The organism is Streptomyces sp. NPDC088147 (assembly GCF_044741565.1).
In the GTDB taxonomy this organism is placed as follows: domain Bacteria; phylum Actinomycetota; class Actinomycetes; order Streptomycetales; family Streptomycetaceae; genus Streptomyces.
Genome location: NZ_JBIUSY010000005.1, coordinates 227,492 through 284,918, shown reverse-complemented (window position 1 = coordinate 284,918; position 57,427 = coordinate 227,492). Strand labels below are relative to the sequence as shown.

At 71.1% G+C, this 57,427-nt stretch carries 48 protein-coding genes, 1 tRNA gene and 1 pseudogene; 33 read left to right on the top strand and 17 right to left on the bottom strand.

Going from position 1 to position 57,427, the window contains the following annotated elements; genetic code table 11:
- The first annotated feature begins 118 nt into the window (after positions 1-118).
- From ACIOGX_RS19315 to ACIOGX_RS19305, 3 genes are all read left to right on the top strand, one after another.
- Positions 119-595: an SUKH-3 domain-containing protein gene (locus ACIOGX_RS19315; RefSeq protein ID WP_401915114.1), complete on the top strand. Its 477-nt coding sequence runs from the start codon at positions 119-121 to the stop codon at positions 593-595.
- Between the two features lie 189 nt (positions 596-784).
- The gene (locus ACIOGX_RS19310; RefSeq protein ID WP_356512463.1) at positions 785-1,540 is read left to right on the top strand and encodes an SDR family oxidoreductase; all 756 of its coding nucleotides are present in this window, start codon (positions 785-787) and stop codon (positions 1,538-1,540) included.
- Between the two features lie 141 nt (positions 1,541-1,681).
- Positions 1,682-3,409 carry a class I adenylate-forming enzyme family protein gene (locus tag ACIOGX_RS19305; RefSeq protein ID WP_401915112.1) on the top strand — a complete coding sequence of 576 codons (1,728 nt, stop codon included), beginning with the start codon at positions 1,682-1,684 and terminating at the stop codon, positions 3,407-3,409.
- A 77-nt stretch (positions 3,410-3,486) separates the two neighbouring features.
- On the opposite strand, the gene ACIOGX_RS19300 is transcribed toward ACIOGX_RS19305, so the two are convergent.
- Positions 3,487-4,713: a M6 family metalloprotease domain-containing protein gene (locus ACIOGX_RS19300; RefSeq protein ID WP_356512855.1), complete on the bottom strand. Its 1,227-nt coding sequence runs from the start codon at positions 4,711-4,713 to the stop codon at positions 3,487-3,489.
- 636 nt (positions 4,714-5,349) lie between these two features.
- Here ACIOGX_RS19300 and ACIOGX_RS19295 point away from each other — a divergent pair.
- Positions 5,350-6,006: a TetR/AcrR family transcriptional regulator gene (locus tag ACIOGX_RS19295; RefSeq protein ID WP_240045312.1), complete on the top strand. Its 657-nt coding sequence runs from the start codon at positions 5,350-5,352 to the stop codon at positions 6,004-6,006.
- A gap of 300 nt (positions 6,007-6,306) precedes the next feature.
- Entirely contained in the window at positions 6,307-7,842 is a 1,536-nt protein-coding gene (locus ACIOGX_RS19290; RefSeq protein ID WP_356512465.1) for an MFS transporter, read from the top strand.
- A 158-nt stretch (positions 7,843-8,000) separates the two neighbouring features.
- Here the strand turns inward: ACIOGX_RS19290 and ACIOGX_RS19285 are convergent, their stop codons facing one another.
- Positions 8,001-8,534: a MarR family winged helix-turn-helix transcriptional regulator gene (locus ACIOGX_RS19285; RefSeq protein WP_383961484.1), complete on the bottom strand. Its 534-nt coding sequence runs from the start codon at positions 8,532-8,534 to the stop codon at positions 8,001-8,003.
- Positions 8,535-8,680: 146 nt separating this feature from the next.
- Between ACIOGX_RS19285 and ACIOGX_RS19280 the strand changes: the two genes are divergently transcribed.
- Together ACIOGX_RS19280 and ACIOGX_RS19275 are read left to right on the top strand one after the other, a co-directional pair.
- Positions 8,681-9,463 (top strand): dioxygenase, encoded by a 783-nt coding sequence (locus ACIOGX_RS19280; RefSeq protein ID WP_401914591.1) that lies wholly within the window; start codon positions 8,681-8,683, stop codon positions 9,461-9,463.
- Positions 9,464-9,861: 398 nt separating this feature from the next.
- On the top strand, positions 9,862-10,857 hold the full coding sequence (locus tag ACIOGX_RS19275; protein ID WP_129766917.1) for an RNA polymerase sigma factor RpoD/SigA: 996 nt from the start codon (positions 9,862-9,864) through the stop codon (positions 10,855-10,857).
- Between the two features lie 156 nt (positions 10,858-11,013).
- On the opposite strand, the gene ACIOGX_RS19270 is transcribed toward ACIOGX_RS19275, so the two are convergent.
- The gene (locus tag ACIOGX_RS19270) at positions 11,014-12,144 is read right to left on the bottom strand and encodes a YafY family protein (protein ID WP_356512471.1); all 1,131 of its coding nucleotides are present in this window, start codon (positions 12,142-12,144) and stop codon (positions 11,014-11,016) included.
- A 293-nt stretch (positions 12,145-12,437) separates the two neighbouring features.
- Here ACIOGX_RS19270 and ACIOGX_RS19265 point away from each other — a divergent pair, with 293 nt between their 5' ends.
- The 5 genes from ACIOGX_RS19265 to ACIOGX_RS19245 all read left to right on the top strand — a co-directional run bounded on the left by ACIOGX_RS19265 (position 12,438) and on the right by ACIOGX_RS19245 (position 19,735).
- Complete coding sequence (locus tag ACIOGX_RS19265) at positions 12,438-13,877, top strand: MFS transporter (RefSeq protein ID WP_383961600.1); 1,440 nt, start codon at positions 12,438-12,440, stop codon at positions 13,875-13,877.
- A gap of 337 nt (positions 13,878-14,214) precedes the next feature.
- Positions 14,215-15,582, top strand: a complete 1,368-nt coding sequence (locus ACIOGX_RS19260) for a S1 family peptidase (protein ID WP_401914588.1) — start codon at positions 14,215-14,217, stop codon at positions 15,580-15,582.
- A gap of 124 nt (positions 15,583-15,706) precedes the next feature.
- The gene (locus ACIOGX_RS19255) at positions 15,707-16,468 is read left to right on the top strand and encodes a DeoR/GlpR family DNA-binding transcription regulator (protein WP_356512475.1); all 762 of its coding nucleotides are present in this window, start codon (positions 15,707-15,709) and stop codon (positions 16,466-16,468) included.
- An 11-nt stretch (positions 16,469-16,479) separates the two neighbouring features.
- A complete protein-coding gene (pfkB, locus tag ACIOGX_RS19250; RefSeq protein WP_356512477.1) occupies positions 16,480-17,427 on the top strand; it encodes a 1-phosphofructokinase in 948 nt (315 codons plus the stop codon).
- A gap of 139 nt (positions 17,428-17,566) precedes the next feature.
- Complete coding sequence (locus tag ACIOGX_RS19245; RefSeq protein WP_401914584.1) at positions 17,567-19,735, top strand: fructose-specific PTS transporter subunit EIIC; 2,169 nt, start codon at positions 17,567-17,569, stop codon at positions 19,733-19,735.
- Between the two features lie 77 nt (positions 19,736-19,812).
- Here ACIOGX_RS19245 and ACIOGX_RS19240 read toward each other — a convergent pair whose 3' ends face one another.
- Positions 19,813-20,661 carry a DUF6227 family protein gene (locus ACIOGX_RS19240; RefSeq protein WP_401914581.1) on the bottom strand — a complete coding sequence of 283 codons (849 nt, stop codon included), beginning with the start codon at positions 20,659-20,661 and terminating at the stop codon, positions 19,813-19,815.
- Positions 20,662-20,806: 145 nt separating this feature from the next.
- A complete protein-coding gene (locus ACIOGX_RS19235) occupies positions 20,807-21,838 on the bottom strand; it encodes a P1 family peptidase (RefSeq protein ID WP_401767076.1) in 1,032 nt (343 codons plus the stop codon).
- A 258-nt stretch (positions 21,839-22,096) separates the two neighbouring features.
- Here ACIOGX_RS19235 and ACIOGX_RS19230 point away from each other — a divergent pair, with 258 nt between their 5' ends.
- A complete protein-coding gene (locus ACIOGX_RS19230; RefSeq protein ID WP_401914578.1) occupies positions 22,097-22,330 on the top strand; it encodes a hypothetical protein in 234 nt (77 codons plus the stop codon).
- A gap of 22 nt (positions 22,331-22,352) precedes the next feature.
- On the opposite strand, the gene mscL is transcribed toward ACIOGX_RS19230, so the two are convergent.
- The 6 genes from mscL to ACIOGX_RS19200 all read right to left on the bottom strand — a co-directional run bounded on the left by mscL (position 22,353) and on the right by ACIOGX_RS19200 (position 28,606).
- Complete coding sequence (gene mscL / locus ACIOGX_RS19225) at positions 22,353-22,901, bottom strand: large conductance mechanosensitive channel protein MscL (RefSeq protein WP_356512486.1); 549 nt, start codon at positions 22,899-22,901, stop codon at positions 22,353-22,355.
- Positions 22,902-23,156: 255 nt separating this feature from the next.
- The gene (locus ACIOGX_RS19220) at positions 23,157-23,798 is read right to left on the bottom strand and encodes a hypothetical protein (RefSeq protein WP_401914575.1); all 642 of its coding nucleotides are present in this window, start codon (positions 23,796-23,798) and stop codon (positions 23,157-23,159) included.
- Between the two features lie 194 nt (positions 23,799-23,992).
- A complete protein-coding gene (locus tag ACIOGX_RS19215; protein WP_356512490.1) occupies positions 23,993-24,826 on the bottom strand; it encodes an S-methyl-5'-thioadenosine phosphorylase in 834 nt (277 codons plus the stop codon).
- Between the two features lie 111 nt (positions 24,827-24,937).
- Positions 24,938-25,306: an FmdB family zinc ribbon protein gene (locus ACIOGX_RS19210; protein WP_401914572.1), complete on the bottom strand. Its 369-nt coding sequence runs from the start codon at positions 25,304-25,306 to the stop codon at positions 24,938-24,940.
- 66 nt (positions 25,307-25,372) lie between these two features.
- Positions 25,373-26,674 (bottom strand): MFS transporter, encoded by a 1,302-nt coding sequence (locus tag ACIOGX_RS19205; protein ID WP_401915108.1) that lies wholly within the window; start codon positions 26,672-26,674, stop codon positions 25,373-25,375.
- A 345-nt stretch (positions 26,675-27,019) separates the two neighbouring features.
- On the bottom strand, positions 27,020-28,606 hold the full coding sequence (locus tag ACIOGX_RS19200) for a potassium/proton antiporter (protein ID WP_356512494.1): 1,587 nt from the start codon (positions 28,604-28,606) through the stop codon (positions 27,020-27,022).
- A 257-nt stretch (positions 28,607-28,863) separates the two neighbouring features.
- Between ACIOGX_RS19200 and ACIOGX_RS19195 the strand changes: the two genes are divergently transcribed.
- Complete coding sequence (locus ACIOGX_RS19195; RefSeq protein WP_401914568.1) at positions 28,864-31,701, top strand: penicillin acylase family protein; 2,838 nt, start codon at positions 28,864-28,866, stop codon at positions 31,699-31,701.
- A gap of 27 nt (positions 31,702-31,728) precedes the next feature.
- Here ACIOGX_RS19195 and ACIOGX_RS19190 read toward each other — a convergent pair whose 3' ends face one another.
- The gene (locus ACIOGX_RS19190; RefSeq protein ID WP_401914565.1) at positions 31,729-32,328 is read right to left on the bottom strand and encodes a 5-formyltetrahydrofolate cyclo-ligase; all 600 of its coding nucleotides are present in this window, start codon (positions 32,326-32,328) and stop codon (positions 31,729-31,731) included.
- A 103-nt stretch (positions 32,329-32,431) separates the two neighbouring features.
- On the opposite strand from ACIOGX_RS19190, the gene galU reads away from it, so the two are divergent.
- The 9 genes from galU (at position 32,432) to ACIOGX_RS19145 (ending at position 39,619) form a co-directional block, all read left to right on the top strand.
- Complete coding sequence (galU, locus tag ACIOGX_RS19185) at positions 32,432-33,334, top strand: UTP--glucose-1-phosphate uridylyltransferase GalU (RefSeq protein ID WP_356512500.1); 903 nt, start codon at positions 32,432-32,434, stop codon at positions 33,332-33,334.
- A 3-nt stretch (positions 33,335-33,337) separates the two neighbouring features.
- On the top strand, positions 33,338-34,672 hold the full coding sequence (glp, locus tag ACIOGX_RS19180) for a gephyrin-like molybdotransferase Glp (protein ID WP_356512502.1): 1,335 nt from the start codon (positions 33,338-33,340) through the stop codon (positions 34,670-34,672).
- A 72-nt stretch (positions 34,673-34,744) separates the two neighbouring features.
- Positions 34,745-35,311 carry a cyclic pyranopterin monophosphate synthase MoaC gene (gene moaC / locus ACIOGX_RS19175; protein WP_384768061.1) on the top strand — a complete coding sequence of 189 codons (567 nt, stop codon included), beginning with the start codon at positions 34,745-34,747 and terminating at the stop codon, positions 35,309-35,311.
- 74 nt (positions 35,312-35,385) lie between these two features.
- Positions 35,386-35,913 (top strand): molybdenum cofactor biosynthesis protein B, encoded by a 528-nt coding sequence (locus tag ACIOGX_RS19170; RefSeq protein WP_401915105.1) that lies wholly within the window; start codon positions 35,386-35,388, stop codon positions 35,911-35,913.
- Positions 35,910-36,548 (top strand): GNAT family protein, encoded by a 639-nt coding sequence (locus ACIOGX_RS19165; RefSeq protein ID WP_356512506.1) that lies wholly within the window; start codon positions 35,910-35,912, stop codon positions 36,546-36,548. Before ACIOGX_RS19170 ends, ACIOGX_RS19165 begins: the two co-directional genes overlap by 4 nt.
- 137 nt (positions 36,549-36,685) lie before the next feature.
- Positions 36,686-37,834: a gephyrin-like molybdotransferase receptor GlpR gene (gene glpR, locus ACIOGX_RS19160; RefSeq protein ID WP_401914560.1), complete on the top strand. Its 1,149-nt coding sequence runs from the start codon at positions 36,686-36,688 to the stop codon at positions 37,832-37,834.
- Positions 37,835-37,964: 130 nt separating this feature from the next.
- Positions 37,965-38,038 (top strand) — tRNA-Ala (locus ACIOGX_RS19155).
- 382 nt (positions 38,039-38,420) lie between these two features.
- Positions 38,421-38,927: a DUF5949 family protein gene (locus tag ACIOGX_RS19150; protein WP_356512510.1), complete on the top strand. Its 507-nt coding sequence runs from the start codon at positions 38,421-38,423 to the stop codon at positions 38,925-38,927.
- 56 nt (positions 38,928-38,983) lie between these two features.
- Positions 38,984-39,619, top strand: a complete 636-nt coding sequence (locus tag ACIOGX_RS19145) for a vitamin K epoxide reductase family protein (RefSeq protein ID WP_356512863.1) — start codon at positions 38,984-38,986, stop codon at positions 39,617-39,619.
- A 175-nt stretch (positions 39,620-39,794) separates the two neighbouring features.
- On the opposite strand, the gene ACIOGX_RS19140 is transcribed toward ACIOGX_RS19145, so the two are convergent.
- From ACIOGX_RS19140 to ACIOGX_RS19130, 3 genes are all read right to left on the bottom strand, one after another.
- On the bottom strand, positions 39,795-40,133 hold the full coding sequence (locus tag ACIOGX_RS19140; RefSeq protein ID WP_356512512.1) for a hypothetical protein: 339 nt from the start codon (positions 40,131-40,133) through the stop codon (positions 39,795-39,797).
- A gap of 208 nt (positions 40,134-40,341) precedes the next feature.
- Positions 40,342-40,791 carry a hypothetical protein gene (locus ACIOGX_RS19135; protein WP_356512514.1) on the bottom strand — a complete coding sequence of 150 codons (450 nt, stop codon included), beginning with the start codon at positions 40,789-40,791 and terminating at the stop codon, positions 40,342-40,344.
- A 346-nt stretch (positions 40,792-41,137) separates the two neighbouring features.
- A complete protein-coding gene (locus tag ACIOGX_RS19130; RefSeq protein WP_383961426.1) occupies positions 41,138-41,377 on the bottom strand; it encodes a chaplin in 240 nt (79 codons plus the stop codon).
- A 490-nt stretch (positions 41,378-41,867) separates the two neighbouring features.
- Here ACIOGX_RS19130 and ACIOGX_RS19125 point away from each other — a divergent pair, with 490 nt between their 5' ends.
- The 8 genes and pseudogenes from ACIOGX_RS19125 to ACIOGX_RS19090 all read left to right on the top strand — a co-directional run bounded on the left by ACIOGX_RS19125 (position 41,868) and on the right by ACIOGX_RS19090 (position 52,205).
- On the top strand, positions 41,868-43,070 hold the full coding sequence (locus ACIOGX_RS19125) for a glycosyltransferase (RefSeq protein WP_401914557.1): 1,203 nt from the start codon (positions 41,868-41,870) through the stop codon (positions 43,068-43,070).
- Positions 43,067-44,875, top strand: coding sequence for a sugar transferase (locus ACIOGX_RS19120; RefSeq protein WP_401914555.1), 1,809 nt, complete (start codon positions 43,067-43,069; stop codon positions 44,873-44,875). The genes ACIOGX_RS19125 and ACIOGX_RS19120 overlap by 4 nt, the downstream gene beginning before the upstream one ends.
- Entirely contained in the window at positions 44,875-46,356 is a 1,482-nt protein-coding gene (locus ACIOGX_RS19115) for an O-antigen ligase family protein (protein WP_401914552.1), read from the top strand. The genes ACIOGX_RS19120 and ACIOGX_RS19115 overlap by 1 nt, the downstream gene beginning before the upstream one ends.
- Positions 46,353-48,104: a murein biosynthesis integral membrane protein MurJ gene (gene murJ / locus ACIOGX_RS19110; RefSeq protein ID WP_401914550.1), complete on the top strand. Its 1,752-nt coding sequence runs from the start codon at positions 46,353-46,355 to the stop codon at positions 48,102-48,104. Before ACIOGX_RS19115 ends, murJ begins: the two co-directional genes overlap by 4 nt.
- A pseudogene (locus tag ACIOGX_RS19105) lies at positions 48,094-48,828 on the top strand (polysaccharide deacetylase family protein); the annotation flags it as partial. The gene murJ and the pseudogene ACIOGX_RS19105, both read left to right, overlap by 11 nt.
- 149 nt (positions 48,829-48,977) lie before the next feature.
- A complete protein-coding gene (locus ACIOGX_RS19100) occupies positions 48,978-50,138 on the top strand; it encodes a glycosyltransferase (protein WP_356512525.1) in 1,161 nt (386 codons plus the stop codon).
- Positions 50,139-50,397: 259 nt separating this feature from the next.
- Positions 50,398-50,997, top strand: coding sequence for a lipopolysaccharide biosynthesis protein (locus ACIOGX_RS19095; RefSeq protein WP_356512865.1), 600 nt, complete (start codon positions 50,398-50,400; stop codon positions 50,995-50,997).
- Positions 50,998-51,002: 5 nt separating this feature from the next.
- The gene (locus tag ACIOGX_RS19090; protein ID WP_401914547.1) at positions 51,003-52,205 is read left to right on the top strand and encodes a GNAT family N-acetyltransferase; all 1,203 of its coding nucleotides are present in this window, start codon (positions 51,003-51,005) and stop codon (positions 52,203-52,205) included.
- 39 nt (positions 52,206-52,244) lie between these two features.
- Here ACIOGX_RS19090 and ACIOGX_RS19085 read toward each other — a convergent pair whose 3' ends face one another.
- A complete protein-coding gene (locus tag ACIOGX_RS19085) occupies positions 52,245-53,450 on the bottom strand; it encodes a glycoside hydrolase family 26 protein (protein WP_401914545.1) in 1,206 nt (401 codons plus the stop codon).
- A gap of 162 nt (positions 53,451-53,612) precedes the next feature.
- On the opposite strand from ACIOGX_RS19085, the gene ACIOGX_RS19080 reads away from it, so the two are divergent.
- Entirely contained in the window at positions 53,613-54,986 is a 1,374-nt protein-coding gene (locus tag ACIOGX_RS19080; protein ID WP_356512531.1) for an ATP-grasp domain-containing protein, read from the top strand.
- Between the two features lie 85 nt (positions 54,987-55,071).
- The gene (locus tag ACIOGX_RS19075; protein ID WP_401767041.1) at positions 55,072-56,340 is read left to right on the top strand and encodes an FAD-dependent oxidoreductase; all 1,269 of its coding nucleotides are present in this window, start codon (positions 55,072-55,074) and stop codon (positions 56,338-56,340) included.
- Between the two features lie 92 nt (positions 56,341-56,432).
- On the opposite strand, the gene ACIOGX_RS19070 is transcribed toward ACIOGX_RS19075, so the two are convergent.
- Entirely contained in the window at positions 56,433-57,425 is a 993-nt protein-coding gene (locus ACIOGX_RS19070) for a chaplin (RefSeq protein WP_401914541.1), read from the bottom strand.
- Between the last annotated feature and the right edge of the window lie 2 nt (positions 57,426-57,427).

Genomic DNA, 57,427 nt, shown 5'->3' with positions numbered 1-57,427 from the left:
GGTACCAGCGGAATGTCCGGGACCCGCGTCGTTCCGTCCGCGTAGTGGAATTTCTTCGCGGGTTCAAGAATTCTTCCGTTGATCGGTGTCACGGCACACGGTTGGAGCGAGGGTGACGATGCCGCTAGTTTCCACAGCCGAAGAAGTAGACGCGTGGCTGGCAGAAGCCGGATGGCATCCGGGACGCGACGTCGGGGAGGAGGCGGCGTCCGAAGCGGTCGCGGCCGTGGTCGGGCGATACCGTTCGTACGGCGTGGACATCGAGCCTTCCGCACCTGCCTTCGCTTTCATCCGCGAGCACGCGTTCCTTCGAGCCGTCATCGACACCGTTCCGGAGAACTTCGCGATATTCACGCCGCATCTCGTCTTCAAGGGAGACGCCGAGGAGATCTCCGAGCTGGCCGGGGATCTCGACACGAAACTCTTTCCTGTCGGATATGACACGTACGACGGCTCCACCGTACTCATGGACGAAACCGGTCGGTTCTTCTTTTCGCACCACACCGGGGCGTACTATCTCGGCCGCGAAAAGTACGAGGCATTGATCCGCCTGATGAGCAGTGAGATGGAAGATGCGGAGGACTATTTCGTCTGACCTCGTTCCCGGATGTCGAGCGGGCATTGCGCGCATTCCACGGACTGCGGGGATTCAAGCAGGGGTTCAAGCGGGGACTCAAGCGGGGGTTCGAGCAGGCGGAGCGATGAGTTCTGGGCGGCCTGGCAGTCGTTCGTTGTGGTGGCGCGTACGTGCGCCTCATTCGGATGCGAGAAGGGGAGAGCGGACATGCTGCTCAGGAACAAGACCGCTGTGATCTATGGCGGCAGTGGGGCCGTCGGGGGCGCCGTGGCACGGACCTTCGCGCGCGAGGGGGCGCGGGTCTTTCTCGTCGCCCGTACCGCCGGGCCGCTGGAGGATGTGGCGTCCGGGATCAGGGCCGAGGGCGGCGCCGTCGAGACCGCCGTCCTGGACGCGCTCGACGAGAGAGCCGTGGACGCGCATGCCGACGATGTCGCCGAGCGGGCGGGCGGCATCGATGTCTCGTTCAATCTGATCTCGCACAACGATGTGCAGGGCACCCCGCTCGCCGACATGGCGCTCGCGGATTTCGAACAGCCCGTCGTGACCGCCCTGCGGACGAACTTCCTGACCGCGCGCGCCGCCGCCCGCCATATGAAGCCGCGCCGTTCCGGAGTGATCCTCGTGTTCGGGGGGTACGGCGATCCCACGCCCGAGTTCAGTCTGGGCGGGCTCCAGGTCGCCTTTCAGGCGCTCGACTCGCTGCGACGCCAACTGGCCTGTGAGCTGGGTCCGTTCGGGATCCGGGCGTTGACGCTCCAGACCGCGGGCATCGCGGAGACGCTTCCCGCCGGCTTCGACGGGCGCGAGGCCATCGTCCACGACATCGAGCGGCGCACGATGCTGAAGCGCGCCGCGACGCTGGAGGACGTCGGGAACGTGGCCGCCTTCGCCGCCTCCGACCGTGCCCGCTCCATGACCGCGACCGCTCTCAACATCACCTGCGGGACGCAGGTGGACTGATGAACGGCCGCGCATGCCCGCCGGGGACGCGCTGCGCGGCGGACGGGGGCGGCCCGGGTCGACTCCATCCAGCCGGTGGAGTAGCGTCGCCCTCGTACTGAGCTGGCGCTTGGAAAGATTCCCGAGGTGCCCGTGTCGCACATGCTCACCGCGCCCGGGGCGCCCTTCGCCGTCGTACGCGCCGAGAACGGCTCGCTCGTCTACGCCGAAGGGCCGCGCACCCTGCGTGAGTTCGTCGAGCCGACCTGGATCTTCGGCGATCAGCCGTTCCTGGTGGCGGAGGACCGGACGTATACGTACGGGGAGTTCTTCGCCGCGGCCTCCGCCCTCGCCAACCGGTTCGTCGAGACGTACGGGCTGCGCCCCGGCGACCGCGCCGCCATCGCCATGCGCAACCATCCCGAGTGGCAGATCGCCTTCTGGGCCGCCCAGTTGGCGGGGCTGATCGCCGTACCGCTCAACGCCTGGTGGACCGAGGACGAGTTCACGTACGCGCTGGACGACTGCGCGCCGCGCGTGCTGCTCGTGGACGGCGAGCGGCTGCCGCGCGTCAGCCGATGGGCCGAGAGGCGGGGGGAGCGCGAAGGCGGGCGCGAGCCGGTGCGGATCGTCGTCTTCCACTCCGACGGCTCCGACAGCTCCGACGGTGCGGTTGGTGCGGTCGGTGCGGTCGGTGCAGTCGGCGTCGGCGTGGAGCGGTACGAGGAACTCCCCGCCCCCGATCCCGCCGCCGCGCCCCCCGACATCGAGGTGCGCCCCGAGGACGATGCCACCATCATCTACACATCGGGGACGACGGGACGGCCTAAAGGCGCCGTCGCCACCCATCTCGCACAGGCGGGCGCGGCCATGAACCCGCGCTTCCAGGCCGCCGCCTCCGCCCTCGGGCGCGGGCAGCTGCCCGGCCAGGGGCCCGCGCCCATCACGCTCATGACGTTCCCGTTCTTCCACGTCGCGGCGTTCACCAGCCTCTATTCGGCGATGGCCGTCGGCGGCACGCTCGTCCTGATGCCGAAGTGGGACGCGCGACGGGCCCTGGAACTGATTCACGAGCACGGGGTGACGCACTACGCGGGCGTCCCGACCACCGCGCTCCAGCTGCTGGACGAGGCGACGGCCGGGAACGACCCGCTGGAATCCCTCGTCATGCTCGCCACCGGCGGAGCCGCCGCGCCGCCCGATCTGATCGCCCGGCTCACGGCCAGCTACGGGGAGCGCATCGAAGCGCGTAACGGTTACGGTCTGACGGAGACCTCCGGCGGCGTGCTCGCCAACTTCGGCGCCGACTACCGGCGGTTCCCGGCGAGCGTGGGACGTCCGACGCCGGTCACCGAGGTGCGGATCGCGGACCCGGCCGGCGAGACCCTGCCCGAGGGGACGGTCGGGGAACTGTGGCTGCGCGGCCAGTCGCTCGTGCGCGGCTACTGGCGGGACGAGGCGTCGAGCGCGCGGGCGTTCTCCCGCGACGGCTGGTTCAGGACGGGTGACCTCGCGGTCGTACGGGATGACGGGCGCGTCAGCATCGTGGACCGGCTCAAGGACATGATCGTCCGCGGCGGCGAGAACGTGTACTGCGTCGAGGTCGAGGACGTACTCCACGCCCATCCGGACGTCGTCGACGCCGCCGTGCTCGGCGTCCCCCACCCCGTGCTCGGCGAGGAGGTCGCGGCGGTGGTGCGGGTCAGGCCGGGGGCCGGGACGGACGCCGGGGAACTGCGGGCCCATGTCGGCCGTCGGCTCGCCGCGTTCAAGGTGCCGGCGCATGTGCTCGTGGGGGAGGAGCCGCTGCCGCGCAACCCGACCGGCAAGATCCTCAAGCGTGAGCTGCGGGACCCGGTTGTGGAGCACATCCGTGCACGCGAGGAATGACGCACACGCGCGAGGAATGACGGGAAGAGCGTGCGCGGGAACCGCCCGGAGACGCTCAGGGCCGCTTCCCCTGACGCTCAGAACCGCTTCACCCTGACCTTGAAACTTCCGTCCGACTCCTGCTCCAGCACCGAGATCCGGATGCCGTTCTCCTGGTCGGTGAAGGTCTGACCCGGCCGGTACGGCGCGTCCGACAGCTCCGCGTGCACATTGGGCCTGCGCGTACAGCCGCCGCTGTTCGGCTTGGCGTCCGCGACGGTGATCGGGCCGCGGCCCGTGTCGACCCCCGAGTCCACGCGGTAGATCAGGACACCCGGTTCGCAGACCGCCTCGTCATTGCCCTCGCGCGTCCGTACCTCCACCGCGTACCCCGACTCCTTGGAGATCGGTACGAACGCCAGCTTCGGCCCGCCCGTGGTGGCCAGCGGACCGAGCACATGGTCGCTGATGCCCGCACCGGACGCGCAGCGGATCTGTTCGTCGTCGAGCCAGCCGAGCTTCCACTTGTGCCAGCCCAGCAGATCGTTGTTGGCGCCCCAGTCCTCGGACATGATGTCCCAGTGCCCGACCGAGCCGCCGCCGTCCATCGTGTAGAGATCGGGCAGTCCGAAGACATGGCCGTTCTCGTGCGGGAGCACCCGGTAGCCGGTCTCGGCGTACGACCCGGAGCCGTCGTCCTGGCGGCTGTAGACGAACGACGTGTTGGAGAGCGGGGCGCCGTCGGCGTGCGGGGCGTCCGCGTTGCCGGAGAAGGTGACGGACAGGACGGTGTCCAGCGCCGAGGGGCCCGCGTTGGGCGTGACCAACACGTTGACCAGGTCGTACGCGCTGAAGTCCACTTCCGGGTCGGCCACGGCCACGATGTCGTCGACCAGCTTCCGGTAGCCCGGCTCGTACGGTGACCCGCGCGCGATCCCGTACTCCGCGAAGGACAGCGGCATCCGTACCCAGTCCCGCAGCGGGGCCTCGGGACGGTAGTCGAGCCGCCCGTACGAACTGGTTCTGAACCACTGCGACGTCTTCGGGAAGAATTCGGAGAGCCGGTCGAGCGCCTTCCCCGTGCCCGGCGCGTCCGGAAAGTCGATCATGAGGTTGAGAGCGCGGATCTTGCCCGTGGAACGGGAGTAACCGGCCGGGGTGGGCAGGCCCTCCGACATCTGTACGGCGGCGTTCGCGGTGATACGGCACGGCCCGAGGGCGGAGCCCATCGCCAGTCCGGGGCCCCCTGAGGTGGGGGCGGTGGCGTGGAGGGACGAACCCGCCGTGGTCAGGGCGGCGAGGGTGAGCGCGGTGAGGCCGGCGATGGCGGTGAGCCGGCGGGGGCACTTGGTACGCCTGAGGCGGCCAGCGGGCCGGGGGCGTCGGGCGTCGGCCGCGCTGTCGGTGTGTCCGGCCGCCCCGGTGCTTCCGGTGCTTCCGGTGCCGTTCGCGCCTCCAGGGCCACCGGGGAGTCCAGGGCCTCCAGGGCCACTAGGGCCTCCAGGGCCTCCAGCGCCTTCCGTGTCCTCCGCGCCGTCTGCTTCTGCTTCTGCTTCTTCTGCTTCTTCGGTGTCTTTGCTGGCTCCGGTGGCTCCGGCGCTGTCGCCGGCTCCGCGTATCTGACGCCTCTGCTGCATGCGGTCGCCCTTTACGTCCGCGGCAGTCGGCCGTACTGACTGCGCTGTTCGATCACCCTGCGTCGGTCGGCGTGTCGGCGCTCGCTGGGTGCGCCGATCGTGGGTTCCTGACACCGAATGGAGCAGAGTGACCCAGCTCACATGTTTGAGTGAAATAACCGGGGATGGCTTCCCCGTTTGCACGTGTGGTTCTGGGAAACGGGGAGGCGATCCCCGCTTGCGACCTACGAGCTACGACGTCGCACTACGACGATGTGTGAGACGTATGGCGACGTATGACGATGAATGACGACGTACTGACTACGACCGAGGGAAGGGTCCGACGTGACCGCCACCGCAGCTGAAACCCCGGCGCGCCGAGCACCCCGTCCGCGCGCGGACGCTCTGCGCAACCGGGAGCGGATCGTGGCGGCGGCCCGTGAGATGTTCGTGGAGTACGGGGCCGACGCCCCGCTCGACGAGATCGCCCGTCGCGCCGGTATCGGCAATGCCACGCTCTACCGGCACTTCGCCGACCGGTACGCCCTCGTTCACGCGGTAGTGCGCTCCGTCATGGAGAGTGTCGCCGACCAGGCGGACCGTATCGCCGCGGAGGAGCCCGACCCGTTCATCGCACTGCGCCGCTTCGTGCACGCGGCGGCCGACGAACGAGTCGGGGCGCTCTGTCCGATGCTGTCCGCCGCGTTCGACAGGGAACGTCCCGATCTGGACGCCCAGCGTGTGCGTCTGGAGACGGTCGTAGAGGGGCTCATGGAACGGGCGCGTCAGGCCGGGCGGTTGCGTACGGATGTCGCCGTCGGCGATCTGATGGTCGCGCTGTCCCAGCTCACCCGCCCACTGCCCGGCACCGGCTGCCTGGATATGGACCGGTTCACCCACCGGCATATCCAACTGTTCCTCGATGGCCTGGAAGCACCCGCCAGGTCCGAACTCGTCGGCTCGGCCGCGACTCTGGAGGATCTGCGCCGCGCCGCTCCGTGACGCGCCCTTGAACCAACGCACCGGCCAGGCCCGCGAACCCCGGCGGCCAGGCCCCCACCGTCCCAGTAGCCCATCCCGTGACCGAGGCGGCTCCGGCAGTTCAGCTGTTCCGGCAAGCCCCAGTGGTCACGCCCAGTTCAGAGGTCCGCCGGCGCATGTCCGTGCCCGTGCCCGCGGCCTGCGGCTCGTTCTCCAGCGGCCGCACCGAGACTCCGTCGACTCCATGACTTCGTAGGTCACGCAGCGTCGCGTGCGCTTACGTACGTTTTCGCCTTTACGCATCCTTAGGTGGATACCTCCATGTCAAAAACAGCCGAATCGCGGCTCCCCGATCCGGGGGCCACGGCCGCCGACCCCAGCCGCTGGAAGGCGCTGGTGTTCATCGCCCTCGCGCAGCTGATGGTCGTACTCGACGCGACGATCGTGAACATCGCGCTGCCCTCCGCCCAGCAGGACCTGGGCATATCGGACGGCAACAAGCAGTGGGTCATCACGGCCTACGCCCTCGCCTTCGGTGGTCTGCTCCTCTTCGGCGGTCGTATCGCCGACCTGTGGGGCCGTAAGCGCACGTTCGTCACCGGCCTCATCGGCTTCGCCGCCGCGTCCGCCATCGGCGGCGCCGCCAACAGCGAGGGGCTGCTGCTCGGCGCCCGCGCGCTCCAGGGTGTCTTCGGCGCGCTGCTCGCGCCCGCCGCTCTGTCGCTGCTCGCCGTGACCTTCACCGATGCCAAGGAGCGGGCCAAGGCCTTCGGCATCTTCGGGGCGATCGCCGGTGGCGGTGGCGCCGTGGGTCTGATCCTCGGTGGATTCCTCACCGAGTACCTGGACTGGCGCTGGACGTTCTTCGTCAACATCCCGTTCGCGATCGTCGCCGCCCTGGGCGCGTACTTCGTGATCCGCGAGCCCGCGGCCGGCCGCAACCGCTCCGCGCTGGACATCCCCGGCGTCGTGCTCTCCACGCTGGGCCTGGTCTCGCTGGTGTACGGCTTCACCCGCGCCGAGTCCGACGGCTGGAGCGACGCGACGACGATCTCGCTCTTCGTCGCCGCCGCGGTCCTGCTGGCCACGTTCGTGGCCGTCGAGTCGAGGGTCAAGGCCCCGCTGCTGCCGCTGCGCGTGGTGACCAACCGCAACCGCGCCGGTGTCTACCTCTCGCTGGGTCTCGCCATCATCGGCATGTTCGGTCTGTTCCTCTTCCTGACGTACTACCTCCAGGTCGTCGAGGGGTACTCGCCGGTCAAGACGGGCTTCGCCTTCATGCCGATGATCGTGGGCATGATCACGGGCTCGACCCAGATCGGTGCCCGGCTGATGACCCGGGTGGCGCCCCGCTATCTGATGGGCCCCGGCTTCCTGGTCGCCTCCGTCGGCATGCTCCTGCTGACCCAGCTGGAGATCGGCTCCTCGTACACCGGCCTGATCCTGCCGGCGGAGCTGCTGCTCGGCCTCGGTATGGGTACGGCGTTCATGCCGGCCATGGCGCTCGCCACGCACGGCATCGAGCCGCGTGACGCGGGTGTCGCCTCGGCGATGGTGAATACCTCGCAGCAGGTGGGCGGCGCGATCGGTACGGCGCTGCTGAACACGATCGCGGCCTCGGCCACGACCGCGTACGTCGCCTCCCACGCGGCGACGGCCACCAACGCGCAGCTGTTGCAGCTCCAGGCCCTGGTGGCCGGCTTCTCCAGCGCGATCTGGTGGGCGGTCGGCATCCTGCTGGTCGCCGCGGCGATCGCCGTGACCCTCATCAACACGGGCCGTCCCGGCACTTCGCCGGTCGCCTCGGGTGCCGAGGGCGTGGAGGACGAGATCAAGATGCCGGTGGCGATGCACTGACGGTCGCTGCTCCACGGTACGGAAACGCCCCGGTGCCGCCGCGATTCAGCGGTGGTACCGGGGCGGATTCGTACCGTGGTCCGTGCCCGTGGTCCGTACCCGTAGTTCGTACACGTGGTTCGTACACGCGGGACGTAGCGACTCCTGCGGGACGTACGTCAGCGGCGCCAGGGCAGATCCGCGCCCGTGCCCTCCGGCTGGAGCCCTTCCGCCATCACCCGCATGATCTCGCCGAGCTGTCCGACCTGCTCGGGGCTGAGCCGGTCGAAGATCGCCTGGCGTACGGCGGCGACATGGCCCGGCGCCGACTTCTCCAGGACCTCGTTTCCCAGGTCCGTCAGGAACGCGTTCTGTCCGCGCTTGTCGGAGGGACAGTCCTCGCGCTGCACCCAGCCGTGCTGCTCCAGCCGCGCGATCGCGTGTGACAGCCGTGACCTGGTGATTTTGGCGTCTTTGGCCAGTTGGGTCATCCGCATCCGGCGCCGCGGAGCGCGTGCGAGATGCACGAGGAGGGCGTAGTAGATGTGCGGCATTCCGGCGTCGCGCTGGAGCTGGCGGTCGAGATGGTCCTCCAGCAGCGTGGTCGCCTGGAGATACGCCTGCCAGACGCGCTGCTCATCGCCGCTGAGCCAGCGAGGCTCCTCGCCCGTACCGGCGTCGTTGCCGGTGGATGCCGTGGTCATGTGTTCCACTCTACCCATTCTTGAAAGTTAAACTAGGTTCGGTTAGGATTATCGGCGAATACTTGATAGTTCAAGTAGAAGTCGCGGTGGGAACAGCGGGATCCGTGAACAGAGAGATCCACGGACAGGGGCAGGCCAACAGACCGGGAGTCGCCATGAACGCCGTCGCCGAGCGCATGCCGGCCCTCTACCTCTCCCACGGGGCCCCGCCGCTGGCCGATGACCCGGTCTGGCCGGGCGAACTGGCCGCCTGGTCCGTGACGCTGCCCCGCCCCAAGGCGATCCTGATGGTCTCCGCGCACTGGGAAGAAGCCCCGCTCGCGCTCGGCGCGACCGAGACCGTGCCGCTGGTGTACGACTTCTGGGGCTTCCCCGAGCACTATTACGCGGTGCGGTACGCGGCGCCGGGGGCGCCCGAGCTGGCCGACTCCGTACGGAAGCTGCTGCGCGGCGCCGGAACGCCGATGCAGGACGTGCCGGACCGTGGGCTCGATCACGGCGCGTATGTGCCCCTGGTGGAGATGTTCCCGGAGGCTGATATTCCGGTGCTCCAGGTCTCCATGCCCACGCTCGACCCGCAGAGGCTGCTGGAGATCGGGCGCAAGCTGGCGCCGCTGCGGGATGAGGGCGTACTGATCGTCGGCAGTGGCTTCTTCACCCACAATCTGGCCGCGCTGCGGCACGCGGGCGGCGCGGTGCCCGGCTGGTCGGCGGAGTTCGACGACTGGGGTACGCGGGCGCTGCGGGCGCGGGACGTCGATGCCCTGCTCGACTTCGAGCACAAGGCCCCGGCCGGCCGGCTGGCCCACCCCCGTACTGAGCACTTCGCGCCACTCTTCGTGACGCTGGGTGCGTCGGAGGGCGAGCTGGAGAGCTGCCGGAGCGTGATCGACGGCTTCTGGATGGGCCTGGCGAAGAGGTCGGTGCAGTTCGGCTGATGGTGTGGTTCTGCTGATGGTGTGGTTTGGCTGATGGTGTGGTTCGGCTGACGGTGCGGTTTGGCTGCCGGTCCGGCCGGCCCGGTCTGCGCTGAGCAACCAAAGACAGGCGCGAGCCGTCTTCAGGGATGTGGGGTTACAGGGATCCGCAGGGGTATCCGCAGGGATATGGGGCGACCGGGGCCCGGTCCGGATCCCGGCCCTCACCCCTGCTCTGACCTGCGCTTCTGGCCCTCCCCGCAGCGCCGGCGAAGCCGTCGTGGCGGCACAGGGTACTGCATGATCACAAAATCCATGTACGGCATGGGAATTCTGTCCGGATTCCAGTCGTTGTTTCCTTCGGATGCAGGGCACCCGCAAGGGTGTCGCGACCTACTCAGTTCAGTAAGGGAGCTCGCATGGCAACCCGTGCCGTCGCCCGTCGTACCGCCTCTGGCGGGACGAAAGCGGCAAGCAGTGTTCGCGCTGTAGGCGGGGAGATCGCCGACCGCGACCTGGTCGGCATGTACCTCGACGAGATCGCGCGTACGCCGCTGCTCGACGCCGAAAAGGAAGTCGAGCTGTCCCAGACCATCGAGGCCGGAGTCTACGCCCGGCAGATCCTCGACGGCGAGGTGAAGAGCGAGGCGGGTGGCGCTTCGCACGAAGAGCTCGAGGCGCTGGTCGCCGCGGGCGAGCGTGCGAAGGACGTCTTCATCCGCTCGAACCTCCGCCTGGTGGTCGCCGTGGCGCGGCGTTACCCGCGCAGCGGTCTGCCCCTGCTGGATCTGATCCAGGAGGGCAACGCCGGCCTGGTGCGTGCCGTGGAGAAGTTCGACTACGCCAAGGGCTTCAAGTTCTCCACGTACGCGACGTGGTGGATCCGCCAGGCCATCACGCGGTCCATAGCGGACCAGTCCCGGACGATCCGGCTGCCGGTCCACCTGGTGGAGGAGCTGGGCAGGATCCGGCGCGTTCAGCGGGAGTTCAACCGTGAGAACGGACGGGATCCGGAGCCCGAAGAGGTGGCCGCGGAGCTGGGGTCGAACCCGGCGCGGATCAACGACGTACTGGACTGGGCGCGTGACCCGGTAAGTCTGAACATGTCGGTGGACGACGACGGGGACACGCAGTTCGGTGATCTGCTGGAGGACACCTCCGCGGTATCGCCCGAGCAGTCCGTGCTCACGCTGCTCCGCAGTGAGGAGCTGGAGGACCTGATCGGCAAGCTCGACCAGCGCACGGCCTCGATCATCAGGATGCGGTACGGCATCGAGGACGGCCGCGAGCGCACGCTCACCGAGGTGGGCAAGCAGCACGGCCTGACCCGCGAGCGGATACGGCAGATCGAGAAGCACGCGCTGATGGAGCTGAAAAAGATGGCTCGTGACACAGGTTTCGACGCGGCGGCGTGACGTCGCCGTTCTGTAGCCGTAGTGTCCCCCTTACTCGTACTGTCTCTCCGAGCGGTACGTACGGGCCGATACGTCGGCCCCCGAGAGCGAGCCCCGGCACCAACCCCCCCCAGGTGCCGGGGCTCACCTCTGTCCGGGGCGGGTTGGAGAGGGCTCTTACGGTGTCTCTCCCGGGGCGGTCGGGCCGGTCGGGGAAGCCGGGGAAGCCGGGGCGGTCGGTCCCGAGAGGGTCGGTTCGGAGACGGTCGGGGAGGCCGGGGCGGTCGGGGAAGCAGGGGCGGCCGGGGCAGCAGAGACGGCTGGGGCAGCAGGGATGGCTGGGGCAGTCGGGGCCGTCGCCCGGGTGATCCTCGCCCCCAGTTCCCGCAGGTAGTCCGTCAGCCGGTCCGGCCGGTGCACCGTGAACTCGCAGTCCAGCAGCGCGAGCCGGAGTGCCAGCCACTCCATCGAGTCGTTGACCGAGGTGCGCAGGCGGCAGGAGTCCGGGCCGGTGGCTTCGGGCGTGCCGAGATGGGCCGGGAGCCGCGCCGCCACGAATCCCGCGGGCGCCAGGAAGGTCACGTCCACCTCCATCGCCGGCTGCATCCGGGACATCGACCGGCTCAGGAACTTCGCCGCGTCCCCGGTCGGCAGCTCGCGCGGGCGGAATCGCGCGCCGGTGGCGAAGGGCTCGCTGACCCGGTCGACCCGGAACGTACGCCAGTCCTCGCGCCCGAGGTCGTACGCCACGAGATACCAGCGCCGGCCGGTGGAGACGAGACGGTACGGCTCGACCTGGCGCTTCGTCTCCGTACCGTCGCCCGAGCGATAGCCGAACCGCAGCCGCTCGGTGCCGGTGACCGCTGAGGCCATCACCGTCAGAGTGCGCGGATCGATGGTGGCGCCGTCGCCCTGGGTGAGCGGGATCGTCGCGGCCTGGAGTGTGGAGACGCGATGCCGCAGCCGGGAGGGCAGCACCTGCTCCAGCTTGGCGAGGGCCCGTACGGAGGCCTCCTCGACGCCCTCGATGGCATGGCCCGCCCCGGCCCGGAGCCCGACGGCGATGGCGACGGCCTCCTCGTCGTCCAGGAGCAGCGGCGGCATGGCGGTGCCGGCGACGAGCCGGTAGCCGCCCACCGCGCCCATGGTCGCTTCGACGGGGTAGCCGAGGGCGCGCAGCCGGTCGATGTCGCGGCGGATGGTGCGCGGGCTGACGTCGAGCCGCTCGGCCAGCTCACTGCCCGGCCACTCGCGCGGAGTCTGGAGGAGGGAGAGCAGACTGAGGAGCCGTGCCGGGGTGTCGGTCATGGATCCATGGTGCGCGCCATCTAGGACATGGACTGGCCTAGATGGTCTCTAGCTTCCTCGGCATGAGTTCTTCGCCCGCTTCTTCTCCGCCTTCTCCGCCTTCTCCGTCATCTCTGCCATCTCAGCCTTCTTCGCCGTCTTCTCTGTCTCCCTCGACCTCGACCCCTGTGGCTGTTCTGGACAAGGCGGCCGAGTCCCATCCCGGCGCTTCGGACAGTGGCCCGGCCGTCGGCGGCGGGACGGTCTCCGCGCCCGCCGGAGACCGTCGTCGCTGGCTGGCCCTGGCCATCGTCATGACCGCCGCGTTCATGGACCTGGTCGACGTCACGATCGTCAATATCGCCATCCCGAGCATCGAGCGGGATCTGGGTGCCTCATTCGGGGCCATCCAGTGGATCACCGCCGGATACGCTCTCGCCTTCGCCGCCGGACTGATCACAGGCGGTCGGCTCGGCGATATATACGGCCGCAAGCGTCTCTTCCTGATCGGTATCAGCGGCTTCACGATCGCCTCCGCGCTCTGCGGATTCGCCGCGACCCCGGAGATCCTGGCCGGCTCACGGCTGCTCCAGGGGGCGATGGCGGCGCTGATGGTGCCGCAGGTGCTCGCGATCATCCATGTCACCTTCCCGGCGCACGAACGCGGCAAGGTCTTCGGGATGTTCGGCGCGATCGTCGGCCTCGGCGCCGTCTCGGGACCGCTGCTCGGCGCGCTGCTGACGCAGTGGAACATCGCCGGGCTGGAGTGGCGGCCCATCTTCCTGATCAATCTGCCGGTCGGGATCGCGGGCGTACTGCTCGGCCGGAAGTTCATCACCGAGTCCAAGGCGCCCAAGGCGCTCCGGCTCGACCTGATCGGCGTGGTGCTGGTGACCGTCGCCCTGCTGATGCTGATCTACCCGCTCACGCGCGGGCGCGAGCTGGGCTGGCCGCTGTGGGGCCATCTCTGCATGGCGGGGAGCGTGCTGGTGTTCGCGGGCTTCGTGGCGTACGAGAAGCGGAAGACGCGCAAGGACGGTTCGCCGCTCGTCGAACTGTCGCTGTTCAGGGTGAAGAGTTTCGCCGCGGGCATCACCGTGCAGCTGACCTTCGGGATCGTTCTGGGCATCTTCTTCCTGGTCTGGACGCTCTATATGCAGATCGGTCTCGGCTGGAGCCCCTTGCGGGCGGGGCTCACGGGAGTGCCGTTCTCGCTCGCGGTCTCGGTCGCGGCGGGGCTGTCCGTACAGAAGCTGGTGCCGCGCTTCGGCCGGAAGGTGCTCCAGACCGGTGCGCTGACGATGGCCACGGGGCTGCTCGTCTACATCTGGGAAGCCGGGCGGTACGGAACGGACATCCACGCCTGGCAGATGGCGCTGCCGCTGACGGTGATGGGGCTCGGCATGGGACTGATCGTCGCGCCGCTGACGGACGCGGTGCTGTCCGGAGTGCCGCGCGAGCACGCGGGCTCGGCGTCCGGTCTGATCAACACGACGCAGCAGATGGGCAGCGCACTTGGGCTCGGGCTGGTGTCGGTGGTGTTCTTCGGCGTGGTCGACGACCGCGTCGGCTCGGCGGCGGCCGGCTCCGCGGCGGTCGGCCCCGGGGCGGTCGGCATGGCTTTCGTGGACGGATTCCAGCACGCGATGTGGTGGGTGGTCGCGGTGCTCGTGGTGATCTTCGGGGTGATGTTCGCGCTGCCGGCGCGGCCGAAGCAGCATGTGGAGGAGTCGGCGGTGGAGGCCGCCTCGTAACAGGGGGCGACGGCGGCACAGGGTGACCCGCACTGGGGAGGCGTCAGGGTGCGGGTCACCGTCGTTCGCGTATCGCTGAGTTGAAGACCGAGTTGTTGAGGACCGAGCTGAGGGTCGAGCTGAGGACTGAGTTGAGGACCGAGCCGAAGACCGGGTGACGGCCGAATTGAAGACCGAGTGACGGCCGGGTGACGGCCGATCTGAAGACGGGGCCGAACACCCCGCCGCACACCCGGCTGAACACAACTCAGATCTCCTGCGTATGAAGGCCCGTAGCGCGTAGCGCGTTTCGTCTGCTGCCGACGAGCGGACTCCGTCCCCCACAGGAGGTCACGAGTTGAGCCACAAACGCATACCCAAGCGGAAGATCGCCTTCGCCGGGGGCGGTGCCGCCGCCGTGGTGGCAGCCGCGATTCTGCTGCCCCAGGCCAATGCCTCGCAGGACGGATCCGACGCCTCTCCGGCTCCCGCGCCCAAGACGCTGAGTGCCTTGTCCGCGGGCGGCCTCGCCTCACGGATCGCCGAACGACTGGGCCCGGCCTTCGCCGGTGCCTACTACGACAAGGACAGGCAGCAGGTCACCGTCAATGTCGTCGGCGACGACAACGACGCGCGTGCCGAGGCCGCCAGGGCCGGTGCCGTGGTGCGGAGCGTCAAGAACAGCACGGCCCAACTGAAGTCCGCCGCCACGACGTTGCGGCAACAGGCCACCATTCCGGGCACCGCGTGGGCCGTCGATCCGAGGACCAACCAGATCCAGGTCACGGCGGACCGCACCGTCACCGGCGACAAGTGGGACCGGATCGAATCCACGGTCCGGTCGCTCGGCGCCGACACGGCCCGTATCAAGAAGTCGGCGGGCGAGTTCAAGACCGTCGCGGCGGGCGGTGACGCCATCTTCGGCGGCGGCGCGCGCTGTTCGCTCGGCTTCAACGTCATCGACGGGAACGGCGCGCCCGGCTTCCTCACCGCCGGCCACTGCGGAGTCGCCGCCGATGAATGGTCGGACGCCGCGGGCGGGGCGCCGGTGGGCACCGTACAGCAGGCGACCTTCCCGGGCGACGGAGACTTCGCGTTCGTGAGCTACGACGACGCCGCCACCGAGGCCCCCAGCACGGTCGACACCGGCGACGGACAGACCGTGGACATCACCGGGGCCGCCGAGGCCACGGTGGGCCAGGCGGTGATCCGTATGGGCAGCACCACGGGGCTGAACGACGGCTCGGTCACCGGCCTCGACGCCACCGTCAACTACGCGGAAGGTACGGTCACCGGCCTGATCCAGACCGACGTCTGCGCGGAGCCGGGCGACAGCGGCGGTCCCCTCTTCACCGCGGACGGCAGCGCCATCGGCCTGACCTCCGGTGGCAGCGGTGACTGCACCGTCGGCGGCGAGACGTTCTTCCAGCCGGTGACCACCGCGCTGGCCGCAGTCGGCGCTCAGATCGGCGACGGCGCTGCCGGGAACGACGGCGGCGACGGCGCTGCCGGGAACGACGGTGGTGCCGCCGGTAACGACGACGGTGGTGCCGCTGGGAACGGCGAGGGCGGCGGCGAGGTCGGGAACGACGGCGGTGCCGTTGGAGACGACGGTGGTGCCGTCGGAGAGGGTGACGGCGCTGCCGGGAACGACGGCGGCGGGGGAGCCCCCGGACACGGCGAGGGAACCGTCGGCTACGGCGAGGGCATCGTCGAGAACGGCTGACGCCCGACTCCGACTGACGCCCGACCCTGTCCGTACCGTGCCCGGATCTGTTTACTTTCTGGAAATCTGGGCGTAGCGTGTCGCCGAAACCACAGGTTCGGGCACGGAACGGACGTAAAACCACATGTACGCACCGGAGCGCCAGCAGGAGATCCTGCGCCTCGCCCGCGAGCGCGGTCGCGTCGATGTGCTGTCGCTGGCCGAGGAGTTCCAGGTCACCGCCGAGACCGTACGGCGTGACCTCAAGGCGCTCGACAGGGCCGGGCTCGTACGGCGTGTGCACGGTGGGGCCATACCGGCCGGGCGGCTCGACTTCGAGCCCGACCTCGCGGAGCGCGAGTCCACCGCCGCCGATGAGAAGGACCGTATCGCGCACGCGGCGCTCGCCGAGCTGCCGGAGGACGGCAGCGTGATCCTGGACGCCGGTTCGACCGTGGCGCGGCTCGCGGCGGCGCTGCCGCTGGAATGCGGGCTCACCGTCGTCACGCACGCGCTGCCCGTCGCGGCCCGCCTCGCCGATCACCCGGGCATCGATCTCCATCTGGTCGGGGGCAGGGTGCGGCACCGTACCCGCGCCGCCGTCGACGCCTGGGCCCTGCGCGCGTACGGCGAGATCCGCGCCGATGTCGTCTTCCTCGGCACGAACGGGTTCTCGCCGGAGGGCGGTCTCACCACCCCTGACCTCGCCGAAGCCGCGGTCAAGCGCGCGCTCGTCGGCGCTGCCCGGCGGGTGGTGCTGCTCGCCGACTCCGCCAAGCACGGCCAGGAACACTTCGCGCGCTTCGGCGCTCTCGCCGATGTCGACCTGCTCATCACCGACAGCGGGCTCAGCCCTTCGGACGCCGCGGCGGTAGAGGCCGCGGGCACCGAAGTGCTGTGCGTCTAGGAGAGCGCCGCATGATTCTCACCGTCACCCCGAACCCGAGCCTGGACCGTACGTACGAGGTCCCGGCGCTCGACCGAGGCGAGGTGCTGCGGGCCACCGCCGAGCGCATGGACCCCGGCGGCAAGGGCGTCAATGTCTCGCGGGCCGTCGCCGCGGCGGGCCGGCGTACGGTCGCCGTACTGCCGCTCGGCGGTGCGCCCGGCGCGCTCGTCGCCGAACTCCTCGCGGAGCAGGGCATCGAGGTCGCGCCGGTGCCGGTCGCGGGCGCGACCCGGTCCAATATCGCGCTCGCCGAGCCGGACGGCACCCTGACGAAGATCAACGCGCCGGGTCCCGAACTGACCGCCGTCGAGTCCGAGTCGCTGCTCTCCACGATCCGTACGCACGCGGGCGCGGCCACCTGGATCGCCTGCTGCGGCAGTCTGCCGCGCGGCCTCGCGCCGGAGTGGTACGCCGAGCTGGTCGCCCGCGCGCACCGCGCCGGGGCCAGGATCGCGCTCGACACCTCGGGCCCCTCGCTGCTGGCCGCGCTCCGGGAACGGCCGGACGTGGTGAAGCCGAACGCCGAAGAGCTGGCCCAGGCCGTCGGACGCCCCCTCGCGACGGTGGGCGACGCGGTGAAGGCCGCGGAGGAGCTGCGGACGTACGGCGCCGGGTCCGTGCTCGCCAGCCTCGGCGCGGACGGCCAGCTGCTGGTCTCGGGCGCGGGGACGTACTTCGGCTGCGCCGCCGTCACCACGGTCCGCAGTAACGTCGGCGCGGGCGACGCCTCACTGGCCGGATTCCTGGCGGCCGGCGGCGAAGGCCCCGAGGCCCTGGCGTCCGCCGTCGCGCACGGTGCGGCGGCCGTGCAGCTGCCGGGCAGCGTGATGCCGTCGCCCGTGGACCTGGACCCGTCGGCGGTCACGGTGACCGCGGACGTCCCGCTGGACCGTCCTCTCGCGGAGCCCGCCTCATGAGCCCGTCCCCTGCCCCCTGGACCCCCGCCACCCTTTCCCCTCCCCTTCCTCCTCCCTCTCCTCTTTCTCCCACTTCCCGCACTTCTCCTCTTTCTCCCACTCACCTGACCCGCGCGATAAGCAAGCGAAGGAGCCCGCGATGAGCGACATGATCACCGCGGACCTGGTCGACCTCGACCTGGCCGCCGAGACGAAGGAAGCCGCGGCCCGCTCGCTGGCCGAACGGATGGTGACCCTGGGCCGGGTCACCGACCTGGACGGCTTCCTGGCCGATGTGGCCGCGCGCGAGGCGCAGATGCCGACCGGGCTCGACGGCGGTATCGGCATCCCGCACTGCCGCAGCGCCCATGTCAGCGAACCCACGCTGGCCTTCGGCCGCTCGGCGCGGGGCATCGACTTCGGGGCCCCGGACGGTCCGGCGGATCTGATCTTCCTGATCGCGGCACCGGCCGGTGCCGACGACGCCCATCTGACGATCCTCTCCGCCCTGGCCCGGCGTCTGATGAACGAGGACTTCACGACGGCCCTGCGTACGGCGACGGACGCGACCGCGGCGGCGTCGCTGATCCGCGGCGAGGACGTCACACGGACCGAGCCCGAACCGGGGCCCGAGCCGGACCCTGGGCCGCGCCCCGCGTCGAAGTCCGAGCCGGACCCTGAGCCGCGCCCCGAATCGCGGTCCGAGCCGGACCCCGCGCCAGGCTCCGCGTCGCCGTCCGAGTCGCAGCCCGAGCCGCAGCACGGGCCCGCCGCGCCCCCGGCGGCGGAGGAGCCGCAGAAGCCCGCCGACCGCGCCTTCCGGATCGTCGCTGTCACCTCCTGCCCCACCGGCATCGCGCACACCTACATGGCCGCCGAGGCGCTGGAACAGGCCGGGCAGCAGGCGGGCGTCGAGGTGGTCGTCGAGCCGCAGGGATCCGCCGGGTTCAACCGGCTCGACCCCGCCGTCATCGCCGCCGCCGACGCCGTGATCTTCGCGCACGACGTGCCGGTACGGGAGAAGGGCCGGTTCGCCGGGAAGCCGACCGTCGACGTCGGCGTCAAGGCGGGCATCAACCGGCCCGCCGAGCTGATCGCCGAGGTACGCGGCAAGGCGGAACGCGGCGAGATCACCGGTACGGCCGGCGACCACGCCTCACCCGTGGACAACGCGGGCGAACCGGGCGAGGGTTACGGCACCAAGCTGCGCAAGTGGCTGATGTCCGGCGTCAGTTACATGGTCCCCTTCGTGGCCGCGGGCGGGCTTCTCATCGCCCTCGGCTTCGCCATCGGCGGCTACACCATCGACAAGGCCCCCTCCGTCGCCGAGCACTTCATCTGGACGGACCACACCAGCTGGGCCGCCCTGCTGTTCCAGATCGGCGGCCTGGCGTTCAGCTTCCTGGTGCCGGTCCTCGCGGGCTACATCGCGTACGGGATGGCCGACCGCCCCGGTCTGGTGCCCGGCTTCGTCGGCGGCTCCATCGCCCTCACCATCAACGCGGGCTTCCTGGGCGGCCTCGCCGCCGGTCTGATCGCCGGCGGCACGGTGATGGCCATACAGAAACTGAGGGTCCCCGCCCCGCTGCGCGGCATCATGCCGGTCGTCGTGATCCCGCTGATCTCCTCCGCGATCGTCGGCTTCCTGATGTTCCTGGTGGTCGGCAAACCCATCGCCTCGCTCCAGAAGGCGCTCACCGACTGGCTGTCCGGGCTCTCCGGCGCCAACGCGATCATCCTCGGCGTCATCCTCGGTCTGATGATGTGCTTCGACCTGGGCGGCCCGCTGAACAAGGTCGCGTACGCCTTCGCGGTCGGCGGTCTCGCCAACCCCAACGAGGGCAGCCTCAAGGTCATGGCCGCCGTGATGGCCGCCGGCATGGTCCCGCCGCTCGCCATGGCGCTGGCCACGACCGTACGCGGCAGGCTGTTCACCCGTACCGAACGGGAGAACGGCAAGGCCGCCTGGGTGCTCGGCGCCTCCTTCATCACCGAGGGCGCGATCCCCTTCGCCGCCGCCGACCCGCTGCGGGTGATCCCGTCCGCGATGGCGGGCGGCGCGGTCACCGGCGCGCTGTCGATGCTCTTCGAGTGCACGCTGCGGGCCCCGCACGGCGGCATCTTCGTGATCCCGCTGATCGGCAACCCGTTCCTCTACCTGATCGCGATCGCGGCCGGTACGGCGGTGAGCGCGGGGCTGGTCATCCTCCTCAAGGGAGCCCGCAAAACGGGCCGTCCCGACCAGGCGGCGGAGGCCGGAAGCACCGGTGACGGTGTCCCCGGCGACGGGGAGGCCGGGGCGGACGCCAAGATACCGGTGGCCGCCTGAGCAGGGTCCTCGCGGTCGTACGGCCGTCCACCCCTGGCGGCCGTACGACCCACCCCGCTTCCCGCCCTCACCTCACCTCATCGCACCTGCGCGCAGAGCTCCATGGCTTCGCGCGCGAGGTCTTCCGTCTCGTACACCTCGCACATATGACGGCCGTCCGGAGTCGCCGTGTGCTCCACCTCCCACAGGCTCGTCTCGTCGCCGTCGATCAGCAGGAACGCGTGCTCGTAGAGCATGAACCCGGCGTCCTTGCCCTCGACCTGGCACTGTCTGCCGAAGACCTGCGTGATGTGATGCGCGAACGCCGTCCGCAGCAGCTGCGCCGTCTCCTCGCCCGGCCGGTCGGCGTTCTCCGCCCGGCGCAGCACCCGGCGCGCATGGTCCGGGGAGTTGTCCGGCGAGTACGTCCGGTGCCGCGGAAGCGGGGTCGAGGGCATGGCGCGCAGACCGCGGAGCAGCGCGAGATGCGCGTCGATCTCGGCCGTGCGCTCGGACTCCAACTCCGCGAGCAGCCCCGCCGCCGCATCGTCCATGGGCGGCCCGTCGGGATCGCGTACCGCCTCCGGGCCCGCTGACCCGTCGTCGGAGAGCCGTGGTGCCTCGGGGCTGCCGGGGCGGCAGAGACGGGCCGCGGCGAGCTGCGCCTCGGACTCCTCCGCGTACAGCTCGTGCGACCGCGCTTCGTCCCGGCCGGTGTTGTGCACCAGCTCCCAGAGACTCAGCGCGCTGCCGTTCATGAGCAGATACGTGTGTCGGTAGGTCTCGCGGTGCAGCCCCGCACTGTGGTGCGCGGAGCACAGCGAGCTGGCGTGCGCCAGCGCATGGCTGAGTTGCTCGACCAATGCGTCCGGCAGGTCGAAGGAGTTGAGTGCCCGACCCAGGAGTCGCTCGAGGTGCGTCTCGGTTGTCTCGTAGGGATCGTTCAAGATGGGTCTCCAGGCCGTCGCCACATGTCACTTGGTGATTGCATAACGTAGTGCCTAGGGCTTACATCGCGTCCTAAGTTTGAGAAAACGAAGGGGGCGTACGTGAAGTTCCCGCGCGCCCCCGCCAACTCGGCGACTACGCCGGTCAGTCGAGCCCGTACAGCTCGCGGTACGAGGGAAACGTCCCGCCCGGCCCCGCCACGCTCTCCGCCGCCACGACAGCGGAGACGATTGCCCTGGTCACGACGTCGGCTCCGGCCGCCAGTACCTCATTGAGCGCGAGCGGAGCCCCCTCGGCGAGGGGGAGTTGACCCGTCGCCAGGGCGAAAACCGTGTCCCCGTCATTGAGCAGATGCACGGGACGGACGGCGCGCGCGATACCGTCGTGCGCCGTGCCCGCGAGCTTGTGCGCCTGTGCCCGGGACAGTTCGGCGTCGGTGGCGACGACGGCGAGCGTGGTGTTGAGCGGCGGGGGCCCGTTCCGTTCGAGCAGCTCGGCCAGCCGCCGCTGGGCCGCCTCGTGGACCTCGGACGCCGGGTACTCCGTACGGCCGTCGAGGTAGCGCCCGTACAGCACGCCCGTCAGCGGATCGATCGCGGAACCCGCGGCGTTGGCGACGACCAGGGCGGCCACCGTGATCCCGGACTCCAGGACCAGGCTCGCCGTACCGATCCCGCCCTTGACCGGGCCGACCAGAGCACCCGTCCCGGCGCCCACGCCGCCCTCCGCGACCGGTGCCCCGTTCGCCGTACCGGCCGCCGCCTCCACCGCCGCACGGCCCGTCGCCGCGTCCGGGCGGACCCGCCAGTCGCCACCGCGCCCCAGGTCGAAGACCCCGGCCGCCGGCACGACCGGTACCACCTGGGACGGGTCGGGACCGACCCGGACGCCCCGCCCGCGCTCCTCCAGCCACGCCATCACCCCGGACGCCGAGTCGAGCCCGAACGCGCTGCCGCCCGTCAGCACCACGGCCTCGACGCGCTGGACGATATTGCGTGGATCGAGGGCGTCGGTCTCCCGGGTGGCCGGCCCGCCGCCCCGTACATCCACGGCGGCCACCACGCCGCCCTCCGGGGCGAGAACGACGGTGGTGCCGGTCAGTGCCCGGTCTCCCGCCACCCGGGCGTGCCCGACCCGCAGGCCCGCCACGTCGGTCAGTGCGTCATTCGATGTCATGAACCCCCATCCGTACCACGGGTATCCGCGTGCTCGGCAAGCGTCACCCCCACCGCCACGGTCGCAGCCGCCACCGCGCGGTCGGCGCCACCCGCATCACCAGATAGCCGATGACGGTGGGTCGACATCATGCGCCCAGCACAGCAGAGATACGGGTGGCGGGACGGTGCGGCGCGCGCTGAGCGCCACCCGGGCCGCGGCGGCTCCCGCCCCTCCTCGCCCGCGTCGGCCCGGACCGCGCCCCCGTACCCTGGAGCTATGAGCACCGCCCCCAACCCCGAGCCGTCGGCGGTGGAGTCGCCCCAGCCGGCCCAGTCGCCCCCGCCGTCCCGGCCGCCTCGCCCCAGTCCGGCGTTGATCTTCGACGATCCGCTGGACCAGCAGTCGACGGACGACACGGACCGTGGCTGGGGAGACCGGCCCACCGGGAGCGGCGACAGCGCCGCCGATCTCGCGCGTTTCCTCGACGAGAAGCCGCCCCACCACCTCTGACCGGTGGTACGGCCCTCAGCCGTTACGGCTTGCCCTGCCCCGGATTGTTCGGCCCCGAGGCTGTCTGACCAGGAGTCGCCTGCCCAGTGGCGGCCTGCCCGGGGACGGCGGTCCCCGAGCCACGCTGCGAGATCAGCGTGTCCCTGATCTCCTTCAGCACCTCCAGCTCGCTGAGCTCCGTGACCTCCTGGACCTCTTCCTTGGCGGCCTGCTGCCTGGCTCGCCTGGCGAGGTACTTGGACATCGGCAGGACCATCAGGAAGTACACGACGGCCGCCGTGATCACGAACGTGAGGACCGCGCTCAGCACCGTTCCCCACATGATCGGGATGCCGCTCACGACCTCGCCCGCGCCGTTCGTCTCGCACGGCGCCTTCAGGCACGAGCTGTACTTGTTCAGATCCTGGGTGCCGAACGCGCCGACCACCGGGTTGATCAAGCCCTTCACGACCGAGTTCACCACGTTCGTGAACGCCGCGCCGATGACCACCGCGACCGCGAGATCGATCACGTTGCCGCGCATCAGGAAGGCCTTGAAGCCCTCCAGCACGCTTTCCTTCTCCTTGCTCACGAGTGAGCCTTTCTTCGCATGTGCGGTAGAGGTGACAATCAGCTTCGCAACCTACGGCAGCGCGTGCCCGCACTGTCCAATCCGCAGACGCGATCAGGCGACCCCACAGCTCGCCAGTGCGAGTGCGAACGTGTCGGCCCAGTGCGAAGCGCTCCGGCACCAGCCTCCCCCGCGCGAACCTCGGCACCAGCCGGCCCCGCACGAGCCGACCCCGCACCAGCCGACCCCACACCAGCCGACCCCGCACGAGCCGGCTCAGCACAGCGTCACCGCCAGCCGTGACGTGGCGCCCGCGCCGGCCAGCTCCGTGGCGGTCGCGCGTGGAACGGACAGGACGATCAGCGCCCCGCCGTCTCCGGTGTCCACGACGGTCTCCCGTGCCTTCGGAACCTCGGTCACCCGGGCTCCCGAAGCCACCACCCTCGCCTCCGGCGCTCCGTCGGCCGCCGCGATCACATCCACCCGGTCTCCCCGGCGCAGCAGCCGGACCGTCGCCGCGTCAGCGATACGGACCGGCGTGGACACCATCTCCGCCGCCCGCTGAGCGCGGGACGGACGGGACGGCGCTTCCGCCACGGCGCCGGCCGCCGGGGACTCCGCATGGGCGTCGGCATCCGCCGCCGCGCCGACCGAGCCCCCCGCCCCGGCGGTGGCCAGCGCGGCAGCCGTCATGGCCAGACCGGCCGCGGTCGCCCGACGCCGCCTGAACAGCGCCCTGCGCAGCCGTCGGCCGGAGCCCCGGACCCGCAGCGGATCGAAGAGCGGCACACCGCACGGCTCGGGCGCGGCGGGCGCGGGGAGGGGAGAGGGGGACGAGAGCGGGGAGAGCCCGGGGAGGCCGGGCGAGGGGTACGGGAGGGCAGGACGGGACGGATCACGCGAGAAGGAGCGGGACATGGCAACCACCACCGTTTCGTGAGGAGCTCTGCGGTCGCTCCTCACGATGCACGGTCCGTCACGATCCCGTCGCGGCCTGTGGATCGGTCGGCGGTTGTGGACAACTTCCTCACCCGCCGGAGTGGTTCAGCCGGGTGTCGCCGCAATTCCCGGTTTCCCACGCATGGTTCGCGAGGGGTCCGGGCACATCCGGATCAGGGCAGCTCGATCCCGGTGTCGACCCCGTCCAGAGCGTGTGCGCACAGGCAGTCGCGCGTCTCGCTCGCCTGCAATCCGCCCACCGCGTCGAACAGCACCGTGCGCAGCCGGTCGACGTTCGAGGCGAAGACCTTGAGGACCTCCTCGTGGGAGACGCCCTCGCCGGTCTCCGCGCCCGCGTCCAAGTCCGTCACCAGAGTCATGGAGGTGTAGCAGAGCCCCAGTTCACGAGCGAGTACCGCCTCGGGGTGCCCGGTCATCCCGACCACCGACCAGCCCATTGCCGCATGCCACCGCGATTCCGCACGCGTCGAGAAACGCGGTCCCTCGATGACCACGAGCGTCCCGCCGTCCACCGGCTCCCAGTCGCGCCCCCGCGCCGCCGCCAGTGTTGTCCTGCGTCCCTCAGGACAGTAAGGATCGGCGAGCGAGATGTGCACGACCTTCGAGGTCTTTCCGTCAGGCAGCGGCAGCCCGTCGTAGAAGGTCTGCGTGCGTGCCTTCGTACGGTCCACCAACTGATCGGGTACGAGCAGCGTGCCCGGCCCGAACTCCGGCCGCAGCCCGCCCACGGCACACGGTCCCAGAACCTGCTTCACACCGACGGAACGCAGTGCCCACAGATTGGCGCGGTAGTTGATGCGGTGCGGCGCGAGGCCATGGGAGCGTCCGTGCCGGGGCAGGAACGCGACCTGCCGGCCCGCGATCTCGCCGAGGAAGAGGGAGTCGCTGGGAGGCCCGTAGGGGGTCTCCACCTCGACTTCGGTCACATCTTCCAGGAAGGAGTAGAAACCCGAGCCACCGATCACACCGATCTCTGCGTTCGCCATCCGATCACACTAGCCGTACTCGCCCAGGCGTACGCGAAAGACCCCGGCCGTTCAAGACAGCGGGGTCTCCACGAAAAGAGCACGAAAAGAAAGGAGCGGAAAGAGACAGCGTCAGGCGGCCGAGGAGCCGCTGGAGCTGCTCGACGAAGTCGAGCTGGAGCCCGAGCCGGACCCGGAGCCGCCCGAGCCGGAAGAGGACGAGGCCGACGCCGGGGCCTTGGACTCCGACGACGACTTCGTACCCGCGGAACCCGAGGTGGAGCCCGACGAGCTCGCCGAAGCAGGCGCGCTGCTCGACGACGAGCCACGACTGTCGTTCCGGTAGAAGCCGGAGCCCTTGAAGACGATGCCGACCGCGGAGAAGACCTTCTTCAGGCGTCCTTGGCAGTTCGGGCACACGGTAAGGGCGTCATCGGTGAACTTCTGCACCGCCTCGAGGCCCTCGCCACACTCGGTGCACTGGTACTGATAGGTCGGCACTTGCTCCTCCTGGCACTCTCACTCAATGAGTGCTAACGACGCTCCATAGTGACGTATTCCGCGCGATCAGTCCACTGTCACCGGCAGGCGGTGACTCATCCCACGCGCGGCGACCCGTCCGGAGGCCTTCGGGGCCAGCCTCGAACGCAGCGCGATCAGTGTGACCAGCGCCAGCGCGGTGCCCACCAGAGGCACCAGGAACCCGGCGCTCGCGCCATGGACGTCCGCCAGCTGTCCGGCGACGGTGACCGCCGCGGCCTGGCCGAGCGCGACGGCGCCGGTCAGCCAGGTGAACGCCTCGGTGCGGGCCGAGGCGGGCACCAGCGACTCGACCAGCGTGTAGCCCGTGATCAGCGCGGGAGCGATGCAGAGTCCGACCAGCAGTCCGAGTCCGGCGAGCAGAGGCACCGAGTGCACGGCCCACAGCGCCGACGCGGCCAGCGTCAGCCCCGCGTATCCGACCACCAGCCTGCGACGCGGCCCGATCTTCCAGGCCACGGCGCCGCAGACGATTCCGGCGAGCATGTTGCCCGCCGCGAAGACGCCGTACAGCAGACCGTTCACACCGGGGTTGCCGATCTCCTCGGAAAAGGCGGTCAGCGAGACCTGCATGCCCCCGAAGACCGAACCGATTCCCAGGAAGGAGATGGCGAGAACCCGCACACCGGGCACGGAGAGCGCGGAGACGCGTGGCTCGGCCGAGCCGCCTTCTCCATGTCGGCCGGTCTTGGGCTGGGTACCCCGCTGGGCGGCGAAGAGCAGCCCTCCGGCCAGCGTCAGCACGGCTTCGGCGATCAGTCCGGCCGCCGGGTGGACGCCGGTGCACAGGGCGGTCGCCAGTACCGGGCCGATGACGAAGGTGAACTCGTCCGTCACGGACTCGAAGGCGGCAGCCGTCGGGAGCAGTGACGCGTCGCCACGCGGTCGGGAGCCGGGACCCGAACCGGAGTGTGAGCCGGGACCCGAACCGGAACCGGAAGGGCTGCCTCCCAGTAGGGCGGCCCAGCGTGACCGGACCATGGGGCCGATCTGCGGGACGGAGGCGCCGGTCGGGACAGCGGCGAGGAACAGCGCCCAGAGCGGGGCGCCGGCGAGCGCGAGCACGATCAGCGCCGCGACGGACGCCGTGTGCAGCAGCACGCCCGGGACGAGCACCGCCCGCTGCCCGAACCGGTCGGCGAGCTTTCCGCCCTGGGGCGCGAAGACCGCCATGGAGACGCCGGTCACCGCGGCGACGGCTCCCGCGCTGCCGTACGAGCCGGTGGTGTGCTGGACCAGGAGCACGATGCCGATCGTCAGCATCGCGAAGGGCTGCCGGGCGGCGAACCCGGGGAGCAGGAACGTCCAGGCGCCGGGCGTGCGCAGCAGCCGCCCGTATCCGGGGCGGGGCGTCGTGGCCGGAAGCGTCGCGTCCGGAGGCGTCGCGGCCGGGGTGCCGCCCTCGGTGGTGTCGACCGTGTTGTGGGACACGGTCCTTGCCTTTCTGCCGCCTGGTAGCGCGCCCCCGGATGGATACGGGCACCGCCGAGAGCTGTCCTCTTGCGCGGAACTGCGGTAGATACCAGGGCCCACATCGGGGAACGCCACGGCCGCCATACGGTCGCGCCAGCACTGCGTCAGGCAGAGTTGGTCGATCAACTGTGCCTTCATCGTACAGGTACGAACACCATGTCACCTGGGAAAGGAACGAACACCGTGCAGGTACGCCTGAGATTAGGAACGGAGCTTGCTTCCGGTCCCGGCCCCGGTCCCCGCCCCGGTTCCGGCCCCACCGCCCGTACCGTTCCCCGCGCCCGTCCCCAGCCAGTCGGCCAGCTTTCCGCCCTGCCCGACCGCCCGGAGCCGTCGCTCGGCGGCGTCCCGTACCGGATCGGTCGCGACCACCAGAAGCTCGTCGCCGCGGCGCAGTACGGTCGCCGGCTGCGGTACGAAGCTCTTGCCGTCCCGTACGACCAGGGTCACCGCGGATCCCGCGGGCAGCCGCAGCTCCCCGACCTCCACGCCGTGCATCTTCGAATGCGCGGGGATGGCCACGGACAGCAGATGGCCGCGCAGCCTCTCCAGCGGCGCCGACTCGATGCCCAGGTCGGCGGCCTCGGAGGGATCGCCGAGCCGCAGGGCCTTGGCCAGCCAGGGCAGTGTCGGCCCCTGGATCAGCGTGTAGACGACGACCAGGATGAAGACGATGTTGAAGATCCGGAGGCTGCCCTCGATGTTCGACACCATCGGGATGGTCGCCAGGATGATGGGCACCGCGCCGCGCAGACCGGCCCAGGACATCAGCGCCTGTTCCTGCCAGGGGATACGGAACGGCAGCAGGCTGACCAGCACGGACAGGGGCCGCGCCACCATCGTCAGTACGAGACCGACGACGACCGCGGGCAGGAAGTCGTCCCCCAGCTCGTGCGGCGTCACCAGCAGTCCGAGCAGGACGAACATGCCGATCTGCGCGATCCAGCCGAGCCCTTCCGCGAACCCTCGGTTGGCCGGGGCGTGCGGCAGTTTGGAGTTCCCCAGGATCATCGAGGCGAGATAGACGGCGAGGAAGCCGCTGCCGTGTGCCGTGGCACCGATCGCGTACGCCGAGACGGCGATGGCCATCACGGCGATCGGATAGAGCCCGGAGGCCGGCAGGGCCACATGCCGCAGCCCGAAGGCGCCCGCCCAGCCCACGGCCAGTCCGACGCACGCGCCGATCGCGAGTTCCAGCGTGATCTCGCCGACCAGCACGTACCAGTGCTCGACCGGGCCCGACGCCGAGAGCGCGACCACAATGATCACCACGGGCGCGTCATTGAAACCCGACTCGGCCTCCAGCGCCCCGGTCACCCGGGACGGCAGCGGCACCTTGCGCAGTACGGAGAAGACCGCCGCGGCGTCCGTCGAGGAGACGACCGCGCCGACGATCAGCGCCTGGCGCCAGTCGAGACCGATCAGATAGTGCGCGGCCGAGGCGGTCACCCCGACGCTCACCGCGACGCCCACGGTCGAGAGCGCCGCCGCCGCGGGCAACGCCGGTTTCACTTCTTTCCACTTGGTGCCCAGACCACCCTCGGCCAGGATCACCACAAGGGCGGCGTACCCGATTACCTGCGTCAGTTCGGCGTTGTCGAACTTGACGTGAAAGAGGCCGTCCTGCCCTATGACGACCCCGATCCCGAGATAGAGCAGCAGGCTGGGGAGCCCGCTCCGGGAGGAGATCCGGACGGCCGCGACCGCGATCAGCAGCACGAGGGAGCTGATGAGCAGAAGTTCATTGAGATGGTGGACAGACAGCGGCCGATCCTTCCCCTCGCGCATGCCGGATCGTTCCTCCGGCAGCCGGTACTTCGTTACCTTACCTAATCTTTAACGTTTTCTTGACGCTTTCGATCGCCAGTACGACCCGATGTGATCTGCGCCTCCCTTCCGGCCGCTATCCGCCGGGAACCATGGCGTGATCACCTGTGTGATCGTCCGATGAGTCGCACTACATGACACCGCGTCCGGGACGATGAACGGCTGCGCCTATGGTTGCTCCAGCATTCCAGGACCACCCTGCCCCTCGAAGGACAGCGATGCCCGCCAACACAGCCCCCCCTTCCGCCAAAAAGAAGGGGCGACGCGCCCGTCTGATCGTGATCGTCCTGGTGCTGGCGCTCGTCGGCGGTGTCGGCTACGGCACGTACTGGGGCGTCAGCACGGTCCGTGCCTCCTTCCCGCAGACGACGGGGACGCTCGAACTCAAAGGGCTCTCCGGGCCCGTGGACGTCAGACGCGACAGCTACGGCATTCCGCAGATCTACGCGAACAGCGACCAGGACCTGTTCCGCGCCCAGGGCTTCGTCCAGGCGCAGGACCGCTTCTGGGAGATGGACGTCCGGCGCCATATGACCTCCGGCCGGCTCTCCGAGATGTTCGGCAAGAGCCAGGTCAACACCGACACCTTCCTGCGCACCCTCGACTGGCGCGGGGTGGCACAGCGCGAGTACGACACCAAGCTCTCGGCGGAGACCAAGAAGAACCTCCAGTCGTACGCGGACGGCGTCAACGCCTACCTGGAGGGCCGCGACGGCAAGGACATCTCCTTCGAGTACGCGGCCCTGAGCTTCACCAATGACTACAAGCCCGAGAAGTGGACGCCCGTCGACTCGGTGGCCTGGCTCAAGGCGATGGCCTGGGACCTGCGCAGCAACATGCAGGACGAGATCGACCGCTCACTGCTGACCAGCCGGCTGAGCGACCAGCAGATCGACGACCTGTACCCGTCGTATCCGTACGACCGGAACAAGCCGATCGTCAGCGCGGGCGGGATCGACCCGATCACCGGCAAGTACGACCCCAAGGCCGAGCCCGGCGACGGCGCGGAAAGCGGTATGGGCGGCAACGGCTCGGACCTCGGCACCGGCACCGGCACCGGCATAGGGACCGGCACCGGCACCGGCACGGACAGTGGCACGGACCCCGGCACCGGCGACGCGATCACCGCCTCCGGCGCCACCGAGGACTTCAACTCCCAGCTCGAAGCGCTCTCCGGCACGCTCGACGAGATCCCCGAGCTGCTCGGCCCGAACGGCAGCGGCATCGGCTCCAACTCCTGGGTCGTCTCCGGCCGGTACACGACCACGGACAAGCCGCTCCTCGCCAACGACCCGCATCTCGCGCCCCAGCTGCCCTCGCTCTGGTACCAGATGGGTCTGCACTGCCGCAGCGTCTCGGCGACCTGCAAGTACGACGTCGCGGGCTACACGTTCTCCGGAATGCCCGGCGTGATCATCGGCCACAACCAGGACATCGCCTGGGGCTTCACCAACCTCGGCGCCGACGTGACCGACCTCTTCCTGGAGAAGGTCAACGGCGACTCCTACCAGTACGGCGACAAGGAGAAGCGGTTCAGGACCCGTGAGGAGACCATCAAGGTCGCCGGTGGCCCGAGCAAGACGATCACCGTCCGCTCCACCGACCGCGGCCCGCTGGTCTCGGACCGCAACAGCGAATTGGTGAAGGTCGGCGAGAAGGCCCCGGTCGGGGATGTCGCCCCGGACCGCGGCGACGGCTACGCCGTGTCGCTCCAGTGGACGGCGCTCCAGCCGGGCAAGTCCATGGACGCGGTCTTCGAGCTCAACAGGGCCAAGGACTTCGGCGAGTTCCGCAAGGCCGCCGAGCACTTCGAGGTCCCCTCGCAGAACCTCATCTACGCCGACACCAAGGGCCACATCGGCTACCAGGCGCCGGGCAGCATCCCGATCCGCTCGGACGGCTTCGACGGCCGCACGCCGGCTCCGGGCTGGGACCCGAAGTACCAGTGGAAGGGGTACATCCCCTTCGACGAGCTGCCGTACGAGTACGACCCGGAGCGCGGCTACATCGTCACCGCCAACCAGGCCGTCATCGACTCGAAGAAGTACCCGTACCCGCTGACCGAGGACTGGGGCTACGGCGCCCGCAGCCAGCGGATCAACGACCTGATCGAGTCGAAGATCAAGGACGGCGGGAAGATCTCGACCGACGACATGCAGACCATGCAGATGGACAACACCAGCGAGATCGCGAAGCTGCTGATGCCCTATCTGCTCAAGATCGATGTCCCGGACCCGTCCGTACGCGAGGCGCAGAAGCTCCTCGAAGGCTGGGACTACACCCAGGAGCCCGACTCGGGGGCCGCGGCCTACTTCAACGCGGTCTGGCGCAATGTCCTCAAGCTCGCCTTCGGGAACAAGCTTCCCAAGGAGGTGCGCGTCAAGGGCGAGTGCCTGAACGTCCGTCCCGCCGACAGCACCGGTCCGGCGGACGACGACATACAGCTGGTACGGGAGTGCGGCCAGCGCGCGCCCGACGCGGCCCAGCCGGACGGCGGGGACCGCTGGTACGAGGTCGTGCGCGGCATCATCAAGGACGAGGACAACGCCTGGTGGAGCTCCCCGGGCAGCCGCAGGGACGACGCCACCAAGACCCGCGACAAGCTGTTCGAGCGCGCCATGGAGGACGCCCGCTGGGAGCTGACCGCCAAGCTCGGCAAGGACGTCTCCAGCTGGAGCTGGGGCCGGCTGCACCAGCTCCAGCTGGACAACCAGACCCTCGGGACCAGCGGCCCCGGCTTCCTGAAGCAGATGCTCAACCGCGGCCCGTGGAACCTCGGCGGCGGCGAGGCCGCGGTCGACGCGACGGGCTGGAACGCGGCGGGCGGCTACGAGGTCGTGTGGGTGCCGTCGATGCGGATGGTCGTCAACGTCGGTGACTGGGACAAGTCCCGCTGGATCAATCTGACGGGCGCCTCGGGGCACGCGTACAGCGCGCACTACACCGACCAGACGGACAAGTGGGCCAAGGGCGAGCTGCTCGACTGGCCGTACAAGGTCAACACGGTGGAGCGCGCGACGAGCGACACCCTCACGCTCGAACCGCCCGCGTCGTGAGCCGGGGCGGCCAACGCCGGCGGTCGGCTACCGTCGGCCGTCGAAGCGCCTGACGCCCCCCGGCGTCACCACGGCCCGTACGGGGTGGTCGTGCGGCTCCTCCGGGACCCGCGCGACCACCTCGTTCTCGTACAGCAGGACGGTCAGCGCGGGGTCCGCTCCGGCGCGGGCCAGCCGGTCCAGGACCCGGTCGTACGAGCCGCCGCCCCGCCCCAGCCGCATCCCCCGCCCGTCCACCGCGAGACCGGGCAGCAGCACGACCTCCGCCTCCAGGACCGCGTCCACGCCGAGCCGGGTACCGTCCGGCTCCAGCAGCCCCCGCCTCGCGGGCACCAACCGGTCCGTACCCCCGTACTCCGCCCAGTCGAGGTCGTTGTCCGCCAGGAGCACCGGCAGCAGGACCCGTACCCCCCGCGCACGCAGCGCGTCGAGCAGCGCGCGCGTGCCCGGCTCGCGCCCCACCGAGACATACGCGGCGACGGTCCGGGCGCCCGCGAGCTCCGGCAGACCGAGTGCGCGCCGCGCGAGAACCGCCCCGGTTTCGCGTGCGTCCTCACTGGACAGGAGCGCCCTCAGGGAGAGGAGTTCGCGGCGCAGCGCAGCCTTTCCGGGCATGTCGTCACTCATCATTGCGCACCGGACATCACAAACCTCGCGTCTGATCGTTTATGAGACGAAAGTTAACCGGAGTATCATCTTCCGCCTATAAAGCGCGGATAGTGTACTCCGCATGACTCACTCGCCCTCCCGGATCACCAAGGCTGTCATCCCCGCCGCAGGCCTCGGCACCCGGTTCCTGCCCGCCACGAAGGCCACTCCGAAAGAGATGCTGCCGGTTGTGGACAAACCCGCTATTCAGTACGTCGTCGAGGAGGCGGTAGCCGCCGGTCTCTCCGATGTCCTCATGGTGACCGGCCGCAACAAGCGCCCGCTGGAGGACCATTTCGACCGGAATTACGAGCTGGAGGAGGCGCTGACCCGGAAGGGAGACGCCGGCCGGCTCGCGAAGGTCCAGGAGTCCAGCGACCTCGCCACCATGCACTACGTGCGTCAGGGCAACCCCAAGGGTCTCGGCCACGCCGTGCTCTGCGCCGCCCCCCACGTCGGTGACCAGCCCTTCGCGGTGCTGCTCGGTGACGACCTGATCGACCCCCGCGACCCGCTGCTGTCCCGCATGGTCGAGGTCCAGGAGCGTGAGGGCGGCAGCGTCATCGCGCTGATGGAGGTCGACCCGAAGCAGATCCATCTGTACGGCTGCGCCGCCGTCGAGCCCACCGGTGACACCGATGTGGTCAAGGTGCACGATCTGGTCGAGAAGCCCGACACCGCGGACGCCCCCAGCAATTACGCGATCATCGGCCGCTACGTCCTCGACCCCGCCGTCTTCGACATACTGCGCCAGACCGAGCCGGGCCGCGGGGGTGAGATCCAGCTCACCGACGCGCTCCAGCAGCTGTCCGTCGACGAGAAGGTGGGCGGACCGGTCCATGGCGTGGTTTTCAAGGGCCGTCGCTATGACACAGGCGACCGCGGCGACTATCTGCGTGCCATTGTCAGACTCGCGTGCGAACGTGAAGACCTGGGCCCGGACTTCCGTGCCTGGCTCCGCAGTTATGTCAGCGAGGAGATGTAGCACGTGAGCAGCACGGCAGAATCGGTACCGGCCGCCGGCCATGAGCGGCTGTGGTCGGTGGACGACCATCTCGCGGACATCCTCGCCGCGGTCCACCCGCTCGACCCCATCGAGCTGCAACTGCCCGACGCCCAGGGCTGTGTGCTGGTGGAGGACGTCACGGTACCGGTGGCTCTGCCGCCGTTCGACAACAGCTCCATGGACGGGTACGCGGTCCGCACGGCCGATGTGGCGGGCGCCACCGACGAGTTCCCGGCCGTGCTGACCGTCATCGGCGATGTCGCGGCGGGCAGCGGCGCGTTGCCCGAGGTCGGCCCCGGGCAGGCCGCCCGGATCATGACGGGCGCCCCGCTGCCGCCCGGTGCCGAGGCCGTCGTCCCGGTGGAATGGACCGACGGCGGCGCGGGCGGCGGCGCGGCCACCGCCATGCGCCCCGCCGGCGCCGGCGGCGAGGGATCGAGCGGTGAGGTACGGGTGTTCCGCTCGGCCGAGGCGCGCGACCACGTCCGCTCGCGCGGCAGCGACGTGCGCGCCGGTGACCTGGCCCTGGAGGCGGGCACGGTCCTGGGGCCGCCGCAGATCGGCCTGCTGGCCGCCATCGGCCGCGGTTCGGTACGGGTCAGACCCCGCCCGCGCGTGGTCGTGCTCTCCACCGGCAGCGAGCTGATCCAGCCGGGCGAGGAGCTGGGAGAGGGCCAGATCTACGACTCGAACAGCTTCGCGCTCACCGCCGCCGCCCGGGACGCGGGAGCCATCGCGTACCGGGTCGGCGCCGTCACCGACGACGCCGACACACTCCGCGCCACGATCGAGGACCAGTTGATCCGCGCCGACATGGTCGTCACCACGGGCGGCGTCAGCGTCGGGGCGTACGACGTCGTCAAGGAGGCGCTCTCCTCCGTCGGCGACGAGGACGAGCCGGGCGGCGGTGTCGACTTCCGCAAGCTCGCCATGCAGCCGGGCAAGCCGCAGGGCTTCGGCTCGATCGGCCCGGAGCACACCCCACTGCTCGCGCTGCCGGGCAACCCGGTCTCCTCGTACGTCTCCTTCGAGCTGTTCGTCCGCCCCGCGATCCGCGCCCTGATGGGCCGGGAGGACGTGCACCGCCCCGTCGTCCGGGCGACGCTCGCGGCCGGCAAGACGCTGTCGTCCCCGGCGGGGCGCCGCCAGTTCCTGCGCGGTACGTACGACGCCGAGGAGGGCACGATCACCCCCGTGGGCGGGGCCGGTTCCCACCTCATCGCCGCCCTCGCCCATGCCGACGCGCTGATCGTGATCCCGGAGGAGTCCGTCTCGGTGGAGCCCGGCACGGAGGTCGACGTCGTCCTGATCGGCTGAGCACCGCGCGGTGGCGGTACCGTGTCTGCCCACACAGGCCCCGTCGGGCCCGGACCGGGAGCGCCACAGCGAATGACCGTGTTTTCCCGGGGGGAGACCCCCGGACCCCCTCAGCAAGGCAGCTTGACGCATATCGACGAGTCGGGCGCGGCTCGCATGGTCGACGTCTCGGCGAAAGAGGTCACGGCGCGCGTCGCGCGCGCCAGCGGCCGGGTGCTGGTCTCGCCGCGCGTCGTCGAACTGCTCAGGGGCGGGGGAGTGCCCAAGGGGGACGCCCTCGCCACCGCGCGTATCGCGGGCATCATGGGCGCCAAGCGGACCCCCGACCTGATCCCGCTCTGCCATCCGCTCGCCGTCTCGGGGGTCACGCTCGACCTCTCGGTCGCGGACGACGCCGTCGAGATCCTCGCGACGGTGAAGACCACCGACCGCACGGGCGTCGAGATGGAGGCCCTGACCGCCGTCTCGGTGGCCGCGCTGACCGTGGTCGACATGGTGAAGGCGGTCGACAAGGGCGCGGTCATCACGGACGTACGGGTCGAGGAGAAGACGGGCGGCGCATCGGGGCACTGGACCCGGCCCGAGGCGGTGGTGCCGCCCGGGGCGGCGGTCCCCGAGGCGGACGGAGGTGCGGAGTGAGTACGCCCGCGAGAAGCGGCGGTCCCGGTCCCGGGGCCGAGCCGCGGTCCGCCTCCCGGTCCGTCCCCCCGCCCGTGTCCCGGCCCGCCTCCCCGTCCGCCGGCCCGACCGCCTCCCCGTACCGCGCCCTGGTCGTCACCGCGTCCAACCGCGCCGCCGCCGGGGTCTACGCGGACACGGGCGGCCCGATCCTCGCCGACGGCCTGACCGCGCTGGGCTTCGCGGTCGACGGACCGAAGGTCGTCCCCGACGGGGATCCGGTCGAGCAGGCCCTGCGCGAGGGCGTCGCCGCCGCGTACGACGTCATCCTCACCACCGGCGGTACGGGCGTCTCCCCGACGGACCGCACCCCGGACGCCACCCGGCGCGTGCTCGACTACGAGATCCCGGGCATCCCGGAGGCGATCCGCGCCGAGGGCGCCGCGAAGGTCCCCGCCGCCGCCCTCTCCCGGGGCCTGGCGGGTGTGGCGGGACGGACCCTGATCGTGAACCTGCCGGGCTCGACGGGCGGGGTACGGGACGGTCTCGCCGTGCTCGGCCGGCTGCTCGTCCACGCCGTGGACCAGATCCACGGCGGCGACCACCCCCGTACCTCCGGATGAACCCGGCCTGGCCCGCGATGCTGGTGGACGGAGACATCACCCTCCGCCCCATAAGGATGCGCGACCAGCGCGCGTGGCGTGAGGTGAACCGGCGCAACCGCGATTGGCTGCGGCCCTGGGAGGCGACCATCCCGCCGCCGCCCCCGGGCGGCCCGGTCGCCCAGCGCCCCACCTACCGTCAGATGGTCCGCCACCTGCGCGGCGAGGCCAACGCCGGCCGGATGCTGCCCTTCGTCATCGAGTACCGGGGCCGGCTCGTCGGCCAGCTGACCGTCGCCGGCATCACCTGGGGCTCGATGTGCTCGGGCCATGTCGGCTACTGGGTGGACCGCGAGGTCGCGGGCCGCGGTGTCATGCCGACCGCGGTCGCCCTCGCCGTGGACCACTGCTTCCGTACGGTCGGATTGCACCGCGTCGAGATCTGCATCCGCCCCGAGAATGGCCCCAGCCGCCGGGTGGTCGACAAACTCGGATTTCGCGAGGAGGGCCTGCGCCCCCGCTATCTGCATATCGACGGAGCGTGGCGGGACCATCTCATCTATGTGCTCACCGCCGAGGAGGTGCCCGAGGGGCTGCTCCGCCGCTGGCGCAGGGCCCGACCAGGTGCGACCGGAAACGATCAGAAAATGAAATAAGTGTTCGATAATGATCGGCATATGGCCATAAACTGATCCGCACCATCACAAAAAAATTCAGTGTTATCAGATGGATCGTGCGACACACCGGCTCAATTGGCGGATGCCCTCGTGCGAACCCCTCTACGGTGTGAACCGTGAGCAGCAGCGGCCTGATCTACGCAGTCATTGTCGGGGCCTGGGCCGCCTACTTGGTGCCGATGTGGCTCCGCAGGCAGGACGAGCTCAATGAGGCACGCCCGACGGAACGCTTCAGCACCGCCATCCGGCTGCTGTCCGGACGGGCGGCCATGGAGCGCCGTTACGCCAAGGAGCTTCAGGAGCGCACCGCCGAGGAGGCGGGGCCCGACCGGGAACCGGACAGCCGCACGGAGTCGATCAGCTCCGTCGATGTCCGGGCCTTCTCCGCGCCCCCGGCCCGTACCGAGGCCCGGATGGACATCCGCGCGGACGTCCCGGCTCCGGCCAGGCCGGAGGCCGCGCGCCCGGCGTCCCGTCCCGCCCAGGCGTCCCGCCCCGCGCCCGCGCGCCCCGCGCCCGACCGTTCCGTCCCCGCTCCCGGGCGGCGCGTACGGCCCTCGGGCGCCGCGGCGGAACGCGCCCGGCGCGCACAGCGCCTCCAGGTCCTCGCCCGGCGGCGCCGTACCACCGTGGTCCTCTTCCTCGCCTTCACACTCGGCACGGTCGTCGCGGCGGTCGGCGGCCTCGGCTTCCTCTGGGCGCCGGCCGTCCCGGCCGTACTCCTGAGCGCGTACATCGTGCATCTGCGCGGCCAGGAGCGACGGCGCTTCGCGTTCACCATGGACCGGCGCAGGGCCGAGGCCGCCGCGCAGCGGCTCCGTGAGAACCGCCCGCGCCGCCACCAGCCGTCGACGGCCGCCGCGGGCGAGCCGGACGAGGAGCCCGAACCCGGCCCCGAGCCTGCCCCCGCGCCCACGGTCTCGCCCCAAGAGGCGGGCCGCCGCGCCCTGGTCGAGCAGACCGACCACGCGGAGTGGGTGGACCAGCAGCGCGAACGCGGCCCGGCGAGCGGCGACAGCTGGGACCCCGTACCGGTCCCGCTCCCCACGTACGTCACGGCCCCGGTCGCTCCCCGCGCCGGCGGCGGCGTCGAGGTCGGCGACCCGGAAACGTGGAGCGCGGCCCGCTCCTCCACGGCGGAGCCCACCGTGGAACCCCCACCCTCGCCCCGCGCCCCGGCCCCCCGCCGCACGCGCGACCGCGGCAGGACCCCGCTGTTCGACCAGTACGACGAGGACGACCGCCCCCGAGCGGCCAACGAGTGACCCAGCGCCCCCCACCCCGCCCCCGCTCACCCCGCCCGCCCCCCGGCCCGGTGACACGGTGCCCCGGTGACCAGCCCCTCACGGATTTCCGGGCACGGCGGCGAGGGTGCTAAGGTTTCACTCGTTGCAAGGGCCTGTGGCGCAGACTGGTAGCGCACCTCGTTCGCATCGAGGGGGTCAGGGGTTCAAATCCCCTCAGGTCCACAACAACAACGAGAATCCCGTCCGGTCGGAAGACCGGACGGGATTCTCGCGTTTCCGGGGACTGTTCAGGGCGGCTCGGGTGAGTCGGCGCCCGGCCTCCACTCGGCTGCCAGATCCATACGCTCCTCCCTCCCGTCACCCCGCCTCGACGCGGAAGCCGGTTCATCCGCCGCACGGCCATGGTGAGAGCTGGGTCACAGCGCGGTCCTGCCGTCGAAGCGGCGGTACGACGCGCCCCCGCGCGAGGCGCGAGGACAGATGAATAAGTCTCGTACTGGAAAACGAAAGGGAGAGAGTGATGTCCCGAAGTGGCGTGCGTGGTCCCCCACTTGGGTGAAGCGGGCTCACGGATATTCCCCGCGGGCCACTAATGTGCCGCAACATGACCTCTACCAATTCCGTTTCGATCAGTGCGCGGCACGCCTCCAGGCTGGGCACTCTCTCGGTGATTCCCTGGACCAGCGACCCCTCCGGCAGCGAACGCAACGCCCCTTTCCTGCTCGCCTATTCACTCGGGGACGGCAAGGACGGGGCGGAGGCCGGCGAGGAGACGATGCGTACGGTCCTCGCCGAGATCGGGCTGATCCCCGGCGGCGATCTGGTCGATGTCTCGAAGACCCCCAACGTGTCGATCACGCTGCTGGTCGAGGCGGGCCGCGCCGTGCTGACGATGCCGTATCTGAACGCGCAGTGCCCCGTCCCGCCGGAGTGGGAGCGGGACGCGCGGGACCACGGGCAGGTCTACTTCATCGTCGCCACCCGGCCGTGGGCCGAGGCGACCCCGGGCAGGCCCGTCACGGAGGAGCAGCTGCGCGCCTTCGCGGGCGACGAGGCGATGCTCACCAGCGCCGCGCACTGTCTGGTGCCGGTACGCAGCCTGCGCGGCTGAGCGTCGGAAGCCCGGACGGATACCGGATGAGCACCGGAAGCAGGGGAGCGGACGTCATGGCGACGGCACTGGCCGAGAACACGGCCACCGATGAGCGTACGGACAGCACCGGCGGTACGTGGGGCGGCGGCCGGGCCTTCGCGCTCGTGCTGATGATCAGCGGCGCGGCCGGGCTGCTGGCGGCCTGGGTGATCACTCTCGACAAGTTCAGACTGCTGGAGGACCCGGACTTCACCCCGGGATGCAGTCTGAACCCGGTGGTCTCCTGCGGGAACATCATGAAGAGCGACCAGGCGTCGGTCTTCGGGTTCCCCAACCCGATGCTGGGGCTGGCCGCGTACGCGGTGGTCATCGGCGTCGGCGCGGGGCTGCTGGCCGGGGCGCGCTACCGGCGCTGGTTCTGGCTCGGCCTGAACGCCGGAACGCTCTTCGGCGTCGGCTTCTGCACGTGGCTCCAGTACCAGTCGCTCTACAGCATCAACTCGCTGTGTCTGTGGTGCTGTCTGGCCTGGGTCGCCACCATCGTGATGTTCTGCTACGTCACGGCCCACAACATCGAGCACGGGATCCTGCCCGCGCCCGCCGGGCTGCGGGCGGCGCTGAGCGAGTTCCACTGGGTGCCGCCGGTGCTGTGGACCGGGATCATCGGGATGCTCATCCTGACCCGCTGGTGGGACTTCTGGACCAGCTGAGGTCAGGTCCTGCGGGGTCCGGCCACCGCCGGCCGGCTACGGGGTCCGGGCCCGCGCGGGGCCCGGACCGTCCCGTCCGGTCACGCACGGGAATCGCCGCGCCTCCGGACACCGTCGGGGGAAGCCGTCATGCCGTCTCCGGAAACCGCTGCCGGGACTACGTGCCGACCGGGGACTACTTGCCGAGCGGAAGCCCACCGAGCAGCTTGTTGCCGGTCGACGTGCCGACGATCTCCCTGGCGCCCGTCTTGCCCGACGTCTTCTTGCCGTTCGTCTTGCCGCCCTTCTTCTTGTTCAGGCTGTCCGTGGCACCCTTCACGGCGTTCAGCACGGACCCCGGGTTCTCGGTGTCCAGCGCGTTGGTGTTCAGCGGCCGGGGGTCCTTGAGGCCCTCGCTCATCACGGTCTCCAGCCCGCCATTGAGGCTCATGCCTTCGGCGGCGAACGCCGGAGCGGCGGCGCCGAGAGCCATCACGGAACCGGCGACGACAGCGGCGACCTTCATGGGCTTCATGGTGAATCCTTCTTTCGGTGATGTCTGTCGCGAGACAACTCACGCTTCGCACAGGCTTCTTGGAGAACCCTTTCGCGCGGTCGCTCGTCATCAGTAACGACGCGTACGTGCGGCGGAAACTCCGTCGGGAAGGAATTCTGGACAGGCCACTCGAATGAAGGGGACTCGCCCTATTCTCGTATCGAACGAGCAGCCGGGCGGGGGCTGTTCACGGCTGTCGGGGATCGGCCGCGGGAGCCGGTTCGGTCGATGATCCGGTGGACTTCTGTACGGTCGCGACCACTTCGGCCAGCGCGTCGGCCGGCACGGTGGCCTTCAGGGCGGCCACCGCGTCCCTGATGGCCTTGGTGTGCTTCTCGATGTCAGCGGCGGTCAGCTCTCCGCCGGGAGCCTTCAGCGCCGCCTGGACCAGATCCGCGATGGGCTTCAGCACGTCACTGGCGTCGTCCGAAGGCTTGGCCTGGTGCGCGGGCGCCGCGGGTGCGTCGGGCGCCGCGGGCGCCGTCGGGTCCGGCGCGGGATCAGCCGCGGGAGCCGGAGCGGTGTCGGTTCCGGTGTCGCGCGGGAGTTCACGGGCGGCGGCGGGGGCGACGGTGCCGAGCGCGAGCGCGGCACACACGGCGGCGGTCGTGAAACGGCGGGAGAGCGGGAGACGCATGCCTGGTCCTTTCGGGCTGAGCCGTAACGTTCGGGACGAGTCGTAACGTTCTCCTCACCGTCGGTTCCCCACCCGGGGCCCGCAACCGAACAGGCACCGTCCCTACGGCCGGTATCACGGCCGCCGTATCCGTCCCGGCCCGCTCCGACCCGCTCTCACCTGGTCCGACGCGTCCGGACGGTGCCCGCGCGGGCCTGTGCCGCGCCGCCGTACGGGTGGCCGCCGGGGCGCGTAAGGGTGACCCCCGGACAGCGGAAGAGCCGCTCTGCCCCCGAGGGAAAGAGCGGCTCTCGCGTGCGACGTCGGCGCGACGCCGGCGTGGCGCCGACAGCGACAGCGAAGGTCGTCAGTTGTTGACGCAGGTGTTGCCGAAGGCCGGGTTGAGGATGCCGACGACGTCGATCGTGTTGCCGCAGACGTTCACGGGCAGGTGGATCGGGACCTGGATGACGTTGCCGGAGATGACACCCGGGGAGCCGACAGCGGCGGCCCCGGCGTCGGCGTCGGCGAAGGCGACGCCGGAGGCGCCGGCGACAGCGGCGGCGGCCGCGGTGGAGAGAACAACAGCCTTGGCGATACGCGACATGGAGAAGGGCTCCTCGGTCGAAAGGGACGCAGTACGTGTCGGGCGCGATTGCCTGACCTATGCATCAACGCCGAAGGCGCTCATCGGTTGCGCGCCCGAAAGAGTGACGCCCCGTCTGCCACTCGGCCGGGCGCGGTGGCCGATCGGGTGAGAAGTAACGGTTGTGCGTGTAACTACCGCTCTTAAGAGTCCTTTTGTACGTTCGGCTCGATTCAGCGCGTCTCACGTGATTTTCAGTCCGCCCTCTGTAAAGGTGCCTGATTGTTTCGGTCTTCGAGACGGAGAGCCACTATGTGGAATTCGGAGGTTCTCGGGGACGGTAATGAATTCGCGGGGCGCCGGATGACTCATGCGTTCGATTCGGTGTCCGGCGTGACCCCTGTCGTGCCGGTGCGTTTTTCGTAGGAGCGGAAAACCGGAACGGAACACCGGGCGCCCGAGCCCGCTCGAAGAGATCGTTTTTCCGTATCCACGAGTGGAGGAGTTGCGCGTGCAGCCAGAACGGCGCCGGCCCGGGGCCGGCTTCACCGCGCTCCACCTCGTCCAGCCGGTCGACGGCGGAGTGGCGAGGGTGGTCCTGGACCTGGTCGGGGCACAACGGGACGCCGGAGTACGCGTGGCCGTCGCCTGTCCCGTGGAAGGGCCGCTGGCCGCGGCGGCGGCCCGGCTCGGCGCCGAGGTCCACGGCTGGCGGGCGACCCGTGACCCCGGACCCGGACTGATCCGTGAGATCGGGCAGGCCGCCCGCGTGGTGCGGCGGGTCCGGCCCGATCTGGTGCACGCCCACAGCGCGAAGGCCGGACTGGCCGGACGGCTCGCCGTACGCGGCCGGGTGCCCACCGTCTTCCAGCCGCACGCGTGGTCGTTCGAGGCGGTCGGCGGTGTGACGGGCCGGCTGGCCGGATACTGGGAGCGGTGGGCCGTCCGGTGGACCGACCGGGTCGTATGCGTCAGCGACGCGGAACGGCGTACCGGCGAGCGGGCCGGCATCCGCGCCCCCTGGTCCGTCGTCCACAACGGGGTCGATGCCGGGCGGTTCGGATCCGCCGACGGGCCGTCCGGGCCCGCGGACCTGACCGACACCACCGCCGCGCGGGCCGCGCTCCCGCCGTTGGCCGCGCTCCCGCCGGACACACCCGTCGTGGTCTGCGTCGGACGGCTCTGCAGGCAGAAGGGGCAGGACATCCTGCTGCGGGCCTGGCGGCAGGTCCTCCTGCAATTGCCGCGGGCGCGGCTGGTCCTCGTCGGGGACGGTCCCGACGCCGCCGCGCTGCGCGCCGCCGCGCCGCCCTCGGTGCTCTTCGCCGGGGCCGTACCGGACACCGCGCCCTGGTACCGGGCGGCCGATCTGGTCGTCCTGCCCTCGCGCTGGGAGGGCATGGCGGTGGCCCCGCTGGAGGCCATGGCGAGCGGCAGGACCGTCGTCCTCAGCGACGTGGACGGGGCGCGCGAGAGCCTGCCGCCCGGACGCGAAGCGCTCTGTCTCGTACCGCCGGAGGACCCGCCCGCGCTGGCGGCGGCCCTCGGCACTCTGCTCCGCGACGCGCCACTGCGCGAAGCGATCGGCCGCCAGGGCCATCAGCACGTACTCAGCACCTATGACGTGCGGCAGACAGCGCGGGCCATCGCGGATGTGTATCGCGAAGTCGCCTCAGTGCCGCGCCCCGAACGCAGGGAGCCGATTCCCCAGTGACCACGGAAAGCACCAGCGTTCCCCCGCCCACCGGGCGGGCGCGGACGGCGGAACAGGCCATGGGGCAGCAGGCCCTGGGACAGCAGACGGCAGGACAGCAGACCCTGGGACAGCAGACCGTCGGACCGCGGACCCCGGGGCCACAGACCCTGGGGCAGCAGGTCCTGCGGCGCGTCTCGATCGCCTCCCCGCGTGACACCCCGGACCGCCTCGCGCGGCCGGCCCGCCGTCCCGCGGGCTCCCCGCTGCGCTTCGGCCTGCCGCTGTTCGCCTCGGACGTGTTCGCGGCGCTGCTGTCCACCGTCGTACTCGGCGACGAGCAGCGCGACGCCGTCCTCCTCGTCCAGCTCGTCGTCTGGGTGACCGTACTGAACGCGACCGCCGGGCTCTACCGCCCCGGTGTCGTCCTGTCGGGGCTGGACCAGCTCCCCGCGCTGGCCGCCCGGATCGCGGTGGCCTGGTGCGCCGCCGCCGCCGTACTCGCCGCGCTGTTCCCCTCGCTGGCCGTGGGTGTCACGGACCTGCTGGGCGGCTGCGCACTCCAGCTCGTCGTCGCGTGCGGCTGCCGCTCGCTCCTGCACACGCGGCGCCGCGCCGTGGCGCGCAACCGGCTGCGGTCCGCGCTGGTCGTCGGTTCGGGACCGGCCGCGCGGCGGCTGGCCGCGCTGCTGGCCCAGCATCCCGAGTACGGCCTGCGGCCCGTCGGGATCGCCGGGTCCGCCCAGGACGAGGACGAGGCGGACCGCGCCGCCGCCAGGACGGGCGGCCGGGACGGCGGAGTGGCGGACGCCCCCGCCCTGCCGGTGCTGACCTCGGCCGAGGAGATCCACCGGGCGGTCATCCAGAACGGTGTCCAGGACGCGCTGTTCATCGACCACCGGTTCATCGACTTCACCGACCGCGAGCGAGGACTCGGCGACTCCGGGTTCAGCCAGGCGGGCTTCAACGAGACGGGGTTCAACGAGACGGGGTTCAACGAGTCCGGGTTCGCCGAGCCGGGGTTCGGTGAGTCCGGGTTCCCCGACGTCGGGTTCCCTGACCCCGCCGACCCCGGCGACGGCACGGAGCGCGCGGCCCTCGTCGCGCTCTTCCACGAGTACGGCTGCGCCACCTGGTTCGTCGGCGCGGGGCCCTGGGACCTGACCGCCGCGCCCGTCGCCATGGAGCGGCACCTGTGGGGCTTCGCCGCCCGTCGCGTCGAGCCGTCCCCCGTACGCCGCCACCGCCGCGACGCGGCCGTCAAGCGGCTGCTGGACGTGGTGTTCACGCTCCCGCTCCTGCTGGCCGCCTCCCCGGTGCTGCTGGCCTGCGCGCTCGCCGTCCGGCTCTGCGACGGCCGTGACGTGCTCTTCCGCCAGGAACGCGTCGGACAGAACGGCCGTACCTTCACCCTGCTGAAGTTCCGCACCCTGCGCCCGGCCGACGAGCACGAGTCCGCCACCCGCTGGAACATCGCCAACGATCTGCGGATGAGCCCGGTGGGCAACTTCCTGCGCCGTACGTCGATGGACGAACTGCCCCAGCTCTGGAACGTGCTGCGGGGTGACATGAGCCTGGTCGGACCCCGGCCGGAGCGTCCGTTCTTCGTCGCCAACTTCAGCAAGACGCAGCCCGGTTACGCGGCCCGGCACCGCATGCCCGTCGGCATCACCGGACTCGCGCAGGTCCACGGGCTGCGCGGGGACACCTCCATCGAGGAGCGGTCGCGGTTCGACAACCACTACATCGACCACTGGTCGCTGTGGCAGGACGTGTGCATCCTGCTGCGGACCGCCGCGTCCCTCGTCCGCCCGGCGGGCAGCTGATGGCCTCGGACGCCACCGGCGTCGGTTTCACGGGCGGCGTCGGGATCGCGGGGCTGACCGCGCGTCATCCCGCCGCACGCCGACCCGCTGCCCACCGGTCCGCCGGCCGGCCGTTTCCGGCGGCGGGTCCCTGGGGGCACGTCCTGCGCCGGTCGGCGCATCTGCTGCCGGCCGTCGCGGTCGTCGCGCTGCTCGCCGTGCCCTCGGCGCCCGCGGGGGACGGCTCCGCCGGGTCCGGGAGCGTCGCGGACGCGGCCTCCGGCCTGCTCGTCCTGCACTGTCTCGTACGCGTCCTGCGCGACCGCGCCAGGCCGCTCACCCGGACCGCCGCGGTCGTCCTCGGGCTTCCCGTACTGGGCGTGACCGTCGCGGCCCTCACCGCCCACGACCCGGGCTCCACCCTGCCCGGCATCGCGCGCTACCTCCAGATCTTCGTGCTGGTGCCCGGCGCGCTGCTGCTCCTCCTGCGCGACCGCCGTGACGTCCGGCTGGTCGCCGGGTCCGTCGTCGTCCTCGCGCTGGTACAGGGCGCGATCGGCGTCACGCAGTATCTGACCGGCACCGGCGCCTCGTACATGGGCGAGGAGATCCGCGCGGTCGGCACCTTCGGCCCCACCGACGTGATGGGCATGGCCACGGTCGTCGCGTACGGACTGGTCATCTGCGTCGGCTTCGCCCTCAGCCCGGGGGCGGACGGCTCGGCGGCGGACGGCCGGGGGCAGCACGTGGCCCGCGTGCGGCGCGCCGTCGCGCTCGGCTGCGCCGGACTGCTCGCCGTACCCCTCGTCCTGTCCTTCAGCCGCGGCGCCTGGATCGCCACCGCCGTGGCCGTCGCCCTCCAGCTGACGCTCTCGGGTCCGCGCCGCGCCGTCGTGGTCGTGCTCGTGGCCGGGGCGCTCGGCGTCGTACTCGTCGGAGGTCTCGGTATCGGCTCGCAGATGATCACCGAGCGGCTCGACAGCATCACGCGGGTCACCGACGCGCCCGACCAGTCCGTCACCGACCGGTACACCATGTGGGCCGCGGCCACGGACATGTGGCGCGAGCACCCGGTCACCGGCGTCGGGCTGAAGGGCTTCCCCGCCCACCGCGACAGCCACGCCTCGCTCGCGCTCTCCGCCGCCAGCGACACCGAGGGCGCGGGTCTCGGCTTCCAGCGTCAGCCGCTGCTCTCCCCGCACAACATGTATCTGCTGGTCCTCAGCGAACAGGGGCTGCTGGGCATCGTCGCCCTGGCGGGCAGCTGGGCCGCGCTCCTCGTCCGCGCGCTGCGCCGGCTGCCCGGCGCGCACCGCTCCCGTACCGGCGCCGACTGCGGCCTCGCCGTCACCGGGCTGCTCATCTGGCAGCTGGTGGACTTCAGTTACGCGGACATCGGCGGCCCGTCGACCGTACTGACGGCCGTGATGCTCGGCCTGGCGGCACGGTGGGCCCTCGGCTCCGCCGGGCGCCCCACCGAGAGTGAGGCCGGCCGCGCGTGAGCGATACGAGACACTCCCTTCCCGCCGTACCGCCGCAGCCCGAGTCGCCCTCCGTGGAGATCGCGAAGGGCGGGGGCACGGGAGGCGACGACACAGGAGGAGCCGGCGCGGGAGGAGCCGGCACAGGAAGGAAGGCCCGCCCCGGCGCGGAGGGCCGCGGCTCCTTCTCCTCCGGACGGTTCCTGGCGCGCGCGGCGTTCCTCACCGCGCTGCTGACCGCCGCCGGGGCGCTCCTCGGACTCGCCCGCGACCAGACCATCGCCCATCTCTACGGCGCCGGTCCCGACACCGACGCCTTCCTGGTCGCCTGGACCGTGCCCGAGGTCGCGGCCACGCTCCTCATCGAGGACGCCATGGCGCTGATCCTCGTACCGGCGTTCAGCCTGGCCCTGGCCCGGCGTGCCACCGCACCGGCCCTGGACCCGGATCCCGTACGGCTCCTGGTGCGGAGCACCCTGCCCCGGCTGTTCCTCGCCCTCAGCGCGGGCTCGGCGCTGCTGGTGGCCACCGCACCCTGGGTGGTGGCCGTCCTCGCACCGGGACTGCCCGAGCCGGGGCTCGCCGTCGACTGCACCCGGCTGACCGCCACCTGTGCCTTCACCTTCGGCATGGCCGGGTATTGCAGCGCGGCGCTCCGCGCGCACGGCAGCTTCACGGCGCCCGCGATGATCTACGTCGCGTACAACGCCGGGATCATCACCACCATGCTGATGGTCTCCGACCGGTGGGGGGTACGGGCCGCCGCCGCGGGGGTCGCCATCGGCGGCGTACTGATGGTGCTCGTCCAACTGCCGGTCCTGTGGCGCAGGCTGCGCGCCCGCCGGCCGGTGGACGTGACCGTGACCGAGCGGGGGCCGGAGGACGCGGGCGGCGGGCCGACCGTCGCCCTCGCCCTGCTCGCGCCCGTCATCGTCTTCGCGCTCAGCCGGCAGTCCCAGGTCCTCATCGAACGGTTCCTCGCCGCGCCGCTGCCGGCCGGCGCCATCTCGCATCTGAACTACGCGCAGAAGGTCGCGCAGATCCCGATGACGCTCTCCATGATGCTGTGCACCGTCACCTTCCCGGTGGTCGCCCGCGCCATGGCGGCGGGGGACACCGAGCGGGCCAGGCGCCGGGTCGAGCGCGATCTCGCGCTGGCCGGGATAATCGTGCTGGTCGGGGCCGCCACGGTGGTCGCCTGCGCGCCGCAGATCATCGAAGTGCTCTTCCAGCGCGGCGCGTTCGAGCCGGCGGACACGGCGGCGACCGCCGATGTGATGCGGGTGTACGCGCTCGGTCTGCTGGGCCACACGCTCGTCGGGGCGCTCGTACGCTGCTACTTCTCCGCCGCGCGCCCGCTGTGGTTCCCCGCGTTCGCCATGCTCACCGGGCTCGCGCTCACCACCGGCACGGGCACCCTGCTCGTCCAGGTGTGGGGCGTGCTCGGCATCGCCGCCGCCAACGCGCTCGGCATCACCGTCACCGCCGCCCTGATGCTGCACGGGGTCGGCCGGCACAGCGTGCCCGTCAGCCTCCGGTTCATGACCGGGGGGCTGGTCAAACTCAGCGCCGCCGCGGCGGCGGCCACCGGCTCCGGATGGCTCTGCGGAGCCCTCATCCCGTCACCCGTCCTGGGCGCCATGGCGGCCTGCGTGGTGGTCAGCGCGGTGTTCCTCGTCATCGCGCGCGCCCTGCGGGCCCCCGAGACCGACACCATCCTCCGCTTCCTCTCCCGCCCCCTCACACGAAAGCTCGCGCATGCCCGCTGACACGGTGTCCGCCGGCCCCCTGTGGGCCGCCATGTACCACTCCGTCGCCGACCCCACCGACGACCCCTACCGGGTGACGGTCTCGCCGGACCGGCTCGACCGGCAGCTGCGCTGGCTGCGCCGCCGTGGGCTGACCGGCGTCAGTATGGACCGGCTGCTGAGCGCCCGCGCCGAAGGGCGGGGCGCCGGACTCGTCGGGCTCACCTTCGACGACGGCTACGCCGACTTCCTCGAAGAGGCCGTCCCGCTGCTGCGCCGCCACGCCTTCACCGCGACCGTCTTCGTCCTGCCCGGCCGTCTCGGGGGTACGAACGAATGGGACACCCCCGGCCCGAGCAAGTCCCTCCTCACCGCGGACGGCATCCGCGCGGCGGCGCGGGCGGGCATGGAGATCGGCTCGCACGGACTGCGCCACACCGATCTGACCAAGGCCGACGACGCGGTGCTCGCCGCCGACACCGCGCGGAGCCGTGAGCTCCTGCGCGAACTGCTCCGGGATCTGACCGGCCGTCATGAGGTCGCCGGTTACTGCTATCCGTACGGCACGGTCGACGCGCGCGCCATCGAGGCCGTACGCGCCGCGGGGTACGCGTACGCCTGCGCCATCGACCCGGGGCCGCTCACCGGTGTGTTCGCCCTGCCCCGCGTCCATGTCGGGGAGAGCGACACCGGCCTGCGGCTGCACCTCAAGCGGCGGACGCACCGCTGGCGCCGCGAGCCGGTCCCGGCGGGGGAGTACGCCGAGTACGCGGCGCACACACGGCGGACCGCGCGGGCCGCGCGGGCCGCCCACACCGCGCAGGCCGCCCACACCGCCCACACCTCGCACACCGAGCGGACCGTGCACGACGACACCCGGGCGGCGACGACGACATGAAGGTGCTGCACATCATCACCGGTCTCGGCATCGGCGGCGCCGAGCAGCAACTCAGGCTCCTGTTACGGCAGTTGCCGACGCACAGCGAAGTCATCACGCTCACCAACCCGGGGGCGGTCGCCGAGGGCATCGTCGCCGACGGCGTCCCCGTCACCGACCTCGACATGGCGGGCAACCGCGACCTCGGCGCCCTGCCCCGGCTCGCGCGGCTGATCAAGCGGGGACGGTACGACCTGGTGCACACGCACCTCTACCGCGCCTGCCTGTACGGGCGGTTCGCGGCCCGGATCGCCGGCGTGCGGACCATCGTGGCCACCGAACACTCCCTGGGGGCCGTCCAGATCGAGGGCCGGCCGCTCTCCGCGGGCGCCCGCGGCCTCTACCTCGCGGGCGAACGCCTGGGCACCGCGACCGTCGCCGTCTCCGCCACCGTCGCCCGGCGTCTGGAGCGCTGGGGGGTACGCCCCGACCGTATCCATGTGGTCCCCAACGGCATCGAGGTCGGCCGCTTCGCCTACGACGAGACCGCACGCCGCACGGCCCGCGCCCGCCTCGGAGTGCCCGAGAACGCCTTCGTGGTCGGCGGGGTCGGACGGCTCACCGGCAGCAAGCGCTTCGACCGGCTCGTACGGGCCGTCGCCGAACTGCCCGGCGCGCGGCTGCTCCTCGTCGGTGACGGACCCGAGCGCGACCGGCTCCTGCGGCTCGCGCGGGAGCGGGGAGCGGCCGACCGGATCATGCTGCACGGCTCCTGTCAGGACCCGCCGCCCCCGCCGCCGCCCCCGTCCGCGGCGCTCCCGCGGCAGCACGGGCCGGATCTCCCCTCGCTGCTCGCGGCCATGGACGTCTTCGTCTCCACCTCCCACGACGAGGCGTTCGGGCTCGCCGTCGTGGAGGGGCTCGCGGCCGGGCTGCCGGTCCTCCACGTCACCTGCCCCGCCCTCCAGGACCTGCCCGCCGACGCCGCGCCGGGAGCGCGCCGGGTCAGCGGCTCCGTACCCGGACTCGTCGACGAACTGCGGCGGTTCGAGGAGGCGGGGCCGCGGCGGCTGCCCGTACCCCCGGCCGCGCGTCACTACGACATCGCCCACAGCGCACGCCAGCTGATGACCGTCTACGAGAACGCCGTCCGCGGCCCGGCCCCCTCCGAGAAGTGAGCTGCTCATGACTCCGCACAGCAATCCCCCGCGCCGCCCGGCGGGGCGGCGCCGGCCCGCCGTCCCCGAATCGGCGTCCGCCCCCGTGGCGGAGCGTGGCCCCCGTCTCGTTCGTCTTCCCCACCTTCCCCGGCGCCCCCGCCGCCGCCGTCTCGGCCGCCTCTCGCGTCGCCTCCGTCTCGTACGTCTCCCGCGTCTCCGCCGCCCCCGTGTCCCGCGTCTTCCGCTGTCGAAGGCGGCGGCCCTGCCCGCCCGCTGGATCGTGCCGGTGGCGGTCCTGGCCGGGGCGCTGGCGGGTGGTACGTACGGGATGCTCCGTACCCCGCAGTACTCGGCGACCAGTTATGTCGTCGTCGTACCGACGGAGAAGTCCGACCCCGCCGCCGCGCTGGGCTTCGCGACGGCCTACGGGCGCGTCGCCGCGCAGGTCGCGCTGATCGGTGACGCGGCGGTCTGGGCCGGGGTGCCCGCGCGGACGCTCCAGGAGAGCGTGCAGACGGCCACCTCGCCGGACGCTCCGATGATCTCCGTGACGGCCACCTCGGACCGGGCATCGAACGCGGTGAACATGGCGAACGGGGTGGCGCGGGCGCTGGTCGTCAACGGTTCCCAGTTGCAGGGGAGTACGAAGGTGCGGGTGCTCCAGTTCTCCCGGGCCGTGGAGCCCTCCGGCCCGGTCACCCCCTCGGCGGGGCTGTCGGCCCTGGTCGGCGGCTGCGCGGGCGGGCTGCTCGGCGGGCTCGGCCTGCTGGTCAGACCGAAGCCGCGGCGTGGTGAGTTCCACGCGAGCGTGCCCGGTCCGACGTCCGCCCCGCCGCAGTCCCAGGCGCAGCCCCTGCCGCAGTCGGAAACGGTGTGAGTCCGATGGCCGCCGAATCGAGCGCGCGCACCGCCGCGGCCCCCACAGCTCCTCCGGTCACGCACCTTCGCGTCTTCGCCCCGCTCTCCGCCTCCGCCTCGCGGGCCGCCGGCCCGGTGTTCACCACGGAGCTCTGCCGCGATGCCGGCCGCTTCGCCGAACTCGCCCCCGCCTGGAACGAGTTGTACCGCTGCTCCCGCACGGCCACGCCGTTCCAGAGCCATGCCTGGCTGCACTCGTGGTGGCTGTCGTACGGGAACAGGCGCGGGCTGCGCGTCGTGCTCGTACGCCGGGGCACGAAACTCGTCGCGGCCGCCCCGCTGATGCTCGTCCACCGCCCCCTGCCCGTCCTCGTCCAACTCGGCGGTTCCATCTCCGACTTCTCCGATGTCCTGCTCCACGACGACTGCACCGAGGCCGCCGCGGCGGCGCTGGCGACATCGCTCGCGGGGCTGGCCCGTACGGCGGTGATCGATCTGCGCGAGGTACGGCCCGGGGCCGCGGCGGAACGAATCTTCGCCTGCTGGGCGGGCCCGCGCAGGAAGCTCGACGACTCCCTCTGCCTCGAACTGCCCGGCGTTCCCATGGACGAACTGCTCGGCAGACTCACCTCCTCGCGCGCCCAGCGCGCCCGCGCCAAGCTGCGCAAGCTGGACGCGCTGGGCATCGAGGAACGGGTGGTGCCGAAGGACGAGATCCCGGCGGCGATCGGGCGGCTGCTGGAGCTGCACCGGCTCCAGTGGCGGGGCCGCGGGGTCACCCCGGAACATCTCAGCCCGCGCTTCGCGGACCATCTGATCCGGTCCGTACGGTCCATGACCGAGTACGGCGACGCGCGGCTGACCGAGTTCCGGCTGTCCGGCGCGGTGGTCGCCGCGGATCTCACCCTGATGTCCGGCCTGCTGGAGGGCGGCTATCTGTACGGGGCCGATCCGGTGCTGCGCGCCAGGAAGGTGGACGTGGCCTCGATGCTGCTGCGGAGCGGGGCGCGGCGGATCAGTACGAGCGGTCGCGCCACGCTGAGCATGCTGCGCGGCGACGAGCCGTACAAACACCACTGGCGCCCCGAGACCGTCCGCAACCAGCGGCTGCTGCTCGCCCGGCCGTATCTGGCACCGTCCCTGCGGCTGCTGGTCGGGCTCGCGGCGGGCCGCGACCGGGCCGCCGTGCTCGTCAAACGGCTGCGGGGCGGCGGCGCCGGGGGATGACCCCGGGCGCCCGCCGCCCCGTAGCGGGGGGGGGGCTGGTCAGCCGTCCTCGCGCCGTGACCAGTTGAGGTGGACGCAGATCTTGCCGCCCAGCCACTTCTCCACCCAGGGACCGAGGTCCAGCGGCATGCAGGTCCGCGGCGGCTCGGTGGGCGCGGGGGTCGGCGCCGGCGTGGGCAGCGGGGCCGGCGTGGGCAGCGGGGTCGGCAGGGGCAGCGGCTTGAACCCGTACAGCAGGGCCCGGAACATCTTCGACGACTTGGGATTCTGCCCGCACTGCCACACACCGTGCGGGCAGTAGTCGGTCAGCGTGCTGTACACGGGCTTGTACGTGTCGATCCATTGGAGCATGCGGCGCATGTATTCCGGGTTGTCACCGTTGCGGAAGAGGCCCCACTCCGGATAGGAGATAACCTTTCCGTGTGCAGCGGCGAAATCCACGTGCTCCTGAAGCCCAAAGGGCTCATTCACCTGTTCATCAAATGTCCGGCCCGGTGGCTGGTCATAAGAATCCATGCCCATGATGTCGACGACATCGTCACCCGGATAGCACTCGGTCCAGGGAATGTCGTCCCTTCCGCGGTTCGGAGCGAAATCGAACCGGAACTTCTGTCCGGGTACTGCACGCATGGTGGTGACGATGCGATTCCAGTATTTCTTCCACGACTCCGGGTCGGGCCCGCAGCGATGGGTGTACGTGACCCCGTTCATTTCCCAGCCGAGCACGATCACCGTGTCCGGGACACCCAGGCCGACGAGCCGTTCCGCCAGGGCCTTGAAGTGGCTGTCGTAATCGCCCTGCGCGGCCCGGCGCAGCTCACGGCGGACGAGACCGTCCGGCACCCGTTCCTCATTGCGCTCGAGCATGGGGACATTGAGGACGAACAGCCGGTCGTCCTTCGCCTTTCGCCATGCGGCCCAGTCCTCCAGGAAGCCGGGTTTGCCCTCGATGTTGGACCACACGTCGCCGGGAAGATAGGTATGCCCCACCCGCAGCTCCCTGCCGCCCAGCCATCTCTCCATGCCCTCGATACGCCGGACGCCCTTCGGGCCGTAATCCAGATACGCGCCCAGCGCGGGTGAGGCCGCCCGCGGCGGTTTCGGTTTCCCGCGTCCCGTCGAATCCTTCGCCGCGGCGGGTTCGTCCGCTTCATGGGTGACGGGCAGTGCCGCACCGGACGCGAGGAGGCCGGCCGCGACCACTCCCAGGCAGGTGGTCGTCAGCCGTCGTCGTCGAAGGGGCATGTCCGCTCCTCGTGAGTAGGACCTCTTTCCGTGGCCCCGAGCCGTGGTCACGTTGATCACAAAGTATTTCTAATAAGCCGATCGGGAACCCGGCCTGGCGTTCCAGTAGTCCGTTCGTGAATTTCATCCCCCGCATGGGTTACCGAAATGAAGGACATCACCGTGCCGAGCTTTGACACCCGAGTCCCCGCCGTACTCATGAGGCTCGACCGCAACCCGTTCCACCACGGCACCCTTGGCGCCGTCAGATCCCTTGGCCGCGCCGGGATCGAGGTCCACGCGGTGATCGAGGCGGCCCGCAGCCCCGTGGGGCGCTCCCGCTATCTGCGCCGGGCGCATCTACGGCCCGACCGCCTCACGGATCTGACGGAGCCTTCGGATCTGGCGGAGATTCAGCGGCTGCTGCTCGGCATCGCGGACCGGCTCGCCACCCCGCCCGTGCTCATCGCCATGGACGATCTGAGCGCGATCGCGGTCGGCCGGCTGCGGGAGCGGCTCGACGGCCGCTATCTGCTCCCTGAACAGCCGTCAGGGCTGCCCGAACGCGTCGCGGACAAGGCGGAGCTGGTCGGGATCTGCGGCACGCTCGGCATCCCCCATCCGCGCACCGTCATCCCCTCGGGCGCCGAGGAGGCCGCGGCGGCGGCTTGGTCGCTCGGGCTGCCCGTGGTGGCGAAGTGGAGCAGGCCCTGGCTCCTGCCCGAGGGGACAGGACTGCGCTCCACCCTGGTCGTGCGCTCCCCGCAGGAGGCCCGCGAGCTGTACGGGCGCAGCGCCGAGGCGGGCAGCCGGCTGCTCCTCCAGGAATTCCTGCCGCAGGGCCGGGACCTGGACTGGTTCTTCCACGGCTACAGCGGCGGTGGCGGCGAGTGCCTGATCGGGGCCGCGGGACGGAAGGAACGGTCCTGGCCGGTGGGGGCGGGACTGACCGCGGTGGGCCGGTGGCTGCCCAATCCGGCGGTCGAGCGGATGGCCCGTCAGATGGTCACGGCGCTCGGCTACCGCGGGATCCTCGATCTCGACTTCCGGCTCGACACCGCCACCGGCGCCTACCACCTGCTCGACTTCAACCCCCGGCCCGGCGCGCAGTTCCGGCTCTTCACCGACCGGTCGGGCACGGATGTCGTACGGGCGCTGCATCTGGACCTCACCGGCAGGGCCGTTCCCCCGCAGGAGGCGGCGCACGGCAGGACCTTCGTGGTGGAGAACTACGCGCTGCTGTCCTTCCTCGCGTCGCTGCGGTCGACCCTCCTCACGCCCTTCCGTTACTGGGGCGTGCGCCGGGGCGGGGGCGGCGTGCTGCGGCCCCGGTCCACGGAGGCCGCGTGGTTCGCGCTGGACGATCCGCTGCCCGCGTACGCCATGGCCGTCGCATGGATGCTGCATGTCGTACGGCGTGGCTGGCGCAGGCTCGGACGGGCGCTGCCAGGGCGCCGTACGGCCGGCGCCGAGCGGCCTCGTACGTCCCCCGTACGGCAGCGCGGCCGGGGCAGGAACCGCGCCAATCCACGCCCCCCTGTCTCCCACACGCCCTAGACGGGCGAGTCCGCCCCTGACGCACCGTCCGTCAACCACCCAAGCCCCACGTCCGCACGTCCGACACAGAGAAGCGGGACACACGATGTACGACCTGGTAGTTGTGGGCGCCGGCCCCTACGGACTCTCCATCGCCGCCCACGCGGCGGCGGCCGGCCTCGATCTGCGGGTGTTCGGCAGACCCATGGCCTCGTGGCGGGACCATATGCCGCCCGGCATGTTCCTGAAGTCCGAACCGTGGGCGTCGAATCTCTCCGACCCGAAAGGCGCGTTCAGCCTGGCCGCCTACGCCGCGACCCAGGGGGTGGAGGTACGGCACGCCTCCCCGCTGCCCGTCGGCTTCTTCGCCTCGTACGGCCTGTGGTTCGCGGAGCGCGCGGCGCCGCCGGTCGACGAACGCATGATCACGTCCGTACGGGCCTGCCCCGGCGGATTCCGGCTCGACACCGACGACGGGACCACCGTCCTCGCCCGGACGGTGGCGCTCGCGGTCGGGGTGATGCCCTTCACCGACATCCCCGCCCCGCTCCGCGGACTCCCCTCCGACCAGGTGTCGCACAGCAGCCACCACGCCGGTCTGACGCGCTTCGAGGGCCGGGACGTGACGGTCATCGGCGCCGGGCAGGCCGCCCTGGAGACCGCCGCGCTCCTCGCCGAACAGGGCACCGTCGTACGGGTGGTGGCCCGGTCGGACCGACTGAACTGGAACACCCTGCCGCCGCCCCGGCAGCGCCCCGCCCTGGAGGCGGCCCGCGCCCCGCACACCGGTCTGGGCTGCGGATGGAAGAACTATCTCTACGCGGAGACCCCGGGCATCTTCCGCAGACTGCCCGAGACGACCCGGGCCCGGGTCTTCACCTCGGCGCTCGGCCCCGCCGGCGCGTGGTGGCTGCGGGACCGCTTCGAGTCGGCGGTGGACGTCCGGCTGGGCGAGAGCGTGGCGGGCGCGGTCCGGGCGGACGGGCGCGTACGGCTGGAACTGGTCGCCACCACCGGCCGGGTCGAGACCGTGGACACGGACCATGTCATCGCCGCCACCGGATTCACGCCGGGGCTCGAACGGCTCGGCCTGGTCGACCGTGAGCTGCGGACCGGCATGCGGACGGTACGGCCGAGCAGCGCGCCCGAGGCGAGCGCGGTCTTCGAGAGTTCGTACCCGGGGCTGTTCGTCGCCGGTCTGCTGAGCGCCCCGTCGTTCGGCCCCTCCATGCGGTTCGTGTACGGGGCGGCGTACACCGCCGAGCGGCTGGTGGCGGGGGTGCGGCGGCGGCTCGGATCACGTGGCGGCTCGCTCGTCACGGTCCGCCAGCGGCAGACCTCGCCGGCGCCGGTGGGGGAGCCGAGACTGTCCTGACGGCGCCGCCGCGCCGGGGCGGCGACGGCCGCGGCGCGTTCACGCCGGCCGGGAGAATCCGTGGTGATTCTCCCGGCCCGGCGGATGGGCCGTCAGACGCGCGAGGCGGCGGTGCTGCGGCGGTAGAGGATTCCGCCACCGAGCAGCAGACCGGCGCTGGCGGCTCCCATGGCGAGCAGGTTCAGATCACTGCCGGTGGAGGCCAGCTGAGCGAACTCGTCCGAGGCCGTGGTCAGGTGCGACGAGGCGGGCAGGATCGCTTCGGAGGAACCCCGGGGGGCCGGGGTACGCGGCTGCGTGGCGGGGCCGGCCGGGTCCACGGCGCGGTCGTCCGGCGGAGTGACGGTCCCGGGCGCCTCCGGGGATCCGGGGGTTCCGGGGGTTCCGGGGGTGCCGTGGGGCGCCTGCGGGGTGCCGTTCACGCAGAGGTTGCCGAAGGCCGGGTTGAGGACGCCGATCAGATCCACCGAGTTCCCGCAGATGTTCAGCGGGATGTCGAGGACGGCCTCCAGGACGTTGCCGGTGAGCACGCCCGGCGAGCCGACGGCCCCGGCGGAGGCGTGCGTGGAGCTGGCGGCCTCGTCGTGATACCCGCCGGGGGACGCGTGGCCGGGTGCGCCGTGGTGCGGCGCGTGGCTGTGGGGCGGGGCCGGCGGTGTGACGGCGTCGTCCGCCTCGGGAGCCGGCCGGGTGGCGTGCGCGGGGGGAGCCGCCTGCGCCGGGGGACCGGCGTGGGGCGCCGGATCCGCGTGCGGCGCGGGGTCCGAGTGGGGCGCGGGAGCCGTCTGGGGGCCCGGCGCTGCGTGGGGCGCGGGAGCCGGATGTGCCGCGTGCCGCGGTCCGGTCGACGAATTGACGCAGGCATTGCCGAAAACCGGGTTGAGTACCCCGATGGGATCCACCGTATTCCCGCAGACATTGACCGGGATCTCCACAGGCACCTGAATGGTGTTCCCGGACAGTACGCCCGGTGAACCGACGGCTGCCCCGTCGGCGTCCACCGCCTGGGCGTAACCGCTGCTCATGGAGAGGACGCTCGACGCCGCTGCGGCGGTGAGCAGTCCTTTACTGATGAGATCTCGCATCT

Excerpts from the sequence above, each read along its gene's own strand:
- ACIOGX_RS19115 (WP_401914552.1), top strand. The coding sequence starts at position 44,875 with ATGGCCTCGGACGCCACCGGCGTCGGTTTCACGGGCGGCGTCGGGATC.
- ACIOGX_RS19100 (WP_356512525.1), top strand. The coding sequence starts at position 48,978 with ATGAAGGTGCTGCACATCATCACCGGTCTCGGCATCGGCGGCGCCGAG.
- ACIOGX_RS19090 (WP_401914547.1), top strand. The coding sequence starts at position 51,003 with ATGGCCGCCGAATCGAGCGCGCGCACCGCCGCGGCCCCCACAGCTCCT.
- ACIOGX_RS19265 (WP_383961600.1), top strand. The coding sequence starts at position 12,438 with ATGACCGCCGCGTTCATGGACCTGGTCGACGTCACGATCGTCAATATC.
- ACIOGX_RS19215 (WP_356512490.1), bottom strand. The coding sequence starts at position 24,826 with ATGGCGAACGCAGAGATCGGTGTGATCGGTGGCTCGGGTTTCTACTCC.
- ACIOGX_RS19075 (WP_401767041.1), top strand. The coding sequence starts at position 55,072 with ATGTACGACCTGGTAGTTGTGGGCGCCGGCCCCTACGGACTCTCCATC.
- pfkB (WP_356512477.1), top strand. The coding sequence starts at position 16,480 with ATGATTCTCACCGTCACCCCGAACCCGAGCCTGGACCGTACGTACGAG.
- ACIOGX_RS19230 (WP_401914578.1), top strand. The coding sequence starts at position 22,097 with ATGAGCACCGCCCCCAACCCCGAGCCGTCGGCGGTGGAGTCGCCCCAG.
- galU (WP_356512500.1), top strand. The coding sequence starts at position 32,432 with ATGACTCACTCGCCCTCCCGGATCACCAAGGCTGTCATCCCCGCCGCA.
- moaC (WP_384768061.1), top strand. The coding sequence starts at position 34,745 with ATGACCGTGTTTTCCCGGGGGGAGACCCCCGGACCCCCTCAGCAAGGC.
- ACIOGX_RS19070 (WP_401914541.1), bottom strand. The coding sequence starts at position 57,425 with ATGCGAGATCTCATCAGTAAAGGACTGCTCACCGCCGCAGCGGCGTCG.
- ACIOGX_RS19085 (WP_401914545.1), bottom strand. The coding sequence starts at position 53,450 with ATGCCCCTTCGACGACGACGGCTGACGACCACCTGCCTGGGAGTGGTC.
- ACIOGX_RS19245 (WP_401914584.1), top strand. The coding sequence starts at position 17,567 with ATGAGCGACATGATCACCGCGGACCTGGTCGACCTCGACCTGGCCGCC.
- ACIOGX_RS19130 (WP_383961426.1), bottom strand. The coding sequence starts at position 41,377 with ATGTCGCGTATCGCCAAGGCTGTTGTTCTCTCCACCGCGGCCGCCGCC.
- ACIOGX_RS19165 (WP_356512506.1), top strand. The coding sequence starts at position 35,910 with ATGAACCCGGCCTGGCCCGCGATGCTGGTGGACGGAGACATCACCCTC.
- ACIOGX_RS19235 (WP_401767076.1), bottom strand. The coding sequence starts at position 21,838 with ATGACATCGAATGACGCACTGACCGACGTGGCGGGCCTGCGGGTCGGG.
- ACIOGX_RS19135 (WP_356512514.1), bottom strand. The coding sequence starts at position 40,791 with ATGCGTCTCCCGCTCTCCCGCCGTTTCACGACCGCCGCCGTGTGTGCC.
- ACIOGX_RS19315 (WP_401915114.1), top strand. The coding sequence starts at position 119 with ATGCCGCTAGTTTCCACAGCCGAAGAAGTAGACGCGTGGCTGGCAGAA.
- ACIOGX_RS19290 (WP_356512465.1), top strand. The coding sequence starts at position 6,307 with ATGTCAAAAACAGCCGAATCGCGGCTCCCCGATCCGGGGGCCACGGCC.
- ACIOGX_RS19150 (WP_356512510.1), top strand. The coding sequence starts at position 38,421 with ATGACCTCTACCAATTCCGTTTCGATCAGTGCGCGGCACGCCTCCAGG.
- ACIOGX_RS19145 (WP_356512863.1), top strand. The coding sequence starts at position 38,984 with ATGGCGACGGCACTGGCCGAGAACACGGCCACCGATGAGCGTACGGAC.
- ACIOGX_RS19195 (WP_401914568.1), top strand. The coding sequence starts at position 28,864 with ATGCCCGCCAACACAGCCCCCCCTTCCGCCAAAAAGAAGGGGCGACGC.
- ACIOGX_RS19140 (WP_356512512.1), bottom strand. The coding sequence starts at position 40,133 with ATGAAGCCCATGAAGGTCGCCGCTGTCGTCGCCGGTTCCGTGATGGCT.
- ACIOGX_RS19270 (WP_356512471.1), bottom strand. The coding sequence starts at position 12,144 with ATGACCGACACCCCGGCACGGCTCCTCAGTCTGCTCTCCCTCCTCCAG.
- ACIOGX_RS19310 (WP_356512463.1), top strand. The coding sequence starts at position 785 with ATGCTGCTCAGGAACAAGACCGCTGTGATCTATGGCGGCAGTGGGGCC.
- ACIOGX_RS19255 (WP_356512475.1), top strand. The coding sequence starts at position 15,707 with ATGTACGCACCGGAGCGCCAGCAGGAGATCCTGCGCCTCGCCCGCGAG.
- ACIOGX_RS19280 (WP_401914591.1), top strand. The coding sequence starts at position 8,681 with ATGAACGCCGTCGCCGAGCGCATGCCGGCCCTCTACCTCTCCCACGGG.
- ACIOGX_RS19200 (WP_356512494.1), bottom strand. The coding sequence starts at position 28,606 with ATGCGCGAGGGGAAGGATCGGCCGCTGTCTGTCCACCATCTCAATGAA.
- ACIOGX_RS19190 (WP_401914565.1), bottom strand. The coding sequence starts at position 32,328 with ATGAGTGACGACATGCCCGGAAAGGCTGCGCTGCGCCGCGAACTCCTC.
- ACIOGX_RS19220 (WP_401914575.1), bottom strand. The coding sequence starts at position 23,798 with ATGTCCCGCTCCTTCTCGCGTGATCCGTCCCGTCCTGCCCTCCCGTAC.
- ACIOGX_RS19275 (WP_129766917.1), top strand. The coding sequence starts at position 9,862 with ATGGCAACCCGTGCCGTCGCCCGTCGTACCGCCTCTGGCGGGACGAAA.
- ACIOGX_RS19305 (WP_401915112.1), top strand. The coding sequence starts at position 1,682 with ATGCTCACCGCGCCCGGGGCGCCCTTCGCCGTCGTACGCGCCGAGAAC.